47 protein-coding genes and 1 pseudogene (2 of these 48 running past the window's edge) are annotated in these 57,671 nt (G+C 42.8%); 19 read left to right on the top strand and 29 right to left on the bottom strand.

Annotated elements, in window-relative coordinates; translation table 11 throughout:
• From argH to H5164_RS10845, 3 genes are all read left to right on the top strand, one after another.
• Nucleotides 1-260: the 3' end of an argininosuccinate lyase gene (gene argH, locus H5164_RS10855; protein ID WP_124018206.1), read on the top strand. The gene continues 1,105 nt to the left of window position 1, outside the view; 260 of the gene's 1,365 nt are visible here — the last part of the coding sequence; its start codon lies off the left edge, out of view; its stop codon occupies nucleotides 258-260.
• Between the two features lie 540 nt (nucleotides 261-800).
• Nucleotides 801-1,850, top strand: coding sequence for a hypothetical protein (locus tag H5164_RS10850; RefSeq protein WP_182722984.1), 1,050 nt, complete (start codon nucleotides 801-803; stop codon nucleotides 1,848-1,850).
• A gap of 6 nt (nucleotides 1,851-1,856) precedes the next feature.
• Nucleotides 1,857-2,912, top strand: coding sequence for a hypothetical protein (locus H5164_RS10845; RefSeq protein WP_182756056.1), 1,056 nt, complete (start codon nucleotides 1,857-1,859; stop codon nucleotides 2,910-2,912).
• A 280-nt stretch (nucleotides 2,913-3,192) separates the two neighbouring features.
• Here H5164_RS10845 and H5164_RS10840 read toward each other — a convergent pair whose 3' ends face one another.
• Genes H5164_RS10840 through H5164_RS10830 form a run of 3 tightly spaced genes read right to left on the bottom strand, consistent with a single transcriptional unit; the run spans nucleotide 3,193 to nucleotide 7,276 of the window.
• On the bottom strand, nucleotides 3,193-5,496 hold the full coding sequence (locus H5164_RS10840; RefSeq protein ID WP_182756054.1) for a xanthine dehydrogenase family protein molybdopterin-binding subunit: 2,304 nt from the start codon (nucleotides 5,494-5,496) through the stop codon (nucleotides 3,193-3,195).
• A complete protein-coding gene (locus tag H5164_RS10835) occupies nucleotides 5,480-5,959 on the bottom strand; it encodes a (2Fe-2S)-binding protein (RefSeq protein WP_101084828.1) in 480 nt (159 codons plus the stop codon). Before H5164_RS10835 ends, H5164_RS10840 begins: the two co-directional genes overlap by 17 nt.
• A gap of 18 nt (nucleotides 5,960-5,977) precedes the next feature.
• Nucleotides 5,978-7,276 (bottom strand): cytochrome c, encoded by a 1,299-nt coding sequence (locus tag H5164_RS10830; protein WP_124018212.1) that lies wholly within the window; start codon nucleotides 7,274-7,276, stop codon nucleotides 5,978-5,980.
• A 676-nt stretch (nucleotides 7,277-7,952) separates the two neighbouring features.
• Between H5164_RS10830 and H5164_RS10825 the strand changes: the two genes are divergently transcribed.
• From H5164_RS10825 to H5164_RS10815, 3 genes are read left to right on the top strand one after another with little or no spacing between them, the layout of a single operon-like run.
• Nucleotides 7,953-8,270 (top strand): hypothetical protein, encoded by a 318-nt coding sequence (locus H5164_RS10825; protein WP_124018213.1) that lies wholly within the window; start codon nucleotides 7,953-7,955, stop codon nucleotides 8,268-8,270.
• 2 nt (nucleotides 8,271-8,272) lie between these two features.
• Entirely contained in the window at nucleotides 8,273-8,530 is a 258-nt protein-coding gene (locus tag H5164_RS10820) for a hypothetical protein (RefSeq protein WP_124018214.1), read from the top strand.
• A gap of 15 nt (nucleotides 8,531-8,545) precedes the next feature.
• The gene (locus H5164_RS10815) at nucleotides 8,546-10,135 is read left to right on the top strand and encodes a PepSY domain-containing protein (RefSeq protein WP_182756052.1); all 1,590 of its coding nucleotides are present in this window, start codon (nucleotides 8,546-8,548) and stop codon (nucleotides 10,133-10,135) included.
• Nucleotides 10,136-10,203: 68 nt separating this feature from the next.
• Here the strand turns inward: H5164_RS10815 and H5164_RS10810 are convergent, their stop codons facing one another.
• Together H5164_RS10810 and H5164_RS10805 are read right to left on the bottom strand one after the other, a co-directional pair.
• Nucleotides 10,204-10,899: a pirin family protein gene (locus H5164_RS10810; RefSeq protein ID WP_124018216.1), complete on the bottom strand. Its 696-nt coding sequence runs from the start codon at nucleotides 10,897-10,899 to the stop codon at nucleotides 10,204-10,206.
• 45 nt (nucleotides 10,900-10,944) lie between these two features.
• Nucleotides 10,945-11,391, bottom strand: coding sequence for a DoxX family protein (locus H5164_RS10805; protein ID WP_182697652.1), 447 nt, complete (start codon nucleotides 11,389-11,391; stop codon nucleotides 10,945-10,947).
• Nucleotides 11,392-11,540: 149 nt separating this feature from the next.
• Between H5164_RS10805 and H5164_RS10800 the strand changes: the two genes are divergently transcribed.
• The 4 genes and pseudogenes from H5164_RS10800 to H5164_RS10790 all read left to right on the top strand — a co-directional run bounded on the left by H5164_RS10800 (nucleotide 11,541) and on the right by H5164_RS10790 (nucleotide 13,838).
• A complete protein-coding gene (locus H5164_RS10800) occupies nucleotides 11,541-12,437 on the top strand; it encodes a LysR substrate-binding domain-containing protein (RefSeq protein ID WP_124018218.1) in 897 nt (298 codons plus the stop codon).
• A gap of 124 nt (nucleotides 12,438-12,561) precedes the next feature.
• A pseudogene (locus tag H5164_RS20055) lies at nucleotides 12,562-12,732 on the top strand (LysR family transcriptional regulator); the annotation flags it as partial.
• Nucleotides 12,733-12,821: 89 nt separating this feature from the next.
• The gene (locus tag H5164_RS10795; protein WP_182756050.1) at nucleotides 12,822-13,334 is read left to right on the top strand and encodes a DUF2937 family protein; all 513 of its coding nucleotides are present in this window, start codon (nucleotides 12,822-12,824) and stop codon (nucleotides 13,332-13,334) included.
• Nucleotides 13,335-13,364: 30 nt separating this feature from the next.
• Complete coding sequence (locus H5164_RS10790; RefSeq protein ID WP_124018220.1) at nucleotides 13,365-13,838, top strand: peroxiredoxin; 474 nt, start codon at nucleotides 13,365-13,367, stop codon at nucleotides 13,836-13,838.
• A gap of 81 nt (nucleotides 13,839-13,919) precedes the next feature.
• On the opposite strand, the gene H5164_RS10785 is transcribed toward H5164_RS10790, so the two are convergent.
• From H5164_RS10785 to H5164_RS10760, 6 genes are all read right to left on the bottom strand, one after another.
• Nucleotides 13,920-15,875: a methyl-accepting chemotaxis protein gene (locus H5164_RS10785; RefSeq protein ID WP_182756047.1), complete on the bottom strand. Its 1,956-nt coding sequence runs from the start codon at nucleotides 15,873-15,875 to the stop codon at nucleotides 13,920-13,922.
• A 124-nt stretch (nucleotides 15,876-15,999) separates the two neighbouring features.
• Entirely contained in the window at nucleotides 16,000-17,331 is a 1,332-nt protein-coding gene (envZ, locus tag H5164_RS10780) for a two-component system sensor histidine kinase EnvZ (protein WP_124018222.1), read from the bottom strand.
• Nucleotides 17,332-17,334: 3 nt separating this feature from the next.
• Nucleotides 17,335-18,060, bottom strand: coding sequence for a two-component system response regulator OmpR (gene ompR / locus H5164_RS10775; RefSeq protein ID WP_182697654.1), 726 nt, complete (start codon nucleotides 18,058-18,060; stop codon nucleotides 17,335-17,337).
• Nucleotides 18,061-18,265: 205 nt separating this feature from the next.
• Complete coding sequence (locus tag H5164_RS10770) at nucleotides 18,266-20,641, bottom strand: FtsX-like permease family protein (protein ID WP_182756045.1); 2,376 nt, start codon at nucleotides 20,639-20,641, stop codon at nucleotides 18,266-18,268.
• Complete coding sequence (locus tag H5164_RS10765; protein WP_182756043.1) at nucleotides 20,631-21,338, bottom strand: ABC transporter ATP-binding protein; 708 nt, start codon at nucleotides 21,336-21,338, stop codon at nucleotides 20,631-20,633. The genes H5164_RS10770 and H5164_RS10765 overlap by 11 nt, the downstream gene beginning before the upstream one ends.
• Nucleotides 21,331-22,602 (bottom strand): efflux RND transporter periplasmic adaptor subunit, encoded by a 1,272-nt coding sequence (locus H5164_RS10760; RefSeq protein WP_182756041.1) that lies wholly within the window; start codon nucleotides 22,600-22,602, stop codon nucleotides 21,331-21,333. Before H5164_RS10760 ends, H5164_RS10765 begins: the two co-directional genes overlap by 8 nt.
• A 259-nt stretch (nucleotides 22,603-22,861) precedes the next feature.
• Between H5164_RS10760 and H5164_RS10755 the strand changes: the two genes are divergently transcribed.
• On the top strand, nucleotides 22,862-23,347 hold the full coding sequence (locus tag H5164_RS10755; protein ID WP_182756039.1) for a hypothetical protein: 486 nt from the start codon (nucleotides 22,862-22,864) through the stop codon (nucleotides 23,345-23,347).
• A 60-nt stretch (nucleotides 23,348-23,407) separates the two neighbouring features.
• Here the strand turns inward: H5164_RS10755 and H5164_RS10750 are convergent, their stop codons facing one another.
• From H5164_RS10750 to H5164_RS10720, 7 genes are all read right to left on the bottom strand, one after another.
• A complete protein-coding gene (locus H5164_RS10750; RefSeq protein ID WP_182756036.1) occupies nucleotides 23,408-24,217 on the bottom strand; it encodes a hypothetical protein in 810 nt (269 codons plus the stop codon).
• Nucleotides 24,218-24,456: 239 nt separating this feature from the next.
• Nucleotides 24,457-25,389 carry a heme o synthase gene (gene cyoE / locus H5164_RS10745; protein WP_182756034.1) on the bottom strand — a complete coding sequence of 311 codons (933 nt, stop codon included), beginning with the start codon at nucleotides 25,387-25,389 and terminating at the stop codon, nucleotides 24,457-24,459.
• Nucleotides 25,390-25,402: 13 nt separating this feature from the next.
• A complete protein-coding gene (gene cyoD, locus H5164_RS10740) occupies nucleotides 25,403-25,732 on the bottom strand; it encodes a cytochrome o ubiquinol oxidase subunit IV (RefSeq protein ID WP_124018230.1) in 330 nt (109 codons plus the stop codon).
• Nucleotides 25,732-26,355, bottom strand: a complete 624-nt coding sequence (gene cyoC, locus H5164_RS10735; protein ID WP_124018231.1) for a cytochrome o ubiquinol oxidase subunit III — start codon at nucleotides 26,353-26,355, stop codon at nucleotides 25,732-25,734. The genes cyoD and cyoC overlap by 1 nt, the downstream gene beginning before the upstream one ends.
• On the bottom strand, nucleotides 26,355-28,337 hold the full coding sequence (gene cyoB, locus H5164_RS10730; protein WP_124018232.1) for a cytochrome o ubiquinol oxidase subunit I: 1,983 nt from the start codon (nucleotides 28,335-28,337) through the stop codon (nucleotides 26,355-26,357). Before cyoB ends, cyoC begins: the two co-directional genes overlap by 1 nt.
• A 2-nt stretch (nucleotides 28,338-28,339) precedes the next feature.
• Nucleotides 28,340-29,377: a ubiquinol oxidase subunit II gene (cyoA, locus tag H5164_RS10725; RefSeq protein ID WP_124018233.1), complete on the bottom strand. Its 1,038-nt coding sequence runs from the start codon at nucleotides 29,375-29,377 to the stop codon at nucleotides 28,340-28,342.
• 175 nt (nucleotides 29,378-29,552) lie between these two features.
• A complete protein-coding gene (locus H5164_RS10720) occupies nucleotides 29,553-29,885 on the bottom strand; it encodes a hypothetical protein (RefSeq protein ID WP_243640999.1) in 333 nt (110 codons plus the stop codon).
• Between the two features lie 801 nt (nucleotides 29,886-30,686).
• On the opposite strand from H5164_RS10720, the gene H5164_RS10715 reads away from it, so the two are divergent.
• Together H5164_RS10715 and H5164_RS10710 are read left to right on the top strand one after the other, a co-directional pair.
• The gene (locus tag H5164_RS10715; protein ID WP_182756032.1) at nucleotides 30,687-31,502 is read left to right on the top strand and encodes a RecX family transcriptional regulator; all 816 of its coding nucleotides are present in this window, start codon (nucleotides 30,687-30,689) and stop codon (nucleotides 31,500-31,502) included.
• 166 nt (nucleotides 31,503-31,668) lie between these two features.
• Nucleotides 31,669-33,195, top strand: a complete 1,527-nt coding sequence (locus tag H5164_RS10710; protein WP_182756030.1) for an EAL domain-containing protein — start codon at nucleotides 31,669-31,671, stop codon at nucleotides 33,193-33,195.
• Between the two features lie 155 nt (nucleotides 33,196-33,350).
• Here H5164_RS10710 and H5164_RS10705 read toward each other — a convergent pair whose 3' ends face one another.
• On the bottom strand, nucleotides 33,351-34,727 hold the full coding sequence (locus H5164_RS10705) for a lyase family protein (RefSeq protein WP_220492689.1): 1,377 nt from the start codon (nucleotides 34,725-34,727) through the stop codon (nucleotides 33,351-33,353).
• Nucleotides 34,728-34,819: 92 nt separating this feature from the next.
• Here H5164_RS10705 and acnA point away from each other — a divergent pair, with 92 nt between their 5' ends.
• Nucleotides 34,820-37,555 (top strand): aconitate hydratase AcnA, encoded by a 2,736-nt coding sequence (acnA, locus tag H5164_RS10700; RefSeq protein ID WP_182697664.1) that lies wholly within the window; start codon nucleotides 34,820-34,822, stop codon nucleotides 37,553-37,555.
• Nucleotides 37,556-37,740: 185 nt separating this feature from the next.
• On the opposite strand, the gene H5164_RS10695 is transcribed toward acnA, so the two are convergent.
• Nucleotides 37,741-39,285, bottom strand: coding sequence for a methyl-accepting chemotaxis protein (locus H5164_RS10695; protein ID WP_182697665.1), 1,545 nt, complete (start codon nucleotides 39,283-39,285; stop codon nucleotides 37,741-37,743).
• 286 nt (nucleotides 39,286-39,571) lie between these two features.
• Nucleotides 39,572-40,468 (bottom strand): LysR family transcriptional regulator, encoded by an 897-nt coding sequence (locus H5164_RS10690; protein ID WP_182697666.1) that lies wholly within the window; start codon nucleotides 40,466-40,468, stop codon nucleotides 39,572-39,574.
• A gap of 97 nt (nucleotides 40,469-40,565) precedes the next feature.
• Between H5164_RS10690 and H5164_RS10685 the strand changes: the two genes are divergently transcribed.
• Both H5164_RS10685 and H5164_RS10680 read left to right on the top strand, forming a co-directional pair.
• Nucleotides 40,566-42,158 carry an NADH-quinone oxidoreductase subunit L gene (locus H5164_RS10685; protein WP_220492688.1) on the top strand — a complete coding sequence of 531 codons (1,593 nt, stop codon included), beginning with the start codon at nucleotides 40,566-40,568 and terminating at the stop codon, nucleotides 42,156-42,158.
• Between the two features lie 2 nt (nucleotides 42,159-42,160).
• Nucleotides 42,161-44,581: a YbcC family protein gene (locus H5164_RS10680; RefSeq protein WP_182756028.1), complete on the top strand. Its 2,421-nt coding sequence runs from the start codon at nucleotides 42,161-42,163 to the stop codon at nucleotides 44,579-44,581.
• A gap of 868 nt (nucleotides 44,582-45,449) precedes the next feature.
• Here the strand turns inward: H5164_RS10680 and H5164_RS10670 are convergent.
• The 6 genes from H5164_RS10670 to H5164_RS10645 form a co-directional block, all read right to left on the bottom strand.
• Nucleotides 45,450-45,776 carry a YceK/YidQ family lipoprotein gene (locus H5164_RS10670; RefSeq protein ID WP_182756023.1) on the bottom strand — a complete coding sequence of 109 codons (327 nt, stop codon included), beginning with the start codon at nucleotides 45,774-45,776 and terminating at the stop codon, nucleotides 45,450-45,452.
• 345 nt (nucleotides 45,777-46,121) lie between these two features.
• Nucleotides 46,122-46,544 (bottom strand): copper resistance protein CopC, encoded by a 423-nt coding sequence (locus H5164_RS10665; protein ID WP_182756021.1) that lies wholly within the window; start codon nucleotides 46,542-46,544, stop codon nucleotides 46,122-46,124.
• Nucleotides 46,545-46,642: 98 nt separating this feature from the next.
• Nucleotides 46,643-46,948, bottom strand: a complete 306-nt coding sequence (locus tag H5164_RS10660; protein ID WP_124018245.1) for a DUF3240 family protein — start codon at nucleotides 46,946-46,948, stop codon at nucleotides 46,643-46,645.
• Entirely contained in the window at nucleotides 46,945-49,998 is a 3,054-nt protein-coding gene (locus H5164_RS10655) for an efflux RND transporter permease subunit (RefSeq protein ID WP_182756019.1), read from the bottom strand. The genes H5164_RS10660 and H5164_RS10655 overlap by 4 nt, the downstream gene beginning before the upstream one ends.
• Nucleotide 49,999: 1 nt before the next feature.
• The gene (locus H5164_RS10650) at nucleotides 50,000-51,031 is read right to left on the bottom strand and encodes a membrane fusion-like protein (RefSeq protein ID WP_182756016.1); all 1,032 of its coding nucleotides are present in this window, start codon (nucleotides 51,029-51,031) and stop codon (nucleotides 50,000-50,002) included.
• Nucleotides 51,028-52,272: a metal transporter gene (locus tag H5164_RS10645; protein WP_182756014.1), complete on the bottom strand. Its 1,245-nt coding sequence runs from the start codon at nucleotides 52,270-52,272 to the stop codon at nucleotides 51,028-51,030. The genes H5164_RS10650 and H5164_RS10645 overlap by 4 nt, the downstream gene beginning before the upstream one ends.
• 192 nt (nucleotides 52,273-52,464) lie before the next feature.
• On the opposite strand from H5164_RS10645, the gene H5164_RS10640 reads away from it, so the two are divergent.
• On the top strand, nucleotides 52,465-52,962 hold the full coding sequence (locus H5164_RS10640; RefSeq protein ID WP_124018249.1) for a LuxR C-terminal-related transcriptional regulator: 498 nt from the start codon (nucleotides 52,465-52,467) through the stop codon (nucleotides 52,960-52,962).
• Nucleotides 52,963-53,085: 123 nt separating this feature from the next.
• Here the strand turns inward: H5164_RS10640 and H5164_RS10635 are convergent, their stop codons facing one another.
• Together H5164_RS10635 and greB are read right to left on the bottom strand one after the other, a co-directional pair.
• Nucleotides 53,086-53,889: a sulfite exporter TauE/SafE family protein gene (locus H5164_RS10635; RefSeq protein ID WP_182756012.1), complete on the bottom strand. Its 804-nt coding sequence runs from the start codon at nucleotides 53,887-53,889 to the stop codon at nucleotides 53,086-53,088.
• 290 nt (nucleotides 53,890-54,179) lie between these two features.
• Nucleotides 54,180-54,659 carry a transcription elongation factor GreB gene (gene greB / locus H5164_RS10630; RefSeq protein WP_182756009.1) on the bottom strand — a complete coding sequence of 160 codons (480 nt, stop codon included), beginning with the start codon at nucleotides 54,657-54,659 and terminating at the stop codon, nucleotides 54,180-54,182.
• 227 nt (nucleotides 54,660-54,886) lie between these two features.
• Between greB and H5164_RS10625 the strand changes: the two genes are divergently transcribed.
• Both H5164_RS10625 and H5164_RS10620 read left to right on the top strand, forming a co-directional pair.
• Nucleotides 54,887-57,259, top strand: a complete 2,373-nt coding sequence (locus H5164_RS10625; protein ID WP_182756006.1) for a Tex family protein — start codon at nucleotides 54,887-54,889, stop codon at nucleotides 57,257-57,259.
• Between the two features lie 207 nt (nucleotides 57,260-57,466).
• Nucleotides 57,467-57,671, top strand: the start of a protein-coding gene (locus tag H5164_RS10620; RefSeq protein WP_259395284.1) for a phosphoethanolamine transferase. Its footprint extends 1,466 nt past the window's final position; only the first 205 of its 1,671 coding nucleotides appear in the window; its start codon is at nucleotides 57,467-57,469; its stop codon lies off the right edge, out of view.

The following is a 57,671-nucleotide window of genomic DNA, read 5'->3' as shown; positions in this document are numbered from 1 at the left end:
AACTAGCCGACTACCTTGTGGCTAAAGGCATGCCATTTCGTGAAGCACATCATGTCGTCGGTGAGGTGGTGGTATTTGCCATTGGTGAGCAAAAGCCGATTGAAGACTTAAGCGTGGCAGAGTTGCAACAATTTGCTAAAGTGATTAGCGATGATGTGTATCCAAACCTTACGATTGAAGCGTGTTTAGAAAAGCGTGATGTATTAGGCGGCACTGCCATTAATCAAGTACAAGCCGCCATAGCGGCTAAAAAAGCGTAACCAATCTCATAAGATGAAGTGAGCAAAATAATCTGGCGGTTTGTCTTTGGCAGACAGTCTGTAAAGCCCTATGGATGCAAGTCTATAGGGCTTTTTTATGTCTAACACTGCTTATAGATAACCAGCATTCGGGATAAGAGTGCAGCTATCTATTATGTTTTGATCTGAGTCAGCGTAAATATCAGTAAATTTTTTGCACATACTTTGATTCTTGAGCATCTCAAACAGGTGAACTAAGTTTTTATCTAATATTGGAGTAAAAGCTTAAAACATATGTGTTAGTGCTTACTGCCATTGTTAAATCCTTGTTATCGCCTATTGGTAAGATCTGCTCTCGATATCGACCACTTATCGATTGTTTTGATTCAAACACTCGGGTGTTTTTGGTGTAAAAATCTTGATTTTTAAGAGTTGCATTGTTTTATTTCTGCTCTATGTTGATGTTGGTGCTGGAGTGAAATGCATCAATTCGGTAACAAAAATATAAAAAAACACGCACACGGCGCAGGCTGATGTAGCGGAAAATATAAGGATATTGCGATGAAAAAATCTCTATTTTTATTATTAGCGGGTTTATTAACTGGTGCAGCACAAGCATCTGTGGGGGGATACCCTGTGGTGTTAGTGCACGGCTTTCAACCCGATAACTTACAAAGCAAACCGACTGGGGAGAAGGTAAGCGAAAATGGTGGCCAATATTGGGCACAGTATTGGCGTGATCGCGCAGACGAACGTATTGATTGGCCTTCGCAAGAGCGCATTGCCAATAAAATTACCAGCCAATATGTATGGCCTAAACTACAGCAATTATCGCGTTCAGGGACATGTGACAGTGGTTGTGTATTTGTCACCCATTCTACTGGTGATTTAGTGATGCGCTATATTATTGATAACCAAGCACTATGGTTACAAAATGCCGGTTTAAAACCGCTTAATATTGTCGCCACATTTGATTTTTCTGGTGCCGGCGGTGGTGTTGAGCTGGCAGATTTAGCCGCGAATGTTGCCAGTGGCTCAGGTTTACTGGATAGCACATTAAAACTGGCAGTATCACTATGGTTAGGTGAACTGCCGTCGTCATCCAATATTGGGGTATTGAATGACTTACGTGTAAATACTGCACGTCAATTGGCCGCGTTTCCTGACAGTCGAGTTCCACGTTTGCGTTTTGCTGGTGCAGGATCTGACTTTCTCGGTGTCACGGGGGCATTTTTACCCGGCGAAGATGATGGTGTTGTTGCCAGTCACTCGAGTTGCGGTGCTGCATCAGTTGGCAGTTACAACAGTTGCTCACGCAGCGTGGCATTTGATGGCAAGCTCACTTCAACAAATGGCCCAAGTGGATTTATGCCTTATCACTATCCTATGTTAATGAGTAAAGGGTATAGCCATGGCGATACTATTTTAAATAGCGCTAAAGATGAAGTGACTTCTGCTAATAGTCGTGCCAATTATCTCAATGGCGATAACTTACAATTCAGCACCTATGATGAAAAACGTGGCTGGTGGATATTTAGTTCGCGTTATAGATTGGTGAGTAATTCGAATAAAACCAGTATGTCAGCACTGGTATATCAAGCAGCTAACTAAGCGTATATGAAATATAAAAAACTCGCTATAACCATTACCCTACTTGTTGTAGCGGTAGGGTATGGGATATACCGCTATACCGCAGAGCCGACACTTAAGCCGTCTCTTTCGGTTGCTGTAGCGCCGGTTGATCTTGTGTCTGTTCAGTCCAAGGTGCCCTCGATGAAGCCAAAGCAGATAACCGTAGTTGAAAAGCTGCCTCAATCGATCAGCGACAGCTTTCAGCTTATGGCTCAGGCTTATGCTAGTGACCTGACTTTGCCCGCTTATTCGATACCACTGTCAGCTAATGACAGTACCTTGCTTAATCCTAATGCTTATATCCCACAAGCGGTTTTGTTACAAGATGGCGCCAGCGCCAGTATCGTGTTACCACAATACCGCTTTAGTTTTCCAGAACCTGTGGTGGTAAAGCTTGAAGTAAAGGGATTAGCGGTTAATGGTGCAAGTGTATCGTTACGCAGCGAGCTTGCAGGTGGAACAGAGGTATTAGTCGCTAAAACCATGCTAGGGAGTGATGGAGAATGGGCGATAACTCTCGATGCCGAAGAGGATTGGGATGGCCCAATAGAGATCAGTGTAACCTTTAGTGCTAAGGGCAAAAAGCAAACGCTAAAAACCGGTATAGAATATAGTCATCCTACTGCAACCATAACTGGAGTAGGGGATATTCGTGCTGAAGGCAGTGATATGTTGATCCCGGTTAAAGTGGATGTCGAGCTAGCGGGCTACTATCGTTTACGTGCTAATTTATATACAGCAGATAAGCAGCCGATTGCCTTGCTAACTGGCTCAGACAAGCTGACACAAGGTTCAGTAGTGTTGGATCTTAAAGCCTATAAAGAAGTGTTAGCACAATATAAAGGCCCTTATGTTCTAAGCACATTTGTATTGGAGCGTCGTCCAGCTGTGCCCGGTGAATTAACTCAGTACGGCCATAGTGAGGAACCTGCCTATGAGCTAGGTGACTTTGCCGTTGAGTCGTTATCTGATGAGCCATGGCAACCCGATGAGCAAGAAATGCAGCGACTTGAGTTTTTGCAAAAAATGGCAGGAGACTAAGGTTTAGCCATTGTTACTTACATTATCTAAAAAACCGCATTAGTAAATAGTGCGGTTTTTTTGTGTCTAAATAACGTCAAATGAGCCATGTATGCAGCATGAAATTGTGCAGGCAATCCGATTATTTTCTTCGTTTTTCAAGCGTTTCAAGGTACTTTTTTAATCAGTTCTATACTGAAATTGGCTTCACTGTCTATTCAAGCAATGGCAATGATGAGGTGCAATGGGTATAAAAAAGCCCAGTCATTATGATAAAGACTGGGCTATTAGTGCAGATAAATTATGCTTTAGTTAACGCGCTTTTCACGTCGCTAGGCTTCATCGGAATTTTACGTAAACGCACACCAACTGCTTGGTAGATTGCATTGGCAATCGCTGGCGCAACAGGAGTTACCGCCGGTTCACCTAATCCAGAGGGTGGCATTTTGCTCGGGATAAACTCGATTTTAACGTCTGGAGTTTGACCTAAACGCAGCGGGGTATAAGTATCGAAGTTTGAGTCTTTATACTGACCATTAAGTAGTTCAGTACCTTCATACAAGGCCATCGATAATCCCCATAATGCCGCACCCTGACACTGCGCTTCAGCACCATTAGGGTCAACAATAATACCAGCATCGATAGCGATATACAGTTTCTGAACATTGACAATACCGTTGCTTTTGTCGACATGAACTTGTACTGCACACGATACCCATGTTGGCATGTCACGCTCTTGGCCAAAGGTTGATGCAATTCCAAGCGCTGTATCTTTGGCTTGTGGAGTACCCCAACCAATCATCTCAGCAGCTTTCTTAAGTACTGCGGCTTGGCGAGCCGCGCCACCTTCAGCAACGGGTGTGCTACCAGCATTTCGGCCTTCGGCAATGAGCATGTCTAGGCGGAACTGCAATGGATCTTTACCCGCGTGATGTGCCGCTTCATCCATAAAGCTTTCAACAGCCCAACCTGTCCAACCTGGTCCAACTGAACGTAACCAACCTGGTCTGAAGGTCGCAATCGCAAGATCATTGGATACCGCACGTACTTTTTGAGCACCAACAGTGTACCAATGGTCTGCGCCGGCAATCGAGAACGGATCATACGGTTCACCATTGGTGCCTTTAGGCATAAATCCTGGGGCTAATACTTGAGTTGGCCAACCTGCTGTGGCGTGATGTTCCATTGCGGTAACCGCTTTTTTGTCATCAAATGCCATTTTTAGCTGTTGAACTGATGCAGAGCGCGCGCTATCAAATAACATGTCTTGTGGACGCATCATCACCATTTTAACCGGTTTACCGCCTAATGCTTTAGAGGTCAACGCCGCTGGAATGGTGTAGTCGCCGTTAAGTCTGCGGCCAAAGCCGCCGCCTAACATGTAGCTACGAATAACAATGTTAGCTTCTTCTTCACCTAATGCTGTTGCTAATACGGGTAGGGTAAGTGATTGCCACTGACAACCTGAATGCACTTCCCATATACCGTCTTGGTTTTTAAATACCAAGGCATTAAGCGGTTCCATTTGCGCATGTAATACCGTACTGGTGATATATTCTTCTGCAATAGTGCTTTTGGCACTGGCAAATGCTGGCTCAGTGTCAGCATTGCCCGTGTCTAAAATACTGCCTTTGGTTTTATCGCCAAGTAATTTTTGACCATGAGCAATGATGTCTGCTTCAGACACGTTGGCCGTTTTACCCGCATCCCATGTAACCTTTACCAGCTTCGAGGCTTTTTGGGCCGCATTGAAGCTGCTGGCGATAACCATTAACCATCCTGGCACACTGCCACTGGCATCATCTAGTACGATAGTTTGTTGGTAACCCTTTACTGCTTTTGCTGCAGAGTCGTCAAACTTAACCACTTTGGAGCCATAACGTGTAGGAGGCAGAATAGGGTTGGCGTACACCATGCCATCAACTTTCGCATCGATACCAAAGATGGTTTTACCATTGGTTTTGTTGGCGATATCAAGAGACGTTACTTGTTGACCAACAAGTTTAAGATCGGCATTAGGTTTCAGCGGCAGGGTTTTCAGTTCTTCTTCAGTAAACTGACGCGTTAAGCCCATGGTGACTAATTCACCGTAAGATAGCTCGCCTTTAGTTGAGATAATTTTACCGTTACTGGCTTTACAGTCTTTTGCAGCGATGCCCCATTTTTTAGCCGCAGCTTCAATTAACGCTGTACGACCAGCAGCACCTGCTTGACGGTACACAGGCCAACTTTGCGAAATAGACCAGCTGCCACCCGTAACCATGTAACCCCAGCGTGGATCACTGTCGACATGGATAATTTCAATATCATCCCATGAAGCTTCTAGTTCATCAGCAAGAATACGAGCAATAGCAGTACCGACATGTTGGCCCATTTCTGAGCGCATAATGTTGACTTTAATTTTGCCGGCGGTATCGATTGAGTACCATAAAGACGGTTCGTAAATGTCGCCTTCACTTGGTAATACTTTACCGTCAGGGCTAGCCGGATCCATTGCCGCCATTAAATGGCGAGGAAAACCAAAGCTGACACCAACCGCTGTCATGGCAATTAAAAAACCGCGGCGGGTTATCCCAGCCGATCCACGTTTAGGCAGTCTGCTCATCGTTGCTCTCCTTGATTGCGTTTGCTGCTTCATGAATGGCGCTACGAATACGAACGTAGGTCATACAACGACATAAGTTTCCGCCCATCACAGCGTCAATGTCTTTGTCTGAAGGCTCTGGAATGTCTTTTAGTAGTGCTGCAGCTTGCATAATTTGGCCCGACTGGCAGTAACCACACTGTGGTACTTGCAGTTTTTGCCAAGAAATTTGCAATGGATGATCGCCCTTTTCAGAAAGCCCTTCAATCGTGGTGATTTCAGCTCCTTCAACTGACGATATCGGGGTTATACACGAACGTGTCGCTCGGCCGCCAACATGGACGGTACAGGCACCACAGGTACCAATACCACAGCCAAATTTAGTGCCTGTCATGTCCAGTTCATCACGAATAACCCACAGTAGAGGAGTATCACTCTCTACGTCGGCAGTCATCGGTTTGCCGTTTAAAATAAATTTTGCCATTGTCACTTCTCCAGTGAATTAGTGCTCAAATCGGGGTTGATTGCGGATCTCGCCCACTTTTTGTTGTAGTTTCGGCCAGGTGTTTTCCCCAGCTGCTTGACGCAAATAGGCTGCTATAGCGGTAATATCATCATCGTTAAGTGCATCGCGGAATCCTGGCATTACAACGCCGCTAATCCCTTGGTCGCTGCGTACGCCATCCAGTATTACGTTAATCAGGTTGCTTGGATCATTAAGATGTGTTGCTGAGCCAATAGTAATCAATGGTCGCCCTTTCACTAATTGGTCGCTGTTGTAGTGGCATGCTTGGCAAGCCGTCGCATATAAACGTGCACCTTGATCAATCCGCTGATCTGGTTGTTGATCTTGTGCCGCTATTGCTGCCTGTAAGGTGCTACTTGAGTCAGGCTCGTCGGTATTATTGGTACCGGCAATCTCAGCAAAGTATCCACTAATGGCTTCTATGTCACTGTCAGGTAGAGCTGACAGACCTTTGTGCATAACCGGCGCCATTGGACCTGCCGCACTACCATGGTAAGGCGAGTTACCAGTAGTAAGGTATTCGTAAAAGTCTTGCGCGCGCCATGGCAGAGGTGAAGTACTCGTTGATGTTAATGATGGTGCTATCCAACCATCAATGGCAGCCCCTTGATACATTTGTGCATATTTTTCGCCGCCCAACGCATTACGTGGTGTATGACATGCACCACAGTGAGCAATACCTTCAGCTAAGTAAGCCCCACGGTTCCATTCTGCAGATTGCTGGCTGTTGATCTCAAAAGGTTGGGTGTCAGCAAACAGCAGTTTCCAACCCGCTTGAAACCAGCGGATGTTGAGTGGAAACGGAATACCGTTGTCTTTTTTGGCTTGGTTAACTGCCGGAACTGACGTCATGATGTAAGCGTAAATCGCGTTTATGTCATCGTCGGTCATTTTATTAAAGTGTTCATAAGGGAACGCAGGCAATAAATGATGTCCATCGCGGCTCACACCAGTGCGCATGGCACGAGCGAAAGCGGCCTGCGACCAGCTACCAATGCCTGTTTCGACATCAGGAGTGATGTTACTTGAATAAATGGTGCCAAAGTCAGTATGCATTTCATAGTTACCAGCATAGGCGGTGCCACCAGGTGGAGTATGACAAGTACTGCAATAGCCTGCTGCGGCTAAGACTTTACCTTGTTCGATAACGTGTGGAGAGTAATCTGTTTGAGTAGGTTCGACGGGATCAATTGCTGGGTGCCAAGCATATATACTGAATATACCTAATCCAACAATAGCTGCGCCACATACGCCGTAAACGATGCGCTTTAGCATATAACATTGCCTTATTTTAAATAAAAAATGATATTAGAGAAGGGAATATCTCATTTAACATTCCCTGTTCGACTTTGTATTATTATTGTGATTGGTCAAATATTAATCCTAAGCAAGGGATAGCCCTTTGTCCAGCATTGATAATGACGGATCTTGTATTGTATTAGAATAAAATAATACAGCACTGTGCTGACAAGTAACATTGAGTACGGTAAAAAAAACATTATAGTTAATTTTATGTTAGTTAACCGTTTTTTAGGTTTACTCTATGTTGCGTTAATCATAGCGTTCTATGACAAATGTGACAGGTACAACAAGATTGATGAGCGAGTGGACGTGCGGTCTTAAAACCCCCTATTTTCTGACTGACTCCTTTATATATTAAGTGGCCTTCATTTGCCTATGACTGACTTGTTCCATGGTTATATAAGGTCGTAACCATGTGATTACCTCTAAGGTGGCTTGTTTCAAGGCGGTAATTCTCTTAGCAACTCTGCCTTTCACCTGGAGATACCATTGTGGCAGTGGTATCGCTAAGTGGATAAAGCGCTTTTAGATTGCCGATCCAGAGTTATTGTTAAGCCTGATTGACATTCTACTTGTAATAACCGAGTACATTTAGGATAATTAATGCAAATCATTATCATTTGCGTTAATCGGCTTGGGATTGTATCAAATGGAACTTGTCAGTGTATCTTCTTTATGGCTTGGTTGTTTGTTTGCCTATTTGGCATCTGACAAACAGCAGCTCATTAGTTTGCCTTTCCCTAAATTATTAGCTTGGAGCTTGTGCTGTTTAGCGGTGTTATTTTCTGTGTGGGGATTTAGTCATACATACAGTGTATTAGTTGCCAGTTTAGTGGTGCTGATTTGCATGATGACCATGTGGATATTGCTGGTGCTGGTGGCCTCGCACTATAAAGGTCGAAGCATCTGGGTCAGTTCGCTAGGCTTTGCATTGTTTGTCAGTATCCTCCTTATTGGGGTTAAATAACCATGTGGCCTAAATCTGTTGCTGCATTTTTATGGGGATTAGTACTGGCCATCAGTTTAATGCTCATCGTCTTTCGGATATTGCCGGCTGCTGTTGATGTAAAACTATTTGTGGGGCTAATGCTGGGTTTTTGTATGTGGGTTGGGGTGATGACATTTTGTTATAGCCGCAATAGTGCAAAGGCGGCCAGTGTCGTATGTGTAAAATGGCTTATGGCCAGCAGCCTTATCAATGCGTTGTTATTTTTTTCTCAAACTTAAGTCATGAATACCTCAATGAAGTCTGATTATCCCGTTAAGCACAAGGTCATTAAAAATCTTATCGAAGCCCATAGCTGGCTTGGACTAATTATTTCACCGTTATTATTTTTGGTTTTTTGGGCTGGAGCCGTAACCTTATTTCACGATGAGATCACTCAATGGGCCGTCACCCCGCATCATCCAATTGATCCTACTCAAGTTGATATTCCTTTAGCAAAACTTGTCGAGCAAAAAAGGGCCGAATACCCAATGGATCAAACTGGCCGTTTTCGGATTAATATGCCGACCCAGCTAGTACCTTATTATATTTTTTACTTTGACAAAGTGAGAGACGATCCACAATCAGCATCTCAGTCAATGGCGATACTGGTTGATCCTAAAAGCGGTGAAACTGTGGCTGATAAGGATGACTTTTATTTATCACAATTTATTTACCGCCTGCATTACAACCTTGATCTGCCTGGCGGCAGTTATTTAATTGGTGTGGTGACGCTGATTTTTCTATTTGCGTTAGTCTCGGGTATTTTTATCCATGCGCGTAAATTACTGAAACATTTCTTTTTGTATCGTGTCGATAAACAACGCCGGGATAAATTACTTGATCTTCATACTGTTGTTGGGGTGATGACACTACCTTTTACTTTGATGTATGCGTTGAGTGGCTTGATCCTTAACTTGGCCATAGTGTTTCAGCTGGCTTTTGTGGTGTTTATTTATCAGGGCGATCGACAAGCTTTGTTTAATGATGCCGGTTTTAACCGTAGCAGCGAACCTCGCAGTGAAATGCCACTGGATATGAGCAATGCGTTTACCTTAATTGAACACACTTCACAGCAAGCGAATTTTGAATTACGGAATATTATTTTCCACCATTACGGCGCCGATAATGCTCTGGTACAAGTGCGTGGAACCGACACGGTTAATTTCGCCCAACGAGATGAAGTGACCTATCGGGTGCAGGACGGCACTGTGATGGATAAGGTTAATGCCGATAATTACAATGTGTTCCGTCAAGGTAGAGATGTATTAGTGACATTGCATTTTAGTAACTTTGCAGGCTTAGATATCCGTATTTTGTACTTTATTTTGGCGCTAGCTATCAGTGCCATGATTGTGACAGGCAATATGCTATGGATTAACAAACGCAGTGCTCAGCGCCAGTCTTCTGCGAGCAGTATTGCTATCGTAACTGCCATGACGATTGGCGGCTGTGGTGGCATTATTGTGGCGACAGCAGTTGGTTTTTTGTGTGAACGACTATTACCCACAGCCTTAATAGGGCGAGGAGAATGGCTGGTGGGTTGTTTTGTAACGTCACTGTTGGCCGTCATGTTGTACAGTCTAAAAGTGAGTGATATTAAACGTCATATCAGTCAGTTGCTGTTACTCACCAGTGGCATATTAGTCATCACTGTTGTGGCAGATTGGTTGTTGTTTTCTGAGCAAATATTAGCATTATGGCAAGGTGGTTATCATGGCGTCATCGGCATCCAAGTCGGCATGATACTGATAACAGCAGTGTGTTTATGGACCGCTAGTCAGTTAAGAGTATCACCTTGTTCGCTGCCAACAATGGCTAAAAATATCACAGCTACCAATGGATAATGAATTGATATAAATAGATTAAACCTGTGAACAACACTATCACAGGCTTAATCATTAACTAGGCTGATCTAGGGCAAATCAAAAATCAGTGCTGTTGACTGAGTGTCCGCTGGATTAACCAAGGTCACTGTGGTGATGTCGGTGAGTTTAGCACCGTCTCCTGCACTCAGATTTTGCTCATCAATACTTAGCTGTCCAGCCACCTGATGCACGTATACTTTGCGTCCAACAGTAACCTGATAGGTTATTTCGGAGTTAGGTGCCAGAATCAGTTGTGACAATGTCGCATTTTGCTTGATTTGCAAGGTACCTTTGTCACCCGTTGGCGTAGCTATCGTCGTTAGTCCTACTGCTTGACCAAAGTTTTTTTGTTGGTATCCAGGCGTGTTACCTAAGGTATTTGGCTGGATCCAAATTTGCAAAAACTTCAGTGATTCAGTTTTTGATGCATTGTATTCACTGTGACTAATACCGCTACCCGCTGACATCAATTGAAATTCCCCAGCGGGTAATACTTCAACATTGCCTTCGCTGTCTTTATGGGCGATAGAGCCTTCAAGTACGTAGCTGATAATTTCCATGTCACGGTGACCATGAGTAGCAAATCCTGCACCTGGAGTGACGCTGTCATCATTGATGACGCGTAGCGCTGAAAAGCCCATGTGCTCTGGATCGTAATAGCTACCAAATGAAAAGCTGTGCTTACTGTCTAACCAGCCAAAATTAGCTTTACCGCGTTCACTTGCAAGTCGTAATGTAATCATAATGTGCTCCTAAAGCGTGATCTAAATACAGAATATAAGCTTGGCTTACTTAGCTAATTTCGTGGCAATGGCGTTATCTATCCCAACTCTGCCTGAACCCGATATTGCCAGTGACACTGTGATAGCCAACAGTGCTAACGCAAATTCATAACCGTTATTGGCCATAAATAAACCGTTACTGATGTGTACGCTAGCAATGGCGATGACCATAGTGAACGCTAACACCACCGCAGCTGGACGAGTCAGTAAGCCTAATAGAATGAACAAGCCACCGAAAAGCTCTGCACTGCCAGCCATAAACGCCATTAATACGCCAGGTTCCATGCCTATCGATGCCATCCATTGTCCTGTGCCTTCTAAACCATAACCGCCAAACCAACCAAACAATTTCTGTGCACCGTGAGCCATAAAAATAATCCCAACTGGTACACGTAATGCCAAGGTACTGAAACCAGCGGTAGAGCGAGTGATATTTTTGATTAGTGCTTTCATGATAGTTATCCTCAATAAATTTAAACATAATATAAATACTGTTGTGAGTAGGTCTCACCGATTGATAATGAGTATATTGAGACTTGATTGAATAAAAAATCGGAATAAACTGAGCTCATAGTTCAAAATAATTGAATATGGAGTTAGCCATGCACCATGCCATTACGATTGATGCATTACGGGCGCTAGACGCCATAGAGCGTAAAGGCAGTTTTGCTGCTGCGGCCGCGTCACTGTATCGGGTTCCGTCAGCATTGACCTATACCATCAAAAAACTTGAAGATGATATGGGCACGGCATTATTTGACCGAACAAAACAAAAAGCCCAGCTGACGCCCGCAGGCAAAATTGTGCTGGAGCAAGGACGGCAAATCTTACTCGCCACTAATCGGCTGATTGATTCAGTGCAGCAGTTAGAGTCAGGTTGGGAAACCGAAATTCGGCTGTCGCGCGATACTGTCATTCCTCAAGCGCCACTGTTTCAGTTGATTGAGCAATTTAACCAATTAGATCATTCAGTCGACATTAGTATCGATGTCGAAGCCGTCGGCGGAGGCTGGGATGCATTACACAGTCGCCGTGCCGATATTGTCATTGGTGCATCTGGCGAGTTACCTCGAGGCGTATTTCAAACCCATAAAATCGGTGAAATTGAATTTGTATTTGCAGTAGCACCGCATCATCCATTGGCGTTTGTTGATGGCGTGTTAGAAGCTGACAAGCTCACTGAATACGCTTCAGTGGTGGTTGCTGATACCGCACAAGTTTTGCCGACACGCAGCAGTGGCCTGTTTAAAAGTAAGCAGGTGATTAAAGTGAACACCATGGAAACCAAGATAGCTGCCCAACTGCAAGGGCTCGGGATTGGTTTTTTACCTAAGCATATGGTGCAATGCTACTTTGACAGTGGTGAATTAATTGAAAAAAAATGTTCAATTCCAAGGCCAAATCAGAGTTTGTATCTTGCCTGGCATAAAGATCATCAAGGTCGCGCTTTTGACTGGTTTGTGGAGCATTTACCTAACGCTGACTGGGGATTAAATTAGATTAACGATACCCAGGGACTTAGTGCTAGCTCCTTGAGTATTATTATTGGTGTATTTTTTATGCCGTAACAGCAGATCTTATGGCGGTATTGGATTTATTAACAGCGATCGACCGTTGGTGGTGTTTCTGTTTAAAAATGACCTCGCCGCAGGGCGATAAGTGCCAATGCTCATGCATGAAAAAATCATCGCAACAGAACGTGAACAAATTAATGCTGTGTATTATAAGTCGTCAATAGTGGCTAGACGGATCTCGGCATTTATTGAGTTTATTCAGCCAAGGTTAACCTTGTAAATTAACATCCCTTTATACAAGATGCTTAGTTAACTGAGAGGTGATATTGTGGTGTTTGTGAATTTATTTTTATCGTAACCGATGACATCATGATAAAACATTTAATGGACTACCTTCGTTTAGTGCTGTTTGTTTGTGGCGTATTGATTGGCATTCAAGTTCCCGGCTTTGTTGACCAATACGGCCAACGCCTAGAAGCGCATCAGTTAGAGGCGAAGCAGAGTTTGGGTGAGTTTCAGCATGACGCCGACCGTTTTTTTGGTGGTGATATCAATAAACTGATCCGTCATTATCGACAGAATAACGACCCAGTGTTCAGTGCTGGTGGTGAGAGTATTGAGTCTATCTACCAGCGTTATGTACTACTAACTGATGCATTAACTCGTTTTGGTCAACATAGTTATAGTCCTTACCAGCAAGTGTTTCTCGCACCGCAAACAGACATTCAGGCTGAAGTATGGCAAAACTATTCGCATGTTATTTTGTTAAAGCCAGAAGCCATTGCGGTAGGTATGTTGTTAGGACTATTGATCTCGATTCTATGTGAATCAGTATTATCTGTTCTATATTTGGGCTGCCGTAAAGTATTGGCGCCAAGATAACCCTTCTTATTTAACTGTTAAGGAAATATTATGATCGCTAAAGGACAATCTCTACCAAAAGCTACCCTAAGCCAACTGACTAAAGACGGTATGGTTAACCATGATGTAACAGAATTATTTGCCGGTAAAAAAGTGGTCTTATTTGCCGTGCCGGGTGCATTTACCCCAACATGTTCAGAAGCGCATTTGCCTGGTTTTGTTGTATTAGCTGACGAGTTCAAAGCTAAAGGTGTTGATCTTATTGCTTGTGTTGCTGTAAACGATGCATTCGTTATGAAAGCGTGGGGCGAAGCGCAAAATGCATCTGAATTGATGATGCTTGCAGATGGTGATGCCAGCTTTACTAAAGCATTAGGCTTAGAAATGGATACCGCAGGTTTTGGTGGCATTCGTTCACAACGTTATGCAATGGTCATTGACAATGGCGTGGTGACTTTACTGAACGTTGAAGAAGGTAAGTCATTTGAAGTCAGCACTGCAGAAGCGGTAATGGCTGCACTATAATCTGTTAATAACAGCTTGATGATATGACAAAAGGGTGCCGAATGTGGCACCCTTTTTACATTTGAAAAGCCTGTTAGAGGTTTAAACCTTACTCGCACCAATCCCCAAGTTTTGTTCGATATTATCGACACTGTTGCTCACTTCTAATGCAATGGTCTCACTTTGTTCAAAGGCATGCTTTGCCCGCTGGAGTAAATTGTCCATGGCTGCTACAAACTCATCAAGATGATGCACTTGTTGGTTAGCGTGTTCACTGCCTTGGCTGGCACTCTTTGCCATAGTACTGGCTTGTTGCTGTACTTGCTTAGCCACTGTTAACAAGCTTTGCGCGCGTATTTTTTGTTGTTCAGATGCTTGGCTAATGTCATTAACGCTGCTACTGAGCGCAGCATTAGAGGTCGTTAATTGGGTCAATATCGCCATAATATCTTTAAGCGATAACTGAGTTCGATGAGATAAGTTACGCACCTCATCGGCTACGACCGCAAATCCACGGCCTTGTTCGCCCGCTCTTGCGGCTTCAATAGCAGCATTGAGTGCCAATAAGTTAGTTTGATCGGCAATATTACCAATCACATCAACAATTTTAGCGGCATCAGCGACAGAGGTACTTAGCTGGGTTAGCGAACGGTTACATTGGTTGACTGTCGTCAGAGTATTTTCGGTTGCCGTCAACACACCTTGCGCTTCTTGCTGGCTGGCTAGCATGTCATTCATGGTCTGTTGGGCGCTGTCCGTTAACTCGCTAGACGACCGGTTTACTAATTCGGCTAGCGCAATTAAATCAGCGGTTTGCCCTTGTGCTTGCTGCACCACGGTTTGCGTTTGCTGGGTGCTATTTGATAATGAGCCTATTCTGGCAACTAATTCGCTTAATGAGTGCGACACTTGAGTCATATTGTGTTTTTGCTGCTCATCCTCTTGCTCAAATCGTTGCAGTAGTCGATTAAAATGCGCCGCAATTTGGCCTGTCTCACATTGGCTTGTTACGGGTAGCGGTTCACGTTGGTTGGACTCACTTAACATAGAAAAAGCACGATTTAAGTGTTTTAACGGCGCCACAACTCTGCGCTGTTGTAAGATTAAATAAATCACCGAAAACAGTGCCAGCAAGGTCACCATGCCATAAAGCAACCATTGTAAGTTGCGCTTTAATTGTTGGTCAGTTGCTGTCTGTATATCGGCCAGAGACACTAATTGCTGCTCGACTTGGCTAGTCGCATTCATTAGCGCCTTTTGTACCGCTTGAATATCGGTTTGCATTTGCTTGGTGTTGGCAACCTCTTTACTGTAGCGCTGGGTTAAGCTGAGTAATTCTGAGCGAGGCGTTTCGCCAATTTCAACTCGCTCGGGCTCATCATCACCTAAGGCAAACTCATCGACTTCTTCAGTGCGGTAAATGCCTAATAATGGCAGTTTTTGCAAATCATCATGCCAAGTATTAAGCGCACTTATAGAGAAGTTAACACTGTTGATTACGCCCGTATCTTGGTCTATTAGTAAGGTTTGGGTTAGCTGTGATAATTGATAAACCAAGCTGGGTAATTCCAGCGTAAGCGCTAAATATTGCTGAGCATCGCTGTTGTCTTGTGGGGCCGATTGAGCATAGCGGGTTAGGCTGCGAGCGTAGTTGAGCATTTCTGATTCAGCAAATGCTAACAATTGACGTGGATTACCTGCTAGTTTGCCAGCAGCACGATATTTAGTGTCTAAGTCGCTGATCAGCTGAGTCATTAACTCAGTTAACGAGGTGCTATCTAGCTGCGGATGTGCCTGATGTAATTGGTTAATGCTGTTGGTGATACCTATAATATCGGTACGCGCTTGTTCGAGGTAGTTGCTTTGCCCAGTTTGTAGGTAGTTACTTATATTATTACGTACATCGAACTGAAAGGTGTGTTGGATTTGCTGTAAATTTTGATTGAGCTGTTCGCTCACTTGTCGTTGCTGGTTACTCCATAGCACTGTTGCCGCTAATAAGGCTGCAAGTATTAATAATAATGCCGATGCACCGAGGGATAAAGTTGATATTTTCATGCTATCCAAACTTAACAGAAAGACCATTATGTGTATTTTATGGCACTAATGTTACAGTTTGTGTTGCGCAGTGAAGGTTGTTTAAGATAGGCCGAAAATAGGTCATAACATCAGTTTAGTGATATTAGTTTTTATCGATTATCGGCAGTGATACGAGTGCTTTCAGGCCACCTTGGGGGCGATTAGACAATTGAATATTGCCATGATGACGATCAACAATGCGCTTAATAATGGCTAAACCTAAGCCTGAGCCCACACTGCCACGAGCTGAGTCGCCTTGGGTAAAGGGTTGAAACAGTGACTCGACTTTAGTTTCATCAATGCCGGGGCCATTATCTTCAACACTAAAACATACTGTATTACCTTGATGATAAGAGCTTATTTTTATCCAGCCATTGCCATAACGGAAAGCATTTTCAACCAAATTACTCAGCACCCGTTTGATCGCTACACTATTAATGGCGATGTCAGGACAATCGGCTAATGATAATTCGAGGGTTTCTTCACGATGTGACTCTTGTTGGCTAATTTCTTGGATTAAGCGGTTGATTTGGTCAGGCTCACGAACGCCTTCTTGGTCGTTACGAATGTATGCAATAAATTGGTTAATAATCGCATCCATGTCTTCAATATCGGTGACTATGCCTTCTTTTAGATACTGATCATCTTCTACCATCATTTCAGATGCTAAGCGAATGCGGGTTAACGGAGTGCGTAAATCGTGAGAAATTCCAGCCATCAGTAGGGCACGGTCTTGCTCAAGTTGCTTCATGCTGTTGGCCATTTGGTTAAATGCATGAGTTACTTCAACAATCTCGGTAGAGCCGCTTAATGGTAACGTTGGCGGAAAATCACCTTTAGATACCGCGACGGCAGCTTTTTGCAGTCGTTTTAACGGTCTGTTTTGTCGCCGTGCAAACAACCAGCCTCCGGCGACACTGAGCCCACCAATAACTAATAAATACAGGGTTAATGGCGATAAATCTGACTCGTTAATACTGCTCAGCGGCACTTTAATCCATAACGTCGGTGCTTGTGGTGGCTTAATCCACACATTGAGTTTTTCACCTTGCGAAAAACGCACTTCAGCTTCACCGCCCAGATATACCGACATTTGCTCAGATAAAAAGCTGTAATAAGTGGCTTGGTTCAGTCCCGCTTCTTGAGCTTGTTTAAGATTATAAACTGTCATGCCGTCGTCACGCACTTTGGCATTTAAGGCATCAACCATGGTGAGATGTTCACGGCCAACATCAACACCATCGACAAATAAAATATTGATTTGGCGGGCGATCAGTTGGTTAATTTGTTCATAACTGGGTTTGATAAAATAAACGGCGACAGACCAATAAGACACCAATTGATTGATCAGCAGTAAACTGCCAATCAACAATACGGTCTGGCTAAAAGCGCTGCGGGGTAAAAAGCGTTGCCACCATTTTAACTTAAGTTCCATGACTTATTTACGTGTGGTGCCGTCGGGGACAAATACATAACCTAAGCCCCAAACCGTTTGGATATAGCGTGGGTTAGCAGCATCTTTCTCAATTAAACGGCGTAGGCGTGAAACCTGCACATCAATAGAACGTTCAAGTGCCGAATAATCACGCCCTCGAGCAAGGTTCATCAGCTTGTCACGCGATAATGGCTCTCTAGGGTGGTTAACCAGCACTTTAAGTACTGCAAATTCACCGCTGGTCAGGGCAATGCTTTCATCACCATGAAACATTTCACGGGTGGCAAGATTTAGTGAAAACTCACCAAATTCAATCATTTCTTCTTGTTGAGCTGGTGCTCCAGGGACTTCGATTATTTGACGACGCATTACCGCTTTAATGCGCGCTAACAATTCACGCGGGTTAAAGGGTTTTGGTAAGTAGTCATCGGCGCCCAGTTCTAGGCCAATAATTCGATCTACTTCATCGCCTTTGGCGGTTAACATCACAATCGGAATAGGGTTTTCTTGTTGGCGCAAGCGGCGACAAATCGATAAACCATCTTCACCGGGTAGCATCAGATCAAGTACTAAAAGGTGAAAGTTTTCGCGCTCAAGTAATCTATCCATTTGTTCTGCATTCGCAGCACTACGAACTTGGAAGCCTTGCTCTATCAAGTAACGTTCTAATAATGAACGTAATCTCATGTCGTCATCGACAACGAGAATCTTCGAGGTTTCTTGGCCCATGACATATCCTTTAAACACTAAATTGATACCAGCAATGACTCAGTATGAAGTGTAATCGCTTAAATTTGAATAGCTGATTGTGGCAGAAATTGTAACTAAATAGCTGTAAATGTTTGTTTATCGCATAAATAGTACTGGATATTTACATAAGTTGTCTTTCATTAAACTATTTAGGGTTAATGAGGTGATGGATAACGACTTATCATTATCCTTGTAATAACCGACTAATACTGTGGCGTAAGATGCGTTTAGCGGCCAAAAATGTAATCGCAATAATCAGTAAAGTGCAAAACACAATCCCATATAGCCATAACATAGGTTGCCACATTGATACCCCTAATAGGCTTATGCTGTAGTCATCTATTGCGAGCATCAGTATGCCTGCACACAGAGCTGCAATCGCCATTAGACTGACGTTGAGCCGAATGATGTGCAACATCAGTGTATTTTTTTGCCCACCGACAGCCAGTAAAATTGCCAACTTGAGTTGCTGTACTTTAACGGCAAAATGAAAACGATAGTACAAGGTGAAAACAACCAGAAGAAATATCATTATCGCCATTGCAAACGAGGTCATAAATAATAATTTGCCTGCAGGATCGGTATTGATAATTTGTTGTGCCAAAGTGCCATTGGATATATAGCTTAAATGAGTCGATTGCAAAGAGGCCCATTCATTTATACGCGACCCAACGAGTTCAGGGTTGGCTGTACGACTATAAAAAACTGGCGCAATGCGATGAGCGAACAGCGGGTTTTGCGCACTTAAATGCAAATACATGACAGGTGATGGACTTTGATTAAGGCCAAAATGAAGTTGATCTTCAACAATGGCTGTAATGGTGAATTGTTTTTGGTAATAAAACCCCGTCACATTGAGTGTTATCCCTTGTATATCTTGCCAATGATTTAAGTTGAGTTCGTCGGCTAGCTGGCTTGCCATCGTTCGATTTACTGTCACGCTATTAGTCGATAGTGTTGCCGGGATAAGATATTTTATGCCCAGCAAGTCAAAAAAATTACTTGAGACATAAAGGCCATTTATTGGCTTGCTGATCCCTGAATTATTCGACGTATTATATTGTAATCCTTGATCACCTAAGGCAGTGAACCTCGCCGAGGACAAAGCCACTGCTTTGCCTGCAACTTGCCATTGACCCTCTAACTGCTGCGCAGTAAGTGCTAACGATAATGGACTGGTTACCTTGGGCTCGTAACTATATAGATCGGGTAAAAAGCTGACTTTCTGATATTTCTGCCATTCAGAAAAAGACAGCACCAAGGATAAGATGATAACGCTTACTATCACAGTGAGTTGCGCCACTAAGGTTAATTGGCTCATACGCTGTTGTGCTTTGGTCATTTGTCCGCGTTGGCCTCGGCTAAACTGCGTGGTCATAATACCCAGCATCGGAATTTGTGCACAAAGCCAATATAAACTAACCGATATCGTTACTGCCGCAATCCATAAACCGAGATTAAATGATAAACCAGTATCGAAATAGCTTCGGTAAACAGGAATATGACTGACATATTGCAAAATGCCATAACCTAATATTGGCGCAATAATAATCAGAGCAGCGAATGCGGGAATATTTTCTTTAAACAACTGACTTATTAGTTGTTTTTTATCGCCACCTAATGCCAACTTTAACTGCATTTCAGATTGACGCACTATCCCTTGCTGCATGTAGGCCGACACTATGCTGCTAAAAATAATAAATCCAAAACAGACTAATAAAACCATTAATATCCAAGCCTGTTTATGCAACATGTCACGTTCAATTGGCTTAAGCTCTACACCGTCAATTAACCATGATGTAAATTGACTATCAATAAACCCACCTTGCGGACGCGGCGTTTGTTGTCTTAGGGTGGAATATGCTTGCTGTAACTGAGCAATAGGAATCGCTTCATTCAATAAAGCGAAACCATATCTATTACCCTTACTATTGATATAAAGCGCTGGATTATCAGTAAACATTTGTGGCACATCTAACAATAAATAGCTGTCTGGTAACCACAGGTCAATTTGAATATTACCCAATTTATCCATTGATGCAGGCGCCACACCCGCAATAGGTAATACTTGGTTTTGATAATACAGTGCCAGCTGCGATAGTGCTTTGGCATTGGTATGTTTGTGCCAAAACTGCGACGAGAGTATAGCCTTTTTGGCTTCAAATCCTTGTTGCGAAAAAGGCTCTGGTAAGCCAAGTAACGGCAATAAGGTGTCGGTGTAAAAGCCAATCCGTAAACCAGGTATTTCTTTTATCCCGACAGAGACCACTGCTGTTTGTACCGCCACGCTAGCGACAGTTTGTACTGCTGATAATTGCTGCAATAAGGCAATATCATATTCAGATGTTGGTTGAAGGTTGCCATTAAAATCTTGATTCGCCACGGTTATCAAGGGTGAAGTTTGGTTTACCCATTGCGGTCTATCACTACTTAATAACCACATTAGGTTAGTCACAAAACCAATTAAACTGCAAAATAGGCATAGGCTGATGATTAATACTGCCCATATACCACGCTGGCCACGCCATTGTCGCCAGCCATATTTGACATCAAACAACACGTCTATACTCCTCATCTTCAAGAGGAGAAAGCTCACCATCATGCATTTTATAAGCTTTTTGACAGCATGCAGCGACAGTGTTGTCGTGGGTTATAATCAATACTGTTTTGCCTTCTTTATGCAGATTTCCTAATAAAGTCATAATTTTTGCGGCGTTGTTTGAATCCAAATTACCTGTAGGTTCGTCGCATAATAAAATATCAGGTTGGCAGATCAGTGCCCTAGCAATGGCAACACGCTGTTGTTGTCCACCAGAGAGCTGATCAGGATAAAACGAGGCTCGATCACTTAAACCGACTTTGGCCAGAACATCATTTATGCGTTCAGAGTATTGAGTTGCTTTGGTGGCGGGGTTAAAACGTAACGGTACTGCGAGATTTTCAGCGACTGTCATATCGGCAATCAGATTGAAATTTTGAAATACCCAGCCAATATGTTGATTTCGTAATTGGCTTAATTGATATGCTGATAATGCACTTACGTCTTGATTGCACAGATGGTAACTCCCCGTATCAGCTACATCGAGTAATCCAAGAATAGACAGTAAGGTAGATTTTCCACTGCCAGAAGCCCCCAGAATCGCAATCATTTCACCGGTTTTTATCTGTAAGCTAATTTGCTTTAATACTGAGTTGTCACCTGAATGATGCTGAAACGACTTATTCAATCCAGTTAGGCTAATCACGTTATTAGTCATATAGTTCTCCTTCACTAAACTGAATTCTATCTTGTAGGCGCCCTGGTACTTGCAATAAAAGACGTTCGCCTTGATGAAGTCCTGCGGTGACTTGTGCTTGCTCTCCAGCAATATCACCTATGCTGATGTCACGCTTTTCAAATTGTTCAAGTTCATCATTTAGGATAAAGAAAGAATATTGACGATGCCCACGAATAACTCCAACAGGGCGTTTAATCAGTAAAGTATTTTGGTGGTTTGCTATTTCAATGATGGCATTGACATCAATATTGGGTCTCACAGAGGAAGGTAAGTTGCCGTTAAAGCTAATGTCTATTTCAACGCTGCCATTATTAACTGTAGGTTCTACTCGGGTAACATTTCCGACAATATCAATGCCTTTTATGGCTACTTTTGCAGGTAAACCAGGGATAACAAATTCAGCATCATTAGCGGTAATGTTGATCCGAGCATAGTATTGCGACAAGTCGGCAATCATACCCACAATCTGACCTTCTTCTAAATGCCTGCCAATGTCTAGATCGTTGGCCAGTTCGGTTAGCATGCCATCCATACTGGCTCTAATCGACAGTTGTTCGACTTCCGACACTAGTAGTTCTCGCTGTTTTTGTGCTTTTTCTAAGCGATATTGTGTTGAGTTATTGATGGCTTTACGAGTTTGCTGCAGCGTGTCTAATCGGCTTGTTTCCATTTGTAAAATGGCGTTGTCTTGCTCCCAAGCGACTTGTGCCTTATGAAGATCCAGTACTGAAATCACCTGGCTTTGTTTTAGTTTTTCATGGGCACTAAGTTCTGCTTGAGCCAAGGCCAAGCGCACTTTAGCTAAACGCATTTTTCCTTGTTGGTCATCTAATGCTTGGCGTGATTCGGCCATAATCTGTATAAGGTTAGACTGCTGCTCAAGTAAAGCTAATTCACTGGTTTCCATTGTGCGTTGTAGTTTAGGATTATTCAGCTGAATGATCACATCGCCTTTATTAACCACATTTCCAGGTTGCTGTAACACTTCAATAATGTGGCCGCTACTCATGGTATTGATGCCGCGTTGGGTTTTAGGGACTAACTTGCCATAACCTGAAACTGTGACGAGCATCTGCCCTTGATTGACTTCAGTGAGTGAACCAGGTGAATTTGATGATGAACTTGAAAGGGCATTTTTACCGAAAAACAATGCAATAAAACTGAGTGAAATGCATGTGATAATAATAATCGAGATCGTTTTTATATGCGCAAAACGGTTTTTGTCCTTGGGGATTTCAAACATTCTATAATTCCATTTATATTGTTTTTATCCGTTAACGATAACGCAGGTAGGCGAATAAAGCACTTAATTTCATGCTTAAAAACTAAGCTAATTCTTGGTTGACAGAAAAAAAATAGCCTATAAGCTCTAACAGCGAGAAGGTTTATTTATTATATACTTACAAAAGGATTTGCTATGTTGACCCAACTTTCATCGATTAGTATTTCACCTCATAGTCCTCTAGATTTGATTGGCCTTCGCTATGCTTGGAGGCACGATCATGCATAATAACGGTATCGCTTTTTTACTGTTCGGTGTTGTGGCCATAACCAGTGGTCTGGCGACTGCAGCAGACATAACGCCTTTAGGTAGTCACTTAAAGGGGGCTCTTTATTCTGAAGTGTCGAGCCAAACGGCTAAGCCGCAGTTTCCTGCGCTATATCTCTATGATGTAAAGACGCAGCAGTTTCTGAGTAAACAAGACGCAGAATCTTACCTCAGCAGATTAAACGATCAACCGCTATGGATTGAGGTGATGCAGCAATGGGTTAAAGATAGCAGTCGCTTTAGCACGACAAATAAAGCGTTTAAGCAAGCTGTTCCACTGCTAGATTTTACGCAGGAGTACATCATTTTTTTCGATAACTTACCGGAACCCATGTTAGAGCAGTTTGCAGCAATGGATCCTAATTTGGTGGCGAGAGACAGCTTAGTTAAATCGGTTTTGGCTCAATTAGATAATGCAAATAGTTACACTACCTATTAAACGTTAACGTGGTTTACCTGTTATTAACCGCGTTTTATGCAATTTCATATTCGGTTTGAGCTAACGTCGATATCGTTGATTAATCGCGAGGTCATCAGGATTGGCTTCCAACATAAAAGATAACGTCAATTGCTGTTTGCTAGGCAGATAAACAATGCTCGAAATGGCGCTTAATAAGCTTGATGTTTGTTGTGGATGGCTATTAAACATGGGCTCAATGATCAGCTGCTTTTGTTGCAGTACAAATCGCCCCCATTGTAGATGGGTGAAGTGCTCATTAGCTTGTGGGTCTTGGTGGAGGTTAATTTTCACCATGGCGTAATAGCCATTATCGAACAGCACCAAGCTACTCAGTGCCGGGCTCGACAACTGATGCCAGACACCATAGAAAGATTGGCTTGGAGTGATGTCATAGTGATGTTGTTCATCGGCAACGCTGTCACCATTAGTGTCGATACTAAAGACTAACCGGGCTGACTCGACAGTAAGTGCTATGTGCAATTTAGGATGAGCTATTTGGTAGGCAACTAGACCCTGTTGTTGATTACTACTGTAGCTTGGAAAAAAGTGAACATCTGCTTGCTGGATATCTATTCGACCCCATTCTGCAACGCTGTTTTGTGGCTCAATTAAGTCTAATTGTATGTATAAGTAACTCTGGTCATGAGTTAACTGTAACAGCGTGATTTGTTCTGGGCTATCAATGATCCAATTACCAAAAATAGTCGCTGTAGGCGGCGATTGTGGGGCCGCATAAAGTGAGTTGACCGTGATCAAAGCGCACACTAGCAACAACAATCGCGGAACGATATTTTTGACTCTATTAAGTGCAAGCGCTGGATGCTGACTTGGGCGTGACATGATAAACATAAGATCCCTTTATGTTTGCCTTTACAGTTCGGTGTGATTCTTATTGAACCGTGAGAGGTCTAGCTAGTGTATTTTAGCCCCAAATCTTAGCGAGTACTAAGCTTAGACCTTAGTGTTAAATCCTAATTGATGGCTTAATTTTTAGAGTTTAAGCCTAGTAAAATATTCTGATTAATCAAATAAAAAAGCCCATTGCATTATGCAATGGGCTTAAGAATGGTTAATTTTTGCTGAGCGACTTAAGGCGCTAATGTTAGCAGTGCAGGTTGGGCTACAACTTGAAAGTCCAATGCCATGGTCACGCTTAATGCGGTAATGGTAATAATGGAAAATCCAAATACTTGCCTAGCCCAAGACTGTAAGTTGATGTCGCGACGATAACCTTTTAACGCCATGGCTAACCACCATAAACTGGTGGCAAAGGTCACGGCCATAAAGGCAATACCTGTATAACCCGCCAGCGGTAATAGTGCGCTAACCAATGCAAACACGGCAATGTAGAGCACTATATGCAGTTTTGCTTTGGCCATACCTTCAGCAACAGGTAACACCGGAATGTTGGCTGCGGCATAGTCATCAAAGCGAAATATTGCAATTGCATACGAGTGTGGCATTTGCCATAAACTGAACATCAGTAGCAAAATAATTGCACCTGTGTCCATTTGTCCACTGACCGCACAATAGCCTACAACTGGTGGCACAGCACCTGAGAAACTACCCACTAAGGTGCCGTAAACCGAGTTGCGCTTCATGTATAGACTGTACACGCCGACATAAACCACATAACCGATAGCGGCAAATAATACCGCTAAATTGTTAGTGAATATCACTAGCATGGTAAAGCCAATAATCCCCAGACCAATGCCAAAGCTCAATACAGCTTGTACCGATATTTCACCGGTAACGGTAACTCGGTTACGAGTACGCTGCATTTTGGCGTCGATATCGCGATCAATACAATTATTGACAGCGCAACCAGACGCCACCACTAAAGAGAGCCCTATCATGGTTGCAAACATCAAGGTCCAATCTACGTTACCTTGTGCGGCGAGTAAAAACCCGCCGGCGACGGAAATTAAATTGCCCATGATAATGCCAGGTTTAGTTACCTGAACATATCCTCGTAAGCGTGATGTTAATTGTGCTGACATAGATTGACCTTGATTATTCATGATAGCTGTCTAATTACATCATCAATTCGTTAGCTGCGTAGATAATCCACACAGATAAACCCACTACCATGACAATAATCAGTGCAGTGAATAAGAAAGAGAATGTATTGATCCTGCCTTCTTTAGAAAAATCTAAATGAAGGAAGTACTTTAAGTGCACCACGATTTGTACTATTGCCGCAGCAACCACAATCCATAAGGTGGTTGTATGGTCAAAGCTGTGAGTCATCACCGACCAAAATGGAATACCGGTTAAGATCACCGATAACACAAAGCCGACTATATATGACTTAACACTGGCGCCAAAGTCGCCCTCGCCGTGGCTTGAATGTGCATTGCTCATCACAAGACTCCTAACAAATAAACAACGGTAAACACACACACCCACACGATGTCTAAGAAATGCCAGAATAAACTTAAGCAACTTAGGCGAGTGATACTACGATTATTTAAACCGCACTTGATAACTTCGACCATCATGATCAGCATCCAAATTAAGCCCGCGGTAACATGCAAACCATGCATGCCGACTAAGGCAAAAAATGCTGATAAAAAGGCGCTGCGATCTGGGCCATTGCCGTGTTCAATCAGATGATGGAACTCGTACACTTCCATCGTGATAAACACACAACCTAACGCGAAGGTGATTAACAACCACGCTAATGTCGCCGCTTTCTTTTGGTGTCTAGCGCAAATCATGGCAAAGCCATAAGTAATACTACTGACTAGTAAGGCGGCGGTTTCGATAAGCACGAAGTCTAATTCGAAAATATCTTTGCCCGACACCCCACCATCTGTGTTCATGAATAACACTGCATAAGTCGCAAAAACGGATGCGAACAAAATACAGTCGGTCATTAGATAAATCCAAAAACCGAATAAGGTGTTACCACTGGTATCGTGGTGTTCATCATGGTGCTCAGCAGAATGAGCGTCGTGTAAATCTGCTTTAATAGCAATACTCATTATCTGCCCCTTGCTACGTTATCTATATGTGCATTTTCAATACGCGCGATTTCGTCTGGTTGCACGTAGTAGTCAACATCATTGTCGTAAGCACGCATTAAGAACAATACAAACGCACCTGCAAATCCAACAATGGCTAACCACCAAATATGCCAAATTGCGGCAAATCCCATAGCGGTAATCGCAGCGGCCATAAATATCCCACTGGCGGTATTTTTAGGCATATGAATCGGCTGGTATGTTTCACGACGTTGATAGGCAGTGCCTTTCTCTTTCATGTCGGTGAACGCATCAATGTCTGTTACTGGATCTAACTGGGCATAGTTATAGAACTGTGGTGGTGAAGAGGTTGACCACTCAAGCGTATGGCCATTCCATGGATCACCAGTAGTATCTAAGTTTTGCTCACGATCACGGAAGCTGACATACAATTGTACAAACTGTAAAATAATACCCACAAGGATGATAAACGCGCCGACCACGGCAAAGTAAAGCCAGAAGTTCCACGCTGGGTTATCTGTGTGGTTAATACGACGAGTCATGCCCATAAAACCAAGCACATATAACGGCATAAAGGCGATATAGAAGCCTATCTGCCAACACCAAAATGATGCCTTACCTAAACGTTCGTTGAGGTGGAAGCCCATCGCTTTAGGGAACCAGTAGGCAAAACCAGCCATGTAACCAAATACTGCACCACCAATAATGGTGTTATGGAAATGGGCGATTAAAAACAAGCTGTTATGTAGTACATAATCTGCGCCAGGTAATGCTAACAATACTCCGGTCATGCCGCCGATGGTGAAGGTCACCATAAAGCCTAAAGACCACAATACTGGTACGGTGAAACGTAAACGGCCGCGATAAATGGTAAATAACCAGTTAAACAGTTTTACCCCAGTCGGCACCGCAATCACCATGGTCATCACCCCGAAGAAGGCGTTAACGTTAGCGCTCGACCCCATGGTAAAGAAATGGTGCAACCACACAATAAAGCCAAGTACAGAAATCGCACCCGTTGCCCACACCATTGAGGTGTAACCAAATAAGCGCTTAGAAGTAAAGGTTGAAAACACTTCAGAGAAAATACCGAAAGCCGGTAATACCAAAATGTATACTTCAGGATGACCCCAAGCCCAAAACAGGTTGATGTACATCATGGCGTTCCCGCCACCGTCATTGGTAAAGAAATGGAAATCTAAATAACGGTCTAAGGTTAATAAACCTAACACAGCGGTTAAAATTGGGAACGATGCAACGATTAACACGTTTGCCCAAGTACAGGCCCAAGTGAAAATTGGCATTTGCATTAGCTTCATGCCCGGAGCGCGCATTTTTAACACAGTGGCGATAAAGTTCACCCCGGTTAAGGTTGTCCCGATGCCGGATATTTGCAAGGCCCAGATGTAATAATCAACCCCCACCCCCGGACTGTATGCGAGTTCTGACAATGGCGGATAAGCTACCCAACCCGTTTTGGCAAATTCACCTAATCCAAGTGATATATTGATTAATATCGCCCCAGAGGTCGTTAGCCAAAAGCTTAAATTGTTTAAGAACGGGAACGCGACATCACGAGCACCAATTTGCAATGGTACGACCAAGTTCATTAGACCAATCATAAATGGCATCGCCATAAAGATAATCATGATCACGCCATGGGCAGTGAAGATTTGGTCGTAATGTTCAGGTGGTAAATACCCCGCAGCGCCATTGGTGGCAAGTGCTTGCTGAGTTCGCATCATAATCGCGTCAGAGAAACCACGGATCAGCATTACCATTGCTAACACGATATACATAATACCGAGTTTTTTATGGTCAACCGAAGTTAACCAGTCATGCCAGAGCACGCCCCATTTTTGATACTTAGTCATTAATGCCGCGATAATGAATCCAATAATGGCAACCGCAGCAAGGGTCACCATAATAATCGGTTCATGATACGGAATTGACTCGAGAGTTAATTTTCCTAGAAATGGCATGATTATTTCGCCTCCCCAGATGCAGTCGAAGAATGCTCTGTGGTTGAATGTGAAGGTGATGAAAGCCCAGAATGTTCCGCGTCCTTGTCGACCATGTGCTCCATGTTTTGCATATGCTTGGTATGATCCATACCAGACATTGATTCCATGTTGCTCATGTCGTGCATACCTTCCATGCTGTCCATTGGTTTCATATTCGAGTCTGGATGCATGTATTGCATGACAATGTAGTTAAACATGCCTTTTTGTACTGACCCGTAGTATTGCACCGGATTGTTTTCGCTCTTTTCAGCCAGTTGCTTATATTGCTCAACATCCAAGGTATTACCTTGCTGTTTTACCTTGGCAACCCAAGCATCAAAATCGTCAGCGTTTGCAGTTGCAATCGCATTAAACTTCATTCCAGCAAATCCAGCACCACTGTAGTTAGCTGAAATACCCTCAAAAGTGCCTGGCTCGTTTGCGATAAGGTGTAACTTAGTCGCCATGCCTGCCATTGAGTAGATTTGGCTACCTAACTGCGGAATGAAAAATGAATTCATTGCTGTGTCAGAAGTGATTTTAAAGTTAACCGGAACATTGGCAGGGAAGGCCAATTCGTTAACCGATGCGATGCCATATTCAGGATAAATGAACAACCATTTCCAATCTAATGACACCACTTCAACCTTCACCGGTTTAGCGTCATGCACTAGCGGTTTGTAGGGATCTAAATCGTGAGTCGATTTCCAAGTGATAACACCAAGAATGATCACGATAATAATCGGTACGACCCACACCACGATTTCAATGGCGGTTGAGTGTGCCCATTTAGGTGCATAAATTTCTTCATCGCGACCGTCGCGGAATTTCCATGCAAAATACAAGGTCATGAAAATTACTGGAATAACCACAATCAACATCAGCAAGGTTGCCACAATAATGAGATGCTTCTCATCGATGCCGATTTGACCTTTGGGATCCAGCACGCCGCCTTCACAACCGGCTAGCATAAATGCTAATGCAGCCAGTATAGGTTTACTTAAATTTCGAATTAACAAAGGAAGATTCCTCTAACCTTAAAGCTTACTACGCTACCAACAGGGGGATTGGCAGTTGCACAATAATCATCAAACGCGAATAGTAGAAAAAGATAAACTAAATCAACAATATGTGATTTTGGCTTAGTTTCCCAAAAAAGATATATCTCGCGAATGGCGTATTAAAATAAAAAAGTTAAGCTTGTAAAGGCGGGGCGCGACAACCATGTGCCGTATATTCTAGCGATTGAGGAATAACAGGAGATAGAGCACTTAGCGCATCGCTCAGTTCGAGCAAGTTGCTAAATTTAGAATTAAGATTGAATAAACGCCAAAAGTGCTGGATAACTAAGGGATTAATTAGCAATAAACTGATTAAACCCGCACCCAAAAATTCAGCTAATATACCGTCAGCAATAGCGATAAACTCGCCAATATCAATAAAATGTCCGATTGAAATAGACAAGGCATCAGCTAAAGGTTGCAGCAACAGTAACCCGAAACACAGTGTTAAATGTGCTTTACTCAACTTGGATAACCTTGTGATGCGATTAAGCGATTTAACAAGGTATTGGCAAAGGGTTAGTTTCAAGAAACGTTTCCAACCGAGCTCAAAGGAGTGGGTAGTTGAATCAATAGATCCAGCTGACGATTTTCATTTGCAGGAGAATAACAAGAAGGCGCTATTGATTGAAAGTAAATCAGAGTAGTAAAACAGCGGAATTATTAAATAAACTTGAATTTGAACAATATTTATACTGTTTATTTACATTGTTAACTGTTTTGTTACTTATCAATGGCTCAAAAGTCACAAATCTGTGATCCCTAGCACCTAATATAAATGGGTGGATGTGATCAGATATAAGCGCCTTAATTCAACAATCCTAACACGTATTGATACGCCCTTGGGGGTGGATGAGGATCATATTTTTTGCGAACTAAAATATTTTCTGGCTTCTGTATTGTTACAAATCGATACCGCAATAAACGCTTGCGGGCAGCAGATTATCTATTGAAGTTATTAGTGGCTGTCTGCGCCGGTTCAGCAGCGTTAAATAATCAAGTAATAATCACTTATGACTCGAGTATAAAGAGCCCTTCTCCACTGATGTTCCGTTGCGCGTAATGCAGCTAAGTGAATAATGATGCGGCTTTAGCACAACAAGTCTCCATCGATAAATTACACTATAATTTTTTTAAAGCGCTGCAGTTAACTCACCATAAACAGCTGGTTTTTAAATGAGTTAAATAATGAAATATCTAGATCTTTCTCAATAACCGACTGAGCTGCTACACTCATTTTGATTATATTAAGGTAAGATTAATTTTTATGCAGCGCCCACAACTACGCCAAGCTAAAACCATAGATAACGTTTTTAATAGTGCTTACTGGCACCTTAGTCAGCAAGATTTTACTATTGGCGAAATTAGTACCAAGCTTGAGCGTAAAACCGAGAACCAGCAATGGATTGATACCGTATTAGCCAAGCTAATCGACAGTGGTTATTTAAAAAATGACTTCGATTTTGCCGTGCGTTATTGCGAACTTGCTTTTAGCAATGAAGTGGGGACTGGCGCCATAAGGCGTAAGTTACAACTTCGCGGTGTGAGTGCAACAGAGATTGATGCCGCGCTAGAACAGGTTATGCACGAGCAAAAAATAAATACTTTTAAGCTCGCTACCTCAAGGCTACTAGGCCGATTTGAGAATTTTTACGGCACCAGCAGAGAAAAAGTCTATGCTCAAATGACCGCAAAAGGATTTTCTCGATCTGAAATTGATCATGCATTATCGTTACATCCACAAGGTGAAACATTGCGCAGTAAATTGGCGATAAAAGCAGAAAAAGTCGATTTAACAACTGAAATAATTAAGCTGTTTAATAAAGGTAAAGGTAAAACACTCATTTTACAGGAACTCAAACAGCGATTGATTGATGTGAGTGATTTTGAAGAAACCTTGTATCAGTTAACCTTAACAGAAGATGTCGATTTTTATCAAAGCTGTAAAAATGAGCTGGCTAAAAAACGCTATAACTTATCTGATTATAAAGACAAGTCTAAAGCGTATGCGTTTCTATCTCGTAAAGGTTTTGCCAGTGATGAAATAAAAGAGGCCATGAGCCTAGATAATGATGCATCATAAAAATAGCTTCTAGAGAAGTGCTAAACATTTTAACAATAAGCTGTGAATAAATTTTATCGATTATTCTCATTTAAAATAAATATTATACTTACGTCATCATAGTCGTTATATCGCGTTAATGTGGTTGGCTACTATTCCTTGTTATTACTATTTGGGGCGGCAAATTATGTCGTTTAAACATAAGTTAGTGTCATTTATCGTTAGTTTGTCTCTGGGCACTTTGTTTTTTCTATTTTTATTCTTATGGATAGAAAAACAGATTGCCGTTGAGCAAGAGCAAGCTGCAACAACCCATTTGGCCTTAATGAGTACTATTAGCAAAGACATTCAACACACTCTTGAGCGATTAGATAGGCTTGATGATCCAGTGTGTAGTAGTGAAATGTTGCTGCATATGCGCCGTGAGAACTTCCTGTCTATCTTTATCAAAGATATAGGCTATTCAGATGAAAATGGTAAATTGCTGTGTACCGCAGGTTTAGGGATAATTGTTACAAAGAGTATGGAATCTGAGCCCGACTACATTAATAACTACGGTGCAAAAGTGTGGGTAAATAAAGCGTTAGAGCTTTTTGATAGGTTACATACCGCGGTTGTCATCAAGCATAACGCTTTCAATGTAGTGATTGAGCCTGCGGAGATCAATAAATTCAGTTCTATGGGATTCGATTGGGAAATTGTATTCAATAGAGCAAATCATTATCAACATGTGTCAGGCAGCAATAATCTATATGTCAAAGGTATCGTTGGCAGAGTGAACTTAACCCATGCCTATCAATTTCAACAATGTGATCCTGAATCATCTTACTGCGTTGCACTGAGCCTTAGTGCTGGCGAGTTTTATGAAAAAAACCGCCTGTTGATTGCTATCATTATTACGTCATCATTTTTTCTGACATTATTTTTATATTATTTTATATCATTTAAAATCAATGGTTTTATGTCAATAAGCGCTCGAGTTAAACGAGGCGTTAAATCAAACAAGTTTTTTCCTTTATTTCAACCGATAGTCAATATTCAAACCGGTAAGATCGTCGGCTGTGAAGTGCTGGCGCGATTTGAAGATAACGAAGGTAAAATATTTCCAGATGAATTTATTCCCAAAATTAGACAGCTGGGCCTGTCATGGGAGTTTACTGAGCAACTTGTTGAAAAATCGCTGCTGCGCCTAAGTGAAAGCGGTATTGATTTGAAGGGTTTTAAAGTCAATATTAATATTTTTCCTTCTGATGTTTCTAGCGGAAAAGTGTTAAAGATAATTGATCTGCCGTATGTGAATGATCATCCCATTAAGATTGTTCTTGAGATTGTAGAAGATGAACAGTTGACCGGTAAAGAGTTTGCAAACCACTTAGAGATCCTGGTGCAACATGGTTTTCTGATTGCAATCGATGATTTTGGCACTGGATATTCAAATTTAAACCAAGTGTCAAAATTGTCGTGTCATATTTTGAAAATCGATAGAAGCTTTATTAATGCCATGGAAGGAGGGTCCATCCGTTCATCATTAATACCTTATATTGTCCAAATGGCTAACGAACTACACATAGACGTTGTTGCTGAAGGTGTTGAAAACATCATGCAACATCAAGCACTTAAAAATTTAGGAATATTAAACGGGCAAGGATGGCTATACGGTAAGCCAATGAGTGCCGATGATCTTTGTCCAATAATTAAACACTTTAAGATTTAAGGTTTGGTTTTATTCTATTGGCCCAACCTTGGGTTGGAGATGAGTTCAGCAAGGCAAGTTAGCGAGATTTTACCTATTCATATAAATAGGTTTTACTCTCGCCAACTCTGTTTGGCGTTAGTCTTTTGCACTCTTAGCGCTGGCTGTTGGTGGCGTTATTGATGAGGCTTCGCGAGATGCAAGGGATCGAGTATCGCAGTGAGTTCATCTTCGCTCAGCTCGGTTTCTTCCAGTGCAATGTCTAATACCGATTTATGTTCTTTATGTGCACGTTTGGCTATTTTCGCGGCCATATCGTAACCCACCACTGAATTGAGTGCGGTGGCAAGAATAGGATTTTTCTTCAACACTTGAGTCAAGTTGTCGGTATTGGGCGCAAAATCTGCAAATACCTTATCCGTCATGGATTGGCAGGCATGGGTTAATAAATCGATGCTGGAGAGTAACTTGTCTGCAATCAGTGGCAGCATGACATTTAATTGAAAATTACCCGATTGCGCCGCGATGGTTATGGTCGTTTCATTACCGATCACTTCAGCGGCAATCATGGCAACCGCCTCCGGAATCACCGGATTAACCTTACCGGGCATTATCGATGAACCAGGTTGCAGCGCGGTTACACTAATTTCTTGTAGTCCGGCTATAGGGCCTGAGTTCATCCAGCGTAAATCATTGGCAATTTTCATTAAGGTGATCGCCAATCCTTTGAGCGCCGAAGCCACGGCAAGAGTGTGATCTTGGCTACTCATGTATAAGGCCGGAACAGGTGCCGCCTGCCAAGGATGCTGGTCTTGCTGCTGTAAATAATCACAAGCGAGTTTGGCAAAACGCGGATCACAATTAACCCCAGTGCCAACCGCAGTGCCGCCCAAAGGTAAATGATGTAAGTTGAGCTCTGCTTGTTGGAGCTTCGCTTGAGCAGCATTGAGCTGTAGTCGCCAACATTGTAGTTCTTGCCCTAAGGTAATGGGCATAGCGTCCATTAAATGAGTGCGTCCAGTTTTGACCAAATTTGCATGCTCATCGGCCAAAAACGCTAATTTGTCACTTAAGCTATTAATGGCCGGATACAGTAGAGCCTTTAAATGCCGCACTGTACTAATGTGAATACCGGCAGGCACCACATCGTTGCTGCTTTGGCCCATATTGACATGATCGTTGGGGTGAACTTTATCCTGCAAAATGTCGCTGGCTAAGCTGGCAATCACTTCGTTAACATTCATATTGGAACTGGTGCCTGAACCGGTTTGGAACAGATCCAGTGGGAAATGGGTTGAAAAGTCGAGCTGTTTACTAGCGGTAATCGCTTGTTGGATCGCCGCCGCCATGGCGTTATCCAGCAAACCTAACTGACTATTAGCGTGTGCTGCCGCTGATTTTATGTCGAGTAGGGCAACGATTGCCGGTGTAGGAAAACGCCGCTCTGAAAATTGAAAATTATCCTGTGCTCGCTGGGTTTGTGCCTGATAATAAACATCATTTGGCACTTCAACTTTACCCATGCTGTCATATTCTATACGTATCTTACTCATAATATTTCCGACTCGATTTTTGATTGGGATATGTTAGTGTGTTCACTAAGCTTAGCAGGAAGTACTCATAAACGTTTATAGGGAGATCATTAATGAAAGACTCTATGCAATTATTGAAACAACTTGAGAGTAATGGAAAAAATTTCCGATATTACAGCTTTGACCGATTAGCCGAACACTTCGATTTATCCCGCTTACCCTTTGCGGCAAAAATATTATTAGAAAATCTACTGCGCTATGAAAATTCGGAGTTTGTCCAGCCAAAGGATATTGAAACCTTGGCCCGCTGGGATTTAGATGACTGGTCTGAAACCGAAATTGCCTTTGTCCCATCCCGGGTCATTTTACAAGATTTTACCGGTGTACCTTCAGTCGTTGATTTAGCCGCCATGCGTGATGCCATTATAACGCTAGGTGGTAATGCTGCCGCGATTAATCCGCTGAACCCGGTAGAGCTGGTTATTGACCACTCTGTGATGGTCGATGTATTTGCCGAAACAGGGGCGTTGCAACAAAATACTGCCATTGAAATCCAACGAAATCGCGAACGATATCAGTTTTTGCGTTGGGGTCAGCAAGCCTTCGATAACTTTAAAGTCGTGCCGCCAGGGCGCGGTATCGTGCATCAAATCAATCTAGAATATCTGGCAAGAGTGGTTTTTGTTAAAGAAGATGAAGATAACTTATTGTATCCAGACACCTTAGTCGGAACCGATTCCCATACCACCATGATCAACGGCTTGGGTGTGTTGGGGTGGGGCGTGGGCGGTATTGAGGCTGAGGCTGCGATGTTAGGCCAACCAGTGACTATGTTGTTACCCGAGATCGTTGGTTTTGAATTTGTCGGCAAATTGCCTCCTGGGGTTACCGCTACCGATCTGGTGTTAACCGTAACTGAACAACTGCGCTCATTTGGCGTGGTCGGCAAGTTCGTCGAGTTTTTTGGTGCCGGGGTTGATCAATTAACCTTGGCCGATAGGGCGACCATTGCCAATATGGCGCCAGAATACGGTGCCACCTGTGGCATTTTCCCGATCGACCAACAAACGCTAGATTACCTAAAGCTTACTGGTCGTGATCCAGAGCATATCGAGCTGATCAAGACATATCTTAAAAAGATGGGCATGTGGGCCAGTGCATCCGATAACAAAGCCTGTTATCACGCCAGCTTACAACTGGATTTAGGCAGTATTGTGCCTTCTATCGCAGGTCCTAAAAGGCCACAGGACAGAATTGCACTTGAGCAAGCTGGAGTCAGTTTCCGTCAGTGGTTAGACAGTCAAATCCCTGTTAGCCAAATCGACGCTGAAGGTAAAGATGAGCTGGCAAGCGAGGGTGGCCCATCGGTGCAAGTCCCCGTCGTCGATGGTAGCGCAGGTGTTGCGTGTCGTTATCGAGATAAAGACTTTGTGCTCGAAGCCGGCGCTGTGGTGATAGCTGCGATAACCAGCTGTACTAATACCTCTAATCCATCAGTGTTAATCGCCGCTGGACTATTGGCCAGAAATGCCCGTGAAAAAGGTTTACAGGTTAAACCTTGGGTGAAAACCAGTTTTGCACCTGGCTCGCAGGTAGTGACGGATTATTTAATAAAATCAGGTCTTAATGTCGATTTAGATGCTCTAGGCTTTCAGTTGGTTGGCTACGGTTGCACTACCTGTATTGGTAATTCCGGCCCATTGCCTCAGCCCGTCAGTGAAGCGATACAACAGGGCAGGCTGAAGGTGTGTTCGGTGTTATCGGGCAATCGTAACTTTGATGGTCGCATCCATCCAGAAGTACAAGCCAATTACTTAGCATCGCCGCCGCTGGTGGTGGCATATGCATTGGCCGGTAATATGAAAGCCGATATGGTTACTGAACCACTGGGTGAGGATGCTAATGGCAAAGCCGTGTATTTAAAAGATATCTGGCCAGACAATCAGGAAATCCAACAGGTTATGGCCAGCGCGGTGCAAAGCGAGATGTTTGTTTCCCGTTATGCCGATGTATACAGCGGTGATGTAGACTGGCAAGGACTTGAGGTAGTGCAGAGCCAAAAATATAACTGGCCTGATTCCACTTATGTTAAACAACCGCCATTCTTTGATGGGATCAGTGCAGAGGTTCCCCAAATTATGGGTATCGACAATGCCCGTTGTTTACTTAAGTTGGGTGATTCGGTGACTACCGACCATATTTCACCCGCGGGCTCTATTGCACCAGACAGCCCTGCCGGAGATTATTTACAGCAAGCAGGGGTTGCCATTAAGGACTTTAACTCTTACGGTTCACGCCGCGGCAACCATGAAGTCATGATGCGCGGCACCTTTGCCAATGTAAGGCTAAGAAATTTGCTGGCGCCAGGGACCGAAGGTTGCTGGACTCGCTTGATGCCGACAGGTGAGTCGATGACAGTATTTGATGCTGCCATGTATTATCAGCAACATAACACAGCGTGTATTGTGCTTGCGGGTAAGGAGTACGGTACTGGCAGCTCACGCGATTGGGCGGCGAAAGGGCCTGCACTTTTGGGAGTAAAAGCGGTTATCGCACAAAGTTATGAACGTATTCACCGTTCTAATTTGGTTGGCATGGGTATTTTGCCGTTGCAGTTTATGCCTGATGACAGTGCGGAGTCGCTAAATCTTACCGGTGAAGAGCAATTCAGTATTCCTGCTGTAAGCGCCGATCAGAAAACCGTCAATGTGTCAGTGATCGACAAAGCGGGTAAGCAACGTTTGTTTGAAGCTAAAATCCGTATTGATACGCCTAATGAGTTCAGTTATTACCGACATGGCGGTATTTTGCATTATGTATTACGCAATTTGGCTAAGTCGTCTAGCTAAGTCATTGAGGTGTATTTCAGTTGAACAGGGCGTTAAATAGCCTGTAAATGGGCCCAAGTTACATGACTTGGGCCTCTTTTTTTGGAATCGAGATGAGCCGTGACGGCGTTATTTACTTGTATTGAGTTTGGATATCGCCGCTGGCTATATCCCCCAAACGATTGCGATCGAAATAATGCAGGGTATTAATTTTCTGCCTTGTAGCCAATTCTAAATCCGCCCCAATGTTTACCGTTAACATAAATTGGGGCAGAGAGATCATGCATCACTTCACCGGTATCGCGTTTATATGTTTGCAATAAGAAACTTTCAACGTTACTGCCGCAGCGTTTACCTGTTGGATCATCAAAAATACGCTTGGTGCGATTACCGGCAAGATCGCGTTCGCGATTTCCGGTTAACGCTTGGGTAAATTTGCGGTTATGAGTGGGGAAATATCCTCTAACATCCACCGCACCAGCATAAATAATATCGGCATTATTATCTAAAATAGCTTCTTGAATACTCGGTAAATTTGAGTCGGTAAAACGATCAAAACCTGTGGTGAACTTTTGTGGGTTGGTATTAGGAATGGGTTGGTAATTTGAATCAAATAATTGCGCCTGTGTAAGCGAACCTTTAGTTAAGGCTTGTTCAAAAATTGCGCCGACATTGGCTGCAGCATTCAAAGCTACTTTGGCGATGACGGCATGTTTATCGGATAATTCAAAATGTTGTAGATGACGGAATATCTGTTCTGCAAAGCCACTGAGCACGAGCACCCTATCTGAAGCTTCAATTAAATCAGTATCGACTTTAAGAATCGAAGCGCCAATGCCTTCAATATTTGCCCCAATACCATTGGTATTATCAACGGTAAAATTAACGGTTTGATCCATTTGCAGCATTTCGCTCGCGGCACTGGCCATGCTTTCTTGACTGGCTTTGGTGAGTATATAAATTTCATTCATCCGACTAGACAGTTTGCCGCCCATATCACTGACTTGTTGCATGGCTTGTACTGATTGAATACTGTTTTGACCAATTTCGGATAGCAATGACTCAATACCTTGGGTTGCTTCGGCCGTTTTATGGGCCAGATTGCGCACTTCATCGGCAACGACTGCAAACCCTCTGCCTTGCTCTCCAGCTCTGGCGGCCTCAATAGCAGCATTGAGTGCCAGCATATTAGTTTGATCAGACAGTTTATTAATCGTATCTGTGATGCTGCTGATCGCGCTGGCTTTATTTTTTAGTTCGATGAGTAATACTGCGGTGGATTCAATTTCAGTCGACAATTTTTGTTGTTGTTCATCCACTTGCTTTATTTCTTCGGCGTAGCTAGACGCTTGTGTACTGGCTTCTTCAACTAGCGCTCGTACATTGGCTGATTGGCCTAATAGTTGTTGAGCACCTTGTTCTAAATTGCTGGCGCGTTGTGAGATTTCTTGAACATGCTTAACTTGTAAACCCATTGCGTGTGCGAGTTTTTCAATAAAAAATGATACTTCTGCTCCGCCAATGGCTATTCTAGTGGCGGCTTTACTTATGCCATTGGCAACGTGTTCATCTTGTTGAGATGAGTCCGTGCTATCTGCAGCTATAGGTTTTTTTTGGGTAAGCAGTAAGGTGATAACAGAGGCAACCGCGACTAAAAATGCATATAGCCATGAAGGTAGAGATAAAAAACTCAGCAGCATTGCTAAGGTAAATATCACTAAACCATTAATCAACATTATTTTAGTTAGCATGAAGACTCCAATCCATTTTTATTCAGATTAGCACTCTATATGTCATTGTAGGCTATCGACTTTGGTCTAAGCTTAAATAATCTACTCAATATATTCAGTGTGTCGTTAAGTGATATTTACCAATGTTTTAAGCTAACTAATTTCCCTCGCATAGGCCAAAACGCATTCACCGCAAGGGATCTGAAATGAACAGCCACGGATTAGGCTTTATGCTCGACAATTAAGCGTCGACATAGTCATTTCAGCGGGCTTAGCGACATCATTGGCGAACAAATATGGATAGACATTAATCACTAAATGCAGGATCAAGCTGCTGCTTCAATAGTGCCAATAACACCTCAGGTACAAATTTTCGTTGGGTGGTAATGGCATAGAAATTTTCATAAACATTGGGTAAGTGCTGATACACATCTAAAATCCCCTGTTCAATTTCGTCTTTAACAACCACTGGAGGTAACACAACCAGTGCGCCACTGTCGCGGGCTAAAAGACGCAACATAGCCATGTCATCGGCTTCTGCTTGCACATCGGGTTGATATTGCCAGGTCGCGCAAAAGGAATTAAATGCAGCCCTAATTTCAGTATTTTTACCCGGTAGAACCCAGCGCATGTCTTGATAACCTTCCGGGAAACTGGCGTTTATCCGGTTAGCTTTGGGGCCCACAATCGCCAAAGGTTGCCTGGAAACCAACTGGGTTTGCCATAATGGATCTTTTTTATCGACACTGATAGGTCGATTAGTCAGCACTAAATCCAGTTCGTGATCCGCCAGTCCGTTTAATAGATCACTCATGCCTCTGGCCGATAAAGAAAAGCTCACATTAGGATTGGCCAGCAACGGGCTGATAAAACTCTCCACAAAGTTACGCGATAATGTGGTTAAGACCCCAATAGATAAATGCTGCTTTTCACTCATACTGCCTTTGCGTAAAAAAGACTCCAACTCTTCGCCTTTACTGAATATATCATCGGCATAAGCCAATACACGATGACCATGCACCGTTAGGTTGAGGCGTCGTGCTCTGCGCTCAAACAACTCAACATTCATATTGTGTTCAAATTGCTTAATTTGTGCCGACAATGCTGACTGAGAAATATGCAGGTCTTTAGCGACTTGCGTCAGGTTGCCTACAACAGCGACACGCCAAAAATAATAAAGGTGATGATAATTAAGACGACTCATTATAGTTAACCAAAACAGAACGTTTTATTAGTTTATATATATTTTTATTAAATATACAGCTCTGACATACTCTGTTGACTAAAAGAAGAGGCAGTTTATGAATATCGCGTTATCGTCCGTTTTTTTATTATGTATTCCCATTACGTTACTTTTGGCTAGCGCCCTGAGTGGGCGTTTGAGTGACCGTGCGAGGTTTAATCATAAATCTACATGGTTAATTAAGCTCAGCGGTCTTATTGTTGTGCTCTATATTACAGCCTTGGTAGTAAGTATTGCGTTACCGAGTCTTCACGCTGATGCGCAATATATTAGCCAATCACGACTCAGCCTCTTGATGATGGGGCTAGTGGTCTTTATGAGTGTTATCTTAATCGCATTTTCGCGTAATTATATGGCGGGCGAACCTCGTAGCGGCACTTATTGGCACTGGCTACTGAATATTCTCGCGGCAGTGTCTGTGGTGGTGATTAGTAACCATTTATTATTATTCTGGCTCGGTTGGGTATCAATTAGCTTAGCCTTGCATAAGCTTTTAACCTTCTATCCTGAACGCCCTCGCGCTGCGCTGGCGGCACATAAAAAATTCCTCTTAGCACGCACCGCAGAAACCTCGTTATTGGCTGCAATTATATTGTTGTATCAGCAGCACGGCAGCTTATTGATAAGTGATTTACTTAGCCACTTTAATGCGGTGGCCACAAACGACAACTTACAACTAACGACAGTCGATCATATTGCTGCCGTGCTAATTGCACTCACGGCCTTAATTAAATGTGCGCAATTACCGGTACACGGCTGGTTGATACAGGTTGTAGAAGCGCCGACACCGGTTAGTGCTTTACTGCACGCAGGGGTCATTAACCTCGGTGGTTTCTTGCTGATTTTATTTGCGCCCTTGTTTATTCAATCTACAGTCGCGCAGTGGCTAGTGCTAATTGTTGCAGGATTAACCACTGTGATGGCGGCATTAATCATGACCACTCGAATTAGCATTAAAGTGCGTTTAGCTTGGTCTACCAGCGCGCAAATGGGCTTGATGTTAGTTGAATGTGCATTAGGGTTATTTGAATTAGCCTTGCTGCATTTATTAACGCACTCAGTTTACAAAGCCTATGCATTTTTGAATTCAAGCAGTGCGGTTTATGAAGACATGCAAAGGCGTCTTGCGCCAGCGGCCAATCCTAAGATGATAGATTGGATAGTGGCAGGGGTATTTTCAAGCATTATCGTCTCGATGGCAGTGATGGTTATAGACTATCAAGGAGTATGGAGTGTTTGGTTGTTATTGGTATTAGCGCTCACCATGTTATTGGCTCAGCGCCACAGTGAGCGACTGCGTAGCAGCATGATGCCCGTTTTCCTCTTAAGCATATTATTAGTGATCAGTTACAGCGGGTTTAAGTGGTTGTTTGGGGCCATTATTCCCGCCACGTCAGCCATGCATGTTGAGGCGTTAAGTGCGGTCGATATTGTCGCAATACTGTTATTTGTCAGTTTGTTTGTGCTCAATTGGATGTTGCGTTATCAGCCACATAGACCCTCAATACATCATTTACATATCGCCTTATTCGCCGGTTTATATTTAGATGAATGGCTCACTCGATTGACGTTACAAGTGTGGCCAGTGCAGTTGCCAGCACCCAGCAATAATAAAGTATTAGATAAAGCCACCGAAGTTGAGGAAGTATGACCATGAGTATCGCAGTTAAATCACCTTTGATAGCGCAACTGACTGATAGCCAGCAGGCAAAATTAACTTCCGCGGGTAACAACATTGCCCCGACATGGCCGCTCGATAAAATGATTGCTGTTAATCCATTTTGGCAAATGCGTGAGCAACCGATTGAACAAGTGTCGGCGCGAGTATCGGCACTCGATCGTATTCAGTGTTTAATGCCCAAAGTCTATTATCAGCATTTATATGCACAAGGCGACATTAGCCAGCATGCGTTGTTATTAGCGGCGGAGCAACAGGAGGTTGCAATGTCAGTGGATCAGCTTGAAGCCTTTCTTGATCAAGCCGATGATCTGACTCACTTTCACAATATTGCCGATTTATTAGATAATCAACGCGACCGATACAAAATGGCATGGCGGGATGAAATCATTCATCAAATCAGTCAATTTTGTGCAGCATATTATCAACAGTTGCGGCCCATTTTGCCTTGTCGTGATCGTTCAGCACAGCCAGATCTATACTGTCATTGGCTCGAGGTTACCGGTCGGGATCGCGGCCTGAGTATTATTATGGATGAGCCAGGCTTGCTGCACTATTTCAAACAATTACCGCAAGATGCACCGACCTTGCTCGCAGAAGCTGTTGCTGAGTTGGGGATTGATGACACTGTAATCGAGTCTTATGCCCATGCATTGTTACTTGATATCAATGGCTGGGCTTCTTGGGTCGCCTATTTGCGCTGGCAAGGCGACTTGCAGGCAACGCCGAGCGATGAAATGCTGCAATTACTGGCAATTCGTATGGCTTGGGAGTTAGTGATTTGGCGTTACTTAAAAGCACAACAAGCGGACAGTTTTATTCACTTAGCCGCGCTTTGGATGCGTGAAAAAGATCAACTGCCGCATTTACTCACGCAGCATGAGCAAGCACAACAGCCCCTTTGGGTGTGGGCAAAGGCAGCTGAACTGAGTTATCAACACAAGCTGAACACTCAGTTAGTGAATGCTCAAAAGCACCCTATAACAGCGCCAAAGTTACAGGCCGCATTTTGTATCGACGTTCGTTCAGAGGTCATACGCCGGGCGTTAGAAAATCAGAGTGATGATATCCAAACCATGGGGTTTGCGGGCTTTTTCGGATTACCTATCGAGTATCAACCGCACGACAGTGAATTGTCTCGCCCTCAGTTACCTGGATTGTTACAGCCGATCATCCGAGTGTCTGAATGGCGTGATACACAGGCTCAAACCGATACGCTAAATAGCAAGGCTCGTTGGCAAACCTGGTCACAAGCTGCGCCGTCAGCATTTTCTATGGTGGAATCCATGGGCTGGCTCTATGCTTTTAAAATGCTCAAAAAATCATTTTTTGCCAAACAAACCCACAATCCTGTTAATGCACTGACTCATCAAAAAAGCTGGATCTTACGTAAAAATGATCAGCTACTGTCGTTAACCGATAAAGCTGAACTGGCTAAAAGTATCCTAAATGCCATGGGATTAAGCCAATTTTCACCTACGGTATTATTGGTCGGACATGGAAGCCACACCACCAATAACTTACATGCTGCGGGCTTGGATTGTGGTGCCTGTGGCGGTCAAACTGGTGAAGTAAACGTGCGGGTTTTAGCCCAATTATTAAATGAGCAAGATGTACGTAAAGCATTGTTAGATCTAGAGGTTGTAATTCCTAGCACGACCCATTTTGTGGCCGCATTGCATAACACCACCACAGATCATATTGCTTGCTTTGATGCCGACATCGATCCCGTTCTAGTCTCATGGCTAACAGCGGCTACAGAAACGGCGCAGCGAGAGCGTTTGGTTCACATCTCCCCAGAGTTAGCTGGTAGCAGTGCAGCTGAATTAGATCGATTTTATATTCAGCGCAGTAATGATTGGTCTCAAGTGCGTCCAGAATGGGGTTTGGTAAACAATGCCGCTTTTATTGTGGCACCTCGATCTTGGACCAGAAATGTCAATCTGCAAGGTCGAAGCTTTTTACATGATTACCAATGGCAAAATGATGCTGACTTTGGCGTTTTAGAATTGATTATGACCGCGCCTATGGTGGTAACCAATTGGATTAATATGCAATATAACGCATCGGTGAGCGATAATGTTAAATACGGTAGTGGTAATAAGTTACTGCATAACGCTGTCGCGGGTCATATTGGTGTGTTTGAAGGTAACGGTGGCGATTTACGTATTGGCCTGTCGATGCAAACGCTGCATGATGGCCAAAAATGGATGCATCAACCGCAACGTTTAGCTGTGTATCTCGCTGCACCAAGAGAGCCCATTGAGCAGATCACGGCTAAACATGACAATGTGCGCTGTCTTGTCGATAACCAATGGTTGTATTTACTGCGCTGGTCAGATGAAGGCGTAATTGAACGTTACTATCAGGGGCAGTGGTTACCACAAGCGGCTTAACATTTGTCGGCCTGTAACGTTAGTGCAGGTGGTAACAATTATAATGAGTCGCGATTATTTTTATCAGTCGTCCGTTGGCGTATGAACCTCGCGTAGAGGTCAATACGCCTTGGAAATAGGTTTACCGAGTCATACTTGGCCTAATAAGGACTTCATTTAAGCTTATGATATCTTCGATGGTTTTCCTGTCATAAGTAGTCATGGTTATTTTTACACAGCAATTACCATATTTTACTATTTCACCATTCATTATGTGCTCATATGACCTTAGCGTGATAGGTTCCATCAGTAAGTTATTTTTTTGGTAAAGTTCAACGTTTACCAAGCCACTTCCTAGTGCACCGAAATCGTAACTGGTTAACACTAAGGTGCTATTTTTATTGACTTCATATATAGATTTGTATTTTTCGCCGTATTTTAAAAATGTTGATACATGATAAGAAGCTAATACAAAGCCTACTATGATTAATAATAGTTTCACTTTGAGTTCAGCCAATAAAGAACCGCATAGCAGTATCGAAAACAGCAGTAAATTTAATGTGCATCAAATATTTTATAGTTCTCAAAGCTATAGAAATATAAATGGTAATCAAAATATGTGGACAGTAATTTATATAAAATAACTGAGCTAATTAATGCTATTCCTGACAGTCTTTTCATGGCTGTTATTCTTCGCTTTCTTGTCTGGTGTTCGGTCTGTTTTATGGTTAATTCAGGCTTATCTTGTTCACACAGTCAATTGATCAGAACTTTCATTCTACAATGGTACAACCATAGTGATTGATCCTTATAGCCATTAATGACCTGCTAAAAATTATCATCGATAAACCATCCGATTTGCCTAGATTTATGCTAAAGAATAGGCTGGTTAATTAACCTTAAGTGAGCCTTTGTCAGCTTGCATTTTTATGGTGTAGGGTAAAACGACGGTATCAGAAACCACAGAAAACACCGTATCAAAAACAATAATAGGGACCTTGTTAACTGAGCCACCTAAATTGACCGTTTTACTTGGCTCACCATATAAAAGGCAGAAGTTATACGAAACACCGCTATAGACTCTTGGTATCTCTTCACAATAACTTTTTTTGCCATTCTGCGAGATATTAAGATGATTTTGTGGGGGATCAATGGTTTTAATGGTTGCACATGAAAATGTACATAGCGCGACTAAAATGAGTGTGAATCCTTTCATAAACAAGTATTCCTTTCAATGATAATGACAGTGTTCGAATACTGATTATTCCCATTCAGCTTGAGTATCAGTATCAATGCACACACAACTAATTGATAACAATTGAACTTAGCAGAATACTCGCCACAATACTATTTTGCTTATTGCTATCGCTTTTTATTTCATGTTGAGTGCTTACTGTCCGACTTTTCACAAGCCACATAATGGATGCTGTTGGCGTATTTGATATGTTAAATCGCTTTAGCCTCGCGGATCATCTCGAACTGTATTGGTGATGATCTGCGAGTAAGTAAATGCTTTAGCCGCTAATTAGCAATCTTGTGAGCCAAACTATCGGCAAATTATTTAATGATGTAATTTGTTATGCAGGATAGCGTACTTATGTTTTTTGGTTGATGGTCGAGGGTAGCTATCGTCATCTTCAATGGTTAGCTTAAGCGTTCCCTTTTTAGCGACGTTATCATGATTATGGACCTGCCATAAAACAACATAATCAGTCGGCATAAGTGAGGGCATCTCAACAGAAAAGACCTTGCTTTCACCTTTCGGCACTTGAATGTTTAAATTGAGCCCGTAGCCGTCCATGTCGTTAAGCGTTAGTGAATCTAATGTCACTATTTCATCAAATGACAGCTTTATTTTTCTCGCTGGTGCCATAATAAACTCAACCGCCACAGCGCTATTATTGGACGTTAATTCGTTGGCCACAACACTATTTGTGACCAACACAGTAGATAAGAATAATCCTAAACCGTGGTAGATTTTCATCTCAACGCCTTACCATTTACTCAATAGCGACCGCAAACCGGTGTAAGTTTATCGCTTGTTTGACACAAGATGCTTTAGTCCGATTGCTATTATTTCGGCTAACATAAGGTGCCGGTATGCACGATTGGCGTGATCCAGTAACGACACGGATTATGTTTGCACACTAGCGCAAGGGCGCTCAATAATGCCTGCTGCTGATCAACTGGATGCATAATTTCAAATTTACAAAATTCTCGGTAACCTTCAACCTGTTCCTTAATATTAAAGTGGCTATGTTCGCGACTAAAACCACAAATATCACCTAGGCTAAAACCTGATAAGAAATCCAGCTCGATTAAAGTATCGACGATATCATCCTTGATATCATTTTGAGCGATCAGCACTAACAATTGCTCAGTGATCATTTACGTTTCTCCAGCCAGTAATAAAGAATTGGTAATAAATAAAGTGTTGTAATGGTTGATGTTAACAAACCACCAATCACAACAATGGCTAACGGTTTTTGGATTTCAGCCCCAGGACCAGAAGCAAATACCAACGGCATTAAGCCAAACATTGCTGTCGTGGCTGTCATCAAAATGGGTCGTAAGCGCCTCGCGGCACCCTGTTCTACTCGTGCTAATAAACCACTGAATAGATGCTTGGTTTGCTCGTAATAACTCACCATCACGACACCATTAAGTACCGCTACGCCAAGCAGGGCGATAAACCCGACCGATGCTGGTACCGACAAATATTCGCCAGACAAATATAGGCTCACAATACCGCCCATCATGGCAAATGGCACGTTGGCGAGGATTAAACCGGCTTTCGCTAATGATCCAAAGGTAGTGAACAAAATCAGCGTGATTAACGCAATTGCAATGGGGATAACCAAGAGTAAATTATTAGTCGCACGTTGTTGGTTTTCAAACTCGCCACCAAAGCTGACACTGTATCCGCTAGGGAACTTAATATCGGCCGTGATTTTCGCGTTGAGCTCTTCAACAAAGCTGACGATATCGCGCCCTTGAACGTTAGTGGTGATCACCGAGAAACGGTCGCCTTGCTCACGTTCAATTAAGATAGGTCCTTCTTTATAGCTTAACTTAGCCACATCTGTTAAACGCTTTAAGGAATGGTCTGGCATCACCAATAACTGATTTTTCAGTTCATGAATGCTGCTTAAGCCACCTTGATTATTGGCTATCAGAACTGGAGTACGCTTTTTACCCTGTAGCACTTCGGTAACAATTACCCCTTCAAGCTGACTCTTTAAATAGCGAGCAAACTCCATGGTGCTCATGCCAAATCCACGCGCCATTTCATTGTCTAAGGTTAAGTTAATAAAAGGACTGCCTTCAATCATCGACATTTTGACATCGATACTGCCAGCTGTTGCACTAACAAGCTGTTCTATTTGCGCAGTTAATTGCCCTAGAGTATCGATATCGGTACCAAATACCTTAATCGCTACATCACCAATACTGCCGGTGAGCATTTCCGAAACGCGCATTTGGATCGGCTGGGTAAAGTTAAAATTAACTCCAGGATACTTAAGCAACTCGCTGCGAATCGCCTCAATTAATTGCTCTTTAGAATCAAATCGCCACTCATCGCGTGGGGCCAGTTCTAAAAACACATCGGTCTCATTGAGGCCCATTGGATCTAACCCAATTTCATCCGCTCCGGTACGAGCAACCATCTGTTTAATTTCAGGAACCGCAGCAAGCAAGGTCTGCTGAATTTGCTTATCTATCGCAATAGAGGCTGCAAGCGAAATAGAAGGCGACTTTTCTAACTGTAAAATAATGTCACCTTCATCTAAGGTTGGCATAAAGGTTTTACCCACTAAGCTAAACAAGCCTAAACTGACGATGAGTAAGGCAAACGCGATGATCATAAAAGGCTTTTTATGGTTAAAAGTACTTTTAAGGCTGCGAAGATACGCTGCTTTTAGCTTCTCGATAGCCTTAGGTTCTTGGGCAGACTTTTCATTCACCAGATAAGACGCCACCACAGGAATAACGGTGAGTGATAACACCAATGCAGACAACATGGCGAACACAATCGTCACGGCGACTGGAGTAAACAGTTTGCCCTCCAGCCCTGTAAGTGTCAGTAATGGCGAAAACACTATCATTACAATGACAGTGCCCGATACCACCGGAATCGCGACATCTTTCGTGGCGCGATAAATAAGGTGTAAACGGGGTAACCGTTGCTTAGTCGCAATCAGGTTGACCATGTTTTCAACCACCACCACGGAAGAGTCGACTAACATACCTATGGCGATCACTAATCCACCCAAGCTCATAAGGTTGGCGGAAAGATCAAATAGGTCCATCATTAAAAAGGTCGTTAATGCCGCGAGAGGCAAAGACAGCGACACCACCAAAGCGGCGCGGACGTTGCCTAGAAACAGTGCCAGTAGCACAATAACTAACAGTACAGCCTCAAACAATGCACTCGAAATGGTATCGATGGCGGTATTAATTAGGTTTGCGCGATCATAGAAGGTATTAATCACACTGCCTTCAGGTAATGTGGCGCTGATTTGATCAAGCTTTTCTTTAATACTACTGACCACTTTGGCCGTGTTAGCATTTTTAAGAGCAATAATTAACGCTTCAGCAGCTTCTTCACCGTCTTTGGTTACTGCGCCATAACGAGCTAAATGACCAATCTGAATATCTGCTAAGTCTCGAAGGCGGTATACCTTGGCATCATCAACCTTAATAACCAGTTGCTTTAGCTCATCAATATTATCAATTCGACCTTCAGCACGGACAATAATAGTATCAGTGCCGATAGTGAGTTTTCCGGCGCCTTCATTGTGGTTATTATCAATAATGGCTTGTTGAAGTGAGGCAAAACTCACCCCAGCAGCGGCCATCGCAGACGGATTAGGATTAATGCTAAAACTCTTAGCATAACCGCCTAAAATATTAACATCGGCCACTCCAGCAACGGTGCGCAGGAGTGGACGAACCTCCCACTCCAGTAGCTGCCTGCGTTCCATTAGAGATAAATTAGGGTTTTCCAAAGTGAACATAAAAATCTCACTCAATGGTGTACTCATAGGTGCAACACCACCCGATACCCCCTCCGGAAAACTGTCCCACACTGCGGCAAGTCGCTCGCTCACTTGCTGTCTGGCCCAATAGATATCAGTCCCTTCAGTAAAGTCTAGGGTAATGTCGCTGATGGCATATTTGGTGGTTGAACGTAAAATAGCCTGATTAGGTATCCCCAATAATTCAGTTTCGATAGGCACGGTAATTTGTGCTTCGATTTCTTCAGGGGTCATGCCTGGCGCTTTTAAAATGATCTTAACCTGAGTCGGTGAGATATCAGGAAAAGCATCCAGCGGAATAGCAAACCAAGCGCGAGCACCAGCGAGCATTAATATCAGCGCGACAATCAGAACAAATATGCGCTGAGTCAGCGAAAAACGGATGACGGAAGCGAGCATATTATTCGCCTCCTAAGCCAAGTAATATCCCTTTAACAGCCGCAACAGATTGAGATAATACTTGAATTTGGCTTAGGTCTTGATCGCTCGCAACAATATATTCATCAGAGGTCGAACCTAAAATATCTATACTGAGCGCCGATAATGTTTGCGCTGTTTGGATAAAGATTTGGCTCTCTTGTTGCCAGCTAAATACGCTATTTTTAGGTAACATATACACGGCTTTTTGATACTCGGGTATCACAGTGATTTGTTGGCCTAACAGTAAGTTACACTCTTGAGGTACCGGCTTTGACCATGCCGTTAAAAACACACCATCAGCAATAGCCGATACTTCATCTATCGAAATATGACACAGATTAATATTTACTGCAGATAATGACGTTGATTGGCTCATGGGCACATTGACTTTAACCCTTATGCTGTCCGCAGGTACTAGCGAAAATAGCTGGGCTCCTGCGGTGTAAGGACTATTGAGATGATTCAGATTGACAATGCCTGCAACAGGGGCAATCACGACTAATGATTCTGTTTTGGCATCGATACTTTGCACCATCTCCATAAAATGCTGCATATGTTCGTATTCAAGATGAGTGCTGAAATAATCTTGGCTGATCTCACGCCACTTTTCCGTGCTAATACTGCCACTTTCTAATAATGGTTTATTACGGTCGTAACGCTGCTTGGCTAGTTGATAAAGACTTTTAGCAGCCTCTATTTGAGCCAGAAAATGAAACACTTCAGGACCCGTCAACCTCACAATCGCTTGACCTTTGGTGACGATTTGCCCCTGACCGACTAAGAAAGTCACTTGTTGGATATTCTCAGGGGTCATAACCCAATAATCATTACCGGGTAAACGCTCAATTTGTGCTGGCAGTGAACTACCTTCATAACTGGCTACTTTTCGAGGCTGGATATAGCTCAATTCTAAGTTACCCAAATCTTCAAGCGATATCGACTCCGCGGACGCGATACTGGCTAATATATAAAAAGGTACGCATAAAAGGCTAACGCCAAATTTGGCCATCATAATGAAATTCCTAAGGCTTGCAGTTGCTGAGAATGAAGTTGTTGCTGAGTGACTTGGTTAAGCGCTAATTGCGATTCAGTATCAAGCGCGTCCATATAGCGACGCAGCCAGATTTCATAGCCAATTTGATTGTGATCTTTCACTTTGGCCAAATGTTCGGTGATGGTTCTGCTTAAAGACAGTCCGCGCTGCAGTAACGCCTGTTGCTGGCGAAGACTTTGCTGTTGCATAGCCAGTTTTTCTGTTTGGGTCTTTAATTCAAGATAGATGCGCTCACTGTTTAGGCTTTGTTCTTGATAATCTTTTTGCCAAATAGACAGATCACTTTGTGATAGTGCTGAGCCAAAACTCAGCGGTACGCTAATCCCTAGGCCTAAATGTTGGTCATTAAATTGATCGCCAGCGGTTTCTTTTGCCGTTAACGACACAGTCCAAGGATCTTGCTCTCCCGCTTGCTGACTTTTGATCATTAACAACTGTTGCTGCTGTTGCAGTGATTGCAAGCGCCACAATGGATGCTGCATTAAGGCCGTGTTAACCGTATCAGGGTTAGCTGAGTCAGGAACAGACACGGGATACGGTTGTTCTTCTATTTGCTCAGGCATTTCATTTCGGCCTGTTAACGAGCGAAAAAGCGATAGTGCATCAGCTTGTTGCTGCTTAAGATCAATTTGGGCTAGATCAATGTCAACGCGCTCACGTTCTAACAATAATAAATTCACTAAAGGTAACTCTCCAGCATCGGAAAGTTGTTTTTGTTGAGTGTGTAATTTTTCGAGTAAGGTGGCTTTACGATTGAGCTGGCTAAGTTTGACCGATGCGATACGATGCTCCCACATGCTTTGCCTGAGCAAACCAGATAAGTACAGTCTTTGTAATGCGACCTGCTGACCTTGTAAGTCCTGGGTCAATTGTCTCAGCTGTTTATCACTAGAGTGCAAACTGAATGATTTGATAGGTAGGTTAAGCGATACTTCTTGCTCATAAATGTTACTATTATCAAGGTCGCTAAGATAACTTAAGTTAATACTGGGTAAGCCGGACAACCAAGTTGAACTGCTTAATTCCACCCCGCGGACATCATTGGTTGACATCTTGTTAGCTTGTGTCGCTTTTAACCTATCTTGGCTGATTTGCAACAGCTGCGGCAGTTGGTTATTAGGCGTTGCATAGCTGTAAGTGCCACAACTTATAAACGCGATGAGAAGACATATCTTGATACTAAACTTAACAGCAGACATAAGTGATTTCTGTAACCCAAAATGTATAATCATAATATTCATGTTGGTGTTACATCGCATGGGTAGCATGTATCATAAACCCCCTTATGGTACATATGTACCACAGCGTAGGACTTTGATTTAATTTATTAAATTATCTTGTGTTATTTTTGGGGTTATTTTTTATTATTGCTTTGCGTCAGGATTGTTACCATGAAAAAAGATGTTTTTATTATTATATTATTGCTGTTGATAACGTTATTTAAACTTTTTGACATCTTTGCTGACTTGCAACTCAACCTCCCAACTTGGCATATTGCACAAGAGGGGATCTTAGTATTGCTTACCATATTGGGCAGTATTTATTTAGGTTTCGATCTGATACGCAGCTCTCGCCAGGTAAAAGCTCTTAGAAGTAAACTCGTAAAAGCAGATAAGCAGATTAATAATATGTCGAGTCAAATGCATGCTGCCAGACAAGAATACAGCCTAACAATTGCAGCACAATTTACTGCTTGGGGTTTTACCAAAAGTGAACAACAAGTGGCACTTTTACTGTTAAAAGGCCTCAGTTTTAAAGAAATTGCCGAAGTTCGTTTAACCAAAGAAAAAACCGTTCGCCAACAAGCATCAACCATTTATAGTAAAGCACAAGTCGATGGACGCCATACTTTGTGCGCATGGTTTATGGAAGATTTTATTCAGGAATAAAGTCGCAATAAAACGCTAGTGATAATTATTAGCAACTATTTTTAGAGTATGGATTACAGCTCAACACCCATTATGGGTTTTAAGCTGTATTGATAATCGTTGATAACGTATTTCAGTTTAATATCATATTATTGAAATCAACATCTTAATGCTCAATATAATCAGCAGAACCGCAAATACTTTCTTTAACAGTGACACGGGTAACTTGTGGGCCAGTAGTGCACCATAGGGTGCGGTTATAAAACTGGTTACTGAAATTAATATCACCGCAGGCAGATATACATAACCTAAGATATAGTCATTTACTGACGAAAAACTCCAACCATTAATCAAATACCCAATAGTACCTGTAATAGAAATGGGGAGCCCGATAGCTGCAGATGTACCAATGGCCTTCTTAATGTCAATGTTCTGCCATGTTAGGTAGGGGACGGTTAGAGAGCCACCACCAATCGAGACTAATGCTGATATAGATCCTATACCTAAACCCGCTGAAAATAAGCCTGCTGGCCCTGATAACTGCCTTGATGGTTTTGGTTTTTTATTTAAAAACATCTGCGTCGATACAAATGCCATAAATAATGCAAAAAAGATCCCCAGATATAATGAACTTAAATATGAGGCTAAAAATGTTGCAGTAAATGTACCTAAAATAATGCCTAAAACCATACCTTTAACAGCCAACCATACAACCGCACCTTTTGCATTATGAGATCGGAAACTGGAAAAAGAAGTGATCACCATGCAAGCCATTGAAGTTCCCAACGCCAAATGCACTACATGATCGATAGCGATACCGTGCAATAGGAATATAGAGGTTAATGTCGGGACTAAAATCCCACCACCACCGATACCTAATAACCCAGCCATAAAACCGACAAAGGAGCCTAATAATAAAAATAGTAAAATCCACTCAGGTTGTAACATCTTCACTCCATATTCAATATTTTTATAAAATCATCGATATAGTCTTAGTATATTTATCAGTTTGTGTGCCGAAAATGACCTTTGGGCTTTGGCGCTTTAATGCGTGGTGAGCAAGGTACTCTGCATATAATCTAGAACAAAGCGATGGCATTTATCGCTGGAAATTCAAAAGGTTATTTCAGTTGTGCAGCGTGGTAGTTGTGGTTAGGTGATTCATCATTAAATTCATAAATGAGTTGTCATTGCTTATGATAAACACCACGAAGTAGGTTGCAGTTAGGCACACTAGGCTATGGTTTGGCATAGGTGATTTTATTGATGTACCAGATTTTATCGCCTTTGGGAGTACTGACCACGGCTTCATCGTCGACTTGTTTTTTGAGTAAGGCGCGCGCCATTGGTGAGTCGATGGAGATGTAATCTTTGCGTTCGTCATAAATTTCTTCTGGACCGACAATTTTAAACGTTTTGATATCACCTGCATCGTTTTCGATTTCGACAATGGCGCCAAAAAACACTTTGCCTTCTTGCTCTGGGGCATAATAGACGATTTTGAGCTCTGGCAGCAGCTTACGTAAATAGCGCACTCTACGGTCAATTTGCCTTAATAAACGCTTATTGAAAGTGTAATCTGCGTTCTCTGAGCGATCGCCAAGACTTGCCGCCCAGGTGACAATTTTCGTCACTTCAGGACGTTGTTCTTTCCACAAGTAGTCGTGCTCAATTCTGAGTTTGTTATAGCCTTCTAAAGTGATTAGCTTTGTTTTCACGCTGGGTACTCTTCTATGTGGTCGATTAACTGTGCCATGTTGTCTGTGGTTAAAAAATTTACAACCAAGAAGCCGCAATATTTATCTGTGTGTTTTAGCACTTCAGGCCTGATGATGCATTCTTTTTATTGATTATCTTAAAAGCCTTTCGTACTAGCAGCGAACTGATGGTCTTTATGGTATCTTTGGCATAATTTTATTTTAAACCATGTCGAATTCGATTGATTATGCATAATATTGCCCAGATTATCGCTCAAGAACTTAATGTCCGTGAACAACAGGTCACAGCGACCATTGCGCTATTAGATGATGGTGCAACAGTGCCGTTTGTGGCGCGTTATCGTAAAGAAGCAACCGGTGGTTTAGATGACACCCAGTTGCGTAACTTGTTTTCTCGCTTAGGGTATTTACGTGAGTTACACGATCGCCGTGAAGTGATTTTGTCGAGTATTGGCGCCCAAGGGAAATTAACTCCAGCGTTAACTCAAGCGATTAATGACGCCGACAGTAAAACCCGTCTTGAAGATTTATACCTACCATTCAAGCCAAAGCGGCGCACCAAGGGCCAAATTGCTATCGAAGCAGGTATTGAGCCGCTGGTCGATGCTGTGTTGGCTGATCGCCAATTAGATCTAGATAGCAAAGCCAGTGAATTTATTAATCCTGCAGCCGGTTTTGCCGACATTAAAGCTGTGCTTGATGGTGCACGGTTTATTTTAATGGAACGCTTTGCCGAAGATGCAGAATTACTGCGTAAAGTTCGCCAGCATTTAAGTCAGCAAGCCGTTCTTGAAAGCCGCATGGTAAAAGGCAAAGAAAAAGAAGGCGCTAAATTCCGCGACTACTTCGAGCACAATGAGTTGATGAGCAAAATCCCATCACATCGTGCTTTAGCCATGTTACGCGGTCGTAATGAAGGCATGTTAAGCCTATCGATGAATGCCGATCCAGACACCCAAGCTGCTGAAGGCAGTTATTGTGAAGTGATTATTAGCGATCACTTTGGATTGCGTCTCAGCAACAGTAGTGTTGATGAATGGCTGAAAACAGTAGTGACCTCGACATGGCGGATTAAAGTTGCTCTGCAAATGGAAACTGAGTTTATTGCCAAGATGCGTGAGAGCGCAGAAGAAGAAGCTATTAAAGTGTTTGCCCGTAATCTGGGTGATTTATTGATGGCAGCACCTGCAGGTGCTAAAGCGACCATGGGGCTTGATCCTGGGATTCGTACGGGTGTGAAAGTAGCGATTGTAGACAACACAGGTAAGCTGGTGGCCCACACGACTATTTACCCCCATGCACCACAAAACTTGTGGGACAAGTCGATTCGCACCCTAAGTAACTTAGTCGCAATGCACAAAGTGAGCATTATCGCGATTGGTAACGGTACTGGCTCACGTGAAACCGACAAGCTTACCGGCGAGTTAATTGCGGCCATGAAAGAGACGCATCCAACGCTGACTAAAGTGATTGTCAGTGAAGCGGGGGCATCTGTGTATTCGGCTTCTGAATTTGCTGCTAATGAATTTCCTAATCTTGATGTATCTATTCGTGGCGCTGTCTCTATTGCACGTCGCTTACAAGATCCGTTGGCCGAGCTAGTAAAAATTGAACCTAAAGCCATTGGCGTAGGGCAATATCAGCATGATGTTAGCCAAAGTCAGTTATCGCAGTCGCTGGACGCTGTGGTCGAAGATTGTGTGAATGCCGTGGGTGTTGATTTAAACATGGCATCGGCACCATTATTGGCTCAAGTGGCTGGATTAACCAAAGCTTTAGCCAAAAACGTGGTTGATTTTCGTGATGCGAATGGCCAATTTACTAACCGTAAGCAACTATTAAGTGTGGCCCGTTTAGGGCCCAAAGCTTATGAGCAAGCGGCAGGTTTTTTACGTATTCGTAATGGCGATAATCCTCTGGATTCTTCATCTGTTCACCCCGAAGCCTACAGCTTGGTTGAGTCGATTGCTAACGCTAAGCAATTGCCATTAACAGAACTGATCGGTAATAGTGATTTGTTAAAACAGATTAACGCTGCCGATTTTGTCACTGACGCATTTGGTATACCTACCATTAATGATATTTTGGCCGAACTAGACAAGCCTGGTCGCGATCCTCGCGGCGAGTTTAAAACCGCGACGTTTAAAGACGGTATCGAAGAGTTAAAGCATCTTAAAGTTGAGATGATTTTGGAAGGCGTGGTCACTAACGTGACTAATTTTGGTGCTTTTGTCGATGTGGGCGTACATCAAGATGGTTTAGTGCATATTTCATCGTTAACCGACAAATTTGTTAGTGATCCGCACACCATAGTCAAAGCGGGTGATGTGGTGAAAGTCAAAGTCATGGAAGTTGATATTGAGCGTCGTCGCATTGCATTAAGTATGCGTCTTGACGAAAAAATCGATACTGAAAAAGCGACCAGACAGTCACAACCTAAGCCACAAAATAGTCACCATAAAAAGTCAGCCGCGGCTAAGTCTTCAACTAATTCCCAAACTGAGGGGCATAATAAACCTACTAATAAGCCAGTCAAAGTGCAGCAAAATGCTGCTATGGGCAATGCGTTTGCTGACGCTTTTGCTAAACTTAAAAAATAGCCTATTAACGCCCAGACTCCACACTCTATATTAATAGAATGTTAATTATTAAAACCCTTTCATCTTAGATGTTAGGGTTTTTTTGCTTATAAGGCCATATTATTGAAACTGAATTAACAAAACAGCAATAATTCAGTTTATATTAAGTGAATCTTAAGTTTCAGAGTGGAATATCGCCACCAATTAAGTTAATAGTGAGTGGCAACATTGAAATTACTAACGCAAACACTATCTCGTATTACCCAGAAAAGTTTCAGTTATGAGGCAATGATCTTCATCATTGCTATTTATTTTGGGTTTGTGCTGAATATTCCGCTAATACGTAAAATCTATGAGTTATCCACAGAGGGGCATGTACTTTTTTCTCTGTCGCCAGCCATTTTACTGACTGGCTGTTTTATGCTGATATTCA

The sequence above is a fragment of the Shewanella sp. SG41-3 genome (assembly GCF_014164545.1).
In the GTDB taxonomy this organism is placed as follows: domain Bacteria; phylum Pseudomonadota; class Gammaproteobacteria; order Enterobacterales; family Shewanellaceae; genus Shewanella; species Shewanella vesiculosa.
Note: the sequence above shows the minus strand (reverse complement) of the source record. Positions and strands in the feature narration are given on the sequence as shown.

Coding starts and splice junctions, on each gene's coding strand:
- H5164_RS10795 (WP_182756050.1), top strand. CDS start 12,822: ATGATAAAACATTTAATGGACTACCTTCGTTTAGTGCTGTTTGTTTGT.
- H5164_RS10625 (WP_182756006.1), top strand. CDS start 54,887: ATGCATAATATTGCCCAGATTATCGCTCAAGAACTTAATGTCCGTGAA.
- H5164_RS10715 (WP_182756032.1), top strand. CDS start 30,687: ATGCAGCGCCCACAACTACGCCAAGCTAAAACCATAGATAACGTTTTT.
- H5164_RS10785 (WP_182756047.1), bottom strand. CDS start 15,875: ATGAAAATATCAACTTTATCCCTCGGTGCATCGGCATTATTATTAATA.
- H5164_RS10755 (WP_182756039.1), top strand. CDS start 22,862: ATGCATAATAACGGTATCGCTTTTTTACTGTTCGGTGTTGTGGCCATA.
- H5164_RS10690 (WP_182697666.1), bottom strand. CDS start 40,468: ATGAGTCGTCTTAATTATCATCACCTTTATTATTTTTGGCGTGTCGCT.
- acnA (WP_182697664.1), top strand. CDS start 34,820: ATGAAAGACTCTATGCAATTATTGAAACAACTTGAGAGTAATGGAAAA.
- H5164_RS10635 (WP_182756012.1), bottom strand. CDS start 53,889: ATGTTACAACCTGAGTGGATTTTACTATTTTTATTATTAGGCTCCTTT.
- H5164_RS10800 (WP_124018218.1), top strand. CDS start 11,541: ATGCACCATGCCATTACGATTGATGCATTACGGGCGCTAGACGCCATA.
- H5164_RS10840 (WP_182756054.1), bottom strand. CDS start 5,496: ATGAGCAGACTGCCTAAACGTGGATCGGCTGGGATAACCCGCCGCGGT.
- ompR (WP_182697654.1), bottom strand. CDS start 18,060: ATGGGCCAAGAAACCTCGAAGATTCTCGTTGTCGATGACGACATGAGA.
- H5164_RS10645 (WP_182756014.1), bottom strand. CDS start 52,272: ATGTCTGCTGTTAAGTTTAGTATCAAGATATGTCTTCTCATCGCGTTT.
- cyoC (WP_124018231.1), bottom strand. CDS start 26,355: ATGAGTATTGCTATTAAAGCAGATTTACACGACGCTCATTCTGCTGAG.
- H5164_RS10665 (WP_182756021.1), bottom strand. CDS start 46,544: ATGAAAATCTACCACGGTTTAGGATTATTCTTATCTACTGTGTTGGTC.
- H5164_RS10750 (WP_182756036.1), bottom strand. CDS start 24,217: ATGTTTATCATGTCACGCCCAAGTCAGCATCCAGCGCTTGCACTTAAT.
- H5164_RS10685 (WP_220492688.1), top strand. CDS start 40,566: ATGAATATCGCGTTATCGTCCGTTTTTTTATTATGTATTCCCATTACG.
- H5164_RS10660 (WP_124018245.1), bottom strand. CDS start 46,948: ATGATCACTGAGCAATTGTTAGTGCTGATCGCTCAAAATGATATCAAG.
- H5164_RS10695 (WP_182697665.1), bottom strand. CDS start 39,285: ATGCTAACTAAAATAATGTTGATTAATGGTTTAGTGATATTTACCTTA.
- H5164_RS10760 (WP_182756041.1), bottom strand. CDS start 22,602: ATGTTTGAAATCCCCAAGGACAAAAACCGTTTTGCGCATATAAAAACG.
- cyoB (WP_124018232.1), bottom strand. CDS start 28,337: ATGCCATTTCTAGGAAAATTAACTCTCGAGTCAATTCCGTATCATGAA.
- H5164_RS10670 (WP_182756023.1), bottom strand. CDS start 45,776: ATGAAAGGATTCACACTCATTTTAGTCGCGCTATGTACATTTTCATGT.
- cyoE (WP_182756034.1), bottom strand. CDS start 25,389: ATGAATAATCAAGGTCAATCTATGTCAGCACAATTAACATCACGCTTA.
- H5164_RS10850 (WP_182722984.1), top strand. CDS start 801: ATGAAAAAATCTCTATTTTTATTATTAGCGGGTTTATTAACTGGTGCA.
- H5164_RS10705 (WP_220492689.1), bottom strand. CDS start 34,727: ATGAGTAAGATACGTATAGAATATGACAGCATGGGTAAAGTTGAAGTG.
- H5164_RS10830 (WP_124018212.1), bottom strand. CDS start 7,276: ATGCTAAAGCGCATCGTTTACGGCGTATGTGGCGCAGCTATTGTTGGA.
- H5164_RS10835 (WP_101084828.1), bottom strand. CDS start 5,959: ATGGCAAAATTTATTTTAAACGGCAAACCGATGACTGCCGACGTAGAG.
- H5164_RS10805 (WP_182697652.1), bottom strand. CDS start 11,391: ATGAAAGCACTAATCAAAAATATCACTCGCTCTACCGCTGGTTTCAGT.
- H5164_RS10825 (WP_124018213.1), top strand. CDS start 7,953: ATGGAACTTGTCAGTGTATCTTCTTTATGGCTTGGTTGTTTGTTTGCC.
- H5164_RS10815 (WP_182756052.1), top strand. CDS start 8,546: ATGAAGTCTGATTATCCCGTTAAGCACAAGGTCATTAAAAATCTTATC.
- H5164_RS10820 (WP_124018214.1), top strand. CDS start 8,273: ATGTGGCCTAAATCTGTTGCTGCATTTTTATGGGGATTAGTACTGGCC.
- H5164_RS10650 (WP_182756016.1), bottom strand. CDS start 51,031: ATGATGGCCAAATTTGGCGTTAGCCTTTTATGCGTACCTTTTTATATA.
- H5164_RS10790 (WP_124018220.1), top strand. CDS start 13,365: ATGATCGCTAAAGGACAATCTCTACCAAAAGCTACCCTAAGCCAACTG.
- H5164_RS10810 (WP_124018216.1), bottom strand. CDS start 10,899: ATGATTACATTACGACTTGCAAGTGAACGCGGTAAAGCTAATTTTGGC.
- H5164_RS10640 (WP_124018249.1), top strand. CDS start 52,465: ATGAAAAAAGATGTTTTTATTATTATATTATTGCTGTTGATAACGTTA.
- H5164_RS10680 (WP_182756028.1), top strand. CDS start 42,161: ATGAGTATCGCAGTTAAATCACCTTTGATAGCGCAACTGACTGATAGC.
- H5164_RS10655 (WP_182756019.1), bottom strand. CDS start 49,998: ATGCTCGCTTCCGTCATCCGTTTTTCGCTGACTCAGCGCATATTTGTT.
- H5164_RS10710 (WP_182756030.1), top strand. CDS start 31,669: ATGTCGTTTAAACATAAGTTAGTGTCATTTATCGTTAGTTTGTCTCTG.
- envZ (WP_124018222.1), bottom strand. CDS start 17,331: ATGGAACTTAAGTTAAAATGGTGGCAACGCTTTTTACCCCGCAGCGCT.
- cyoD (WP_124018230.1), bottom strand. CDS start 25,732: ATGAGCAATGCACATTCAAGCCACGGCGAGGGCGACTTTGGCGCCAGT.
- H5164_RS10765 (WP_182756043.1), bottom strand. CDS start 21,338: ATGACTAATAACGTGATTAGCCTAACTGGATTGAATAAGTCGTTTCAG.
- H5164_RS10845 (WP_182756056.1), top strand. CDS start 1,857: ATGAAATATAAAAAACTCGCTATAACCATTACCCTACTTGTTGTAGCG.